General features: G+C 70.4%; 54 protein-coding genes, 1 tRNA gene and 1 riboswitch (2 of these 56 cut by a window edge). Of the genes, 23 read left to right on the top strand and 32 right to left on the bottom strand.

Annotated elements, in window-relative coordinates; genetic code table 11:
• Both BJ961_RS31470 and BJ961_RS31465 read right to left on the bottom strand, forming a co-directional pair.
• A protein-coding gene (locus tag BJ961_RS31470; protein WP_271416164.1) for a PTS transporter subunit EIIC crosses the window boundary here: on the bottom strand, positions 1–842 show its 5' portion. Its footprint begins 409 nt before the window's first position; 842 of the gene's 1251 nt are visible here — the first part of the coding sequence; it begins with the start codon at positions 840–842; its stop codon lies beyond the left edge, outside the window.
• 226 nt (positions 843–1068) lie between these two features.
• Complete coding sequence (locus tag BJ961_RS31465) at positions 1069–2364, bottom strand: PTS transporter subunit EIIC (protein WP_271417229.1); 1296 nt, start codon at positions 2362–2364, stop codon at positions 1069–1071.
• 98 nt (positions 2365–2462) lie between these two features.
• Between BJ961_RS31465 and BJ961_RS31460 the strand changes: the two genes are divergently transcribed.
• From BJ961_RS31460 to rdgB, 4 genes are all read left to right on the top strand, one after another.
• Positions 2463–2765: a PTS glucose/sucrose transporter subunit IIB gene (locus tag BJ961_RS31460; RefSeq protein WP_271416163.1), complete on the top strand. Its 303-nt coding sequence runs from the start codon at positions 2463–2465 to the stop codon at positions 2763–2765.
• Between the two features lie 84 nt (positions 2766–2849).
• Positions 2850–3590 carry a ribonuclease PH gene (rph, locus tag BJ961_RS31455; RefSeq protein ID WP_271416162.1) on the top strand — a complete coding sequence of 247 codons (741 nt, stop codon included), beginning with the start codon at positions 2850–2852 and terminating at the stop codon, positions 3588–3590.
• A gap of 241 nt (positions 3591–3831) precedes the next feature.
• On the top strand, positions 3832–4236 hold the full coding sequence (locus BJ961_RS31450) for a hypothetical protein (protein ID WP_271416161.1): 405 nt from the start codon (positions 3832–3834) through the stop codon (positions 4234–4236).
• Positions 4237–4287: 51 nt separating this feature from the next.
• Entirely contained in the window at positions 4288–4890 is a 603-nt protein-coding gene (gene rdgB / locus BJ961_RS31445; RefSeq protein ID WP_271416160.1) for an RdgB/HAM1 family non-canonical purine NTP pyrophosphatase, read from the top strand.
• Positions 4891–4945: 55 nt separating this feature from the next.
• Here rdgB and BJ961_RS31440 read toward each other — a convergent pair.
• From BJ961_RS31440 to bcp, 4 genes are all read right to left on the bottom strand, one after another.
• Positions 4946–5025: transfer RNA gene (locus BJ961_RS31440), tRNA-Leu, on the bottom strand.
• Positions 5026–5034: 9 nt separating this feature from the next.
• Complete coding sequence (locus BJ961_RS31435) at positions 5035–5901, bottom strand: HNH endonuclease signature motif containing protein (protein WP_271416159.1); 867 nt, start codon at positions 5899–5901, stop codon at positions 5035–5037.
• 34 nt (positions 5902–5935) lie between these two features.
• A complete protein-coding gene (locus BJ961_RS36075) occupies positions 5936–6319 on the bottom strand; it encodes an HNH endonuclease (protein ID WP_333782093.1) in 384 nt (127 codons plus the stop codon).
• 330 nt (positions 6320–6649) lie between these two features.
• Complete coding sequence (gene bcp / locus BJ961_RS31425) at positions 6650–7117, bottom strand: thioredoxin-dependent thiol peroxidase (RefSeq protein WP_271416158.1); 468 nt, start codon at positions 7115–7117, stop codon at positions 6650–6652.
• Positions 7118–7209: 92 nt separating this feature from the next.
• Between bcp and BJ961_RS31420 the strand changes: the two genes are divergently transcribed.
• The 3 genes from BJ961_RS31420 to BJ961_RS31410 all read left to right on the top strand — a co-directional run bounded on the left by BJ961_RS31420 (position 7210) and on the right by BJ961_RS31410 (position 8408).
• Positions 7210–7542: a DUF3618 domain-containing protein gene (locus tag BJ961_RS31420; protein ID WP_271416157.1), complete on the top strand. Its 333-nt coding sequence runs from the start codon at positions 7210–7212 to the stop codon at positions 7540–7542.
• Positions 7543–7565: 23 nt separating this feature from the next.
• Positions 7566–7922, top strand: a complete 357-nt coding sequence (locus BJ961_RS31415) for a GroES family chaperonin (RefSeq protein ID WP_271416156.1) — start codon at positions 7566–7568, stop codon at positions 7920–7922.
• A 69-nt stretch (positions 7923–7991) separates the two neighbouring features.
• A riboswitch (guanidine-III (ykkC-III) riboswitch) is annotated at positions 7992–8056 on the top strand.
• 31 nt (positions 8057–8087) lie between these two features.
• A complete protein-coding gene (locus BJ961_RS31410) occupies positions 8088–8408 on the top strand; it encodes a DMT family transporter (RefSeq protein WP_073723570.1) in 321 nt (106 codons plus the stop codon).
• A gap of 9 nt (positions 8409–8417) precedes the next feature.
• On the opposite strand, the gene BJ961_RS31405 is transcribed toward BJ961_RS31410, so the two are convergent.
• Positions 8418–10886, bottom strand: coding sequence for a transglycosylase domain-containing protein (locus tag BJ961_RS31405; protein ID WP_271417228.1), 2469 nt, complete (start codon positions 10884–10886; stop codon positions 8418–8420).
• Positions 10887–11067: 181 nt separating this feature from the next.
• On the opposite strand from BJ961_RS31405, the gene BJ961_RS31400 reads away from it, so the two are divergent.
• The 4 genes from BJ961_RS31400 to BJ961_RS31385 are packed head-to-tail and all read left to right on the top strand — an operon-like array spanning position 11068 to position 14616.
• On the top strand, positions 11068–11874 hold the full coding sequence (locus BJ961_RS31400) for an ABC transporter permease (protein WP_271416155.1): 807 nt from the start codon (positions 11068–11070) through the stop codon (positions 11872–11874).
• A complete protein-coding gene (locus BJ961_RS31395) occupies positions 11867–12709 on the top strand; it encodes an ABC transporter permease (RefSeq protein WP_271416154.1) in 843 nt (280 codons plus the stop codon). The genes BJ961_RS31400 and BJ961_RS31395 overlap by 8 nt, the downstream gene beginning before the upstream one ends.
• A gap of 32 nt (positions 12710–12741) precedes the next feature.
• Positions 12742–13746, top strand: a complete 1005-nt coding sequence (locus BJ961_RS31390) for an ABC transporter ATP-binding protein (protein WP_271417227.1) — start codon at positions 12742–12744, stop codon at positions 13744–13746.
• 33 nt (positions 13747–13779) lie between these two features.
• On the top strand, positions 13780–14616 hold the full coding sequence (locus tag BJ961_RS31385; RefSeq protein WP_271416153.1) for a DUF1707 SHOCT-like domain-containing protein: 837 nt from the start codon (positions 13780–13782) through the stop codon (positions 14614–14616).
• A gap of 4 nt (positions 14617–14620) precedes the next feature.
• Here BJ961_RS31385 and BJ961_RS31380 read toward each other — a convergent pair whose 3' ends face one another.
• Positions 14621–15985 carry an SGNH/GDSL hydrolase family protein gene (locus BJ961_RS31380; RefSeq protein ID WP_271416152.1) on the bottom strand — a complete coding sequence of 455 codons (1365 nt, stop codon included), beginning with the start codon at positions 15983–15985 and terminating at the stop codon, positions 14621–14623.
• Between the two features lie 199 nt (positions 15986–16184).
• Between BJ961_RS31380 and BJ961_RS31375 the strand changes: the two genes are divergently transcribed.
• From BJ961_RS31375 to BJ961_RS31365, 3 genes are all read left to right on the top strand, one after another.
• Entirely contained in the window at positions 16185–17555 is a 1371-nt protein-coding gene (locus BJ961_RS31375; RefSeq protein ID WP_271416151.1) for a DUF445 domain-containing protein, read from the top strand.
• 96 nt (positions 17556–17651) lie between these two features.
• Complete coding sequence (locus BJ961_RS31370; RefSeq protein ID WP_271416150.1) at positions 17652–19160, top strand: MFS transporter; 1509 nt, start codon at positions 17652–17654, stop codon at positions 19158–19160.
• Between the two features lie 41 nt (positions 19161–19201).
• Positions 19202–19561 carry a VOC family protein gene (locus BJ961_RS31365; RefSeq protein WP_271416149.1) on the top strand — a complete coding sequence of 120 codons (360 nt, stop codon included), beginning with the start codon at positions 19202–19204 and terminating at the stop codon, positions 19559–19561.
• 14 nt (positions 19562–19575) lie between these two features.
• Here the strand turns inward: BJ961_RS31365 and BJ961_RS31360 are convergent, their stop codons facing one another.
• Positions 19576–19878 (bottom strand): hypothetical protein, encoded by a 303-nt coding sequence (locus BJ961_RS31360; protein WP_271416148.1) that lies wholly within the window; start codon positions 19876–19878, stop codon positions 19576–19578.
• Between the two features lie 209 nt (positions 19879–20087).
• Here BJ961_RS31360 and BJ961_RS31355 point away from each other — a divergent pair, with 209 nt between their 5' ends.
• Positions 20088–20969: an alpha/beta fold hydrolase gene (locus BJ961_RS31355; protein WP_271416147.1), complete on the top strand. Its 882-nt coding sequence runs from the start codon at positions 20088–20090 to the stop codon at positions 20967–20969.
• Positions 20970–21103: 134 nt separating this feature from the next.
• On the top strand, positions 21104–21577 hold the full coding sequence (locus BJ961_RS31350) for a carboxymuconolactone decarboxylase family protein (protein ID WP_271416146.1): 474 nt from the start codon (positions 21104–21106) through the stop codon (positions 21575–21577).
• A gap of 75 nt (positions 21578–21652) precedes the next feature.
• On the opposite strand, the gene BJ961_RS31345 is transcribed toward BJ961_RS31350, so the two are convergent.
• The 7 genes from BJ961_RS31345 to BJ961_RS31315 all read right to left on the bottom strand — a co-directional run bounded on the left by BJ961_RS31345 (position 21653) and on the right by BJ961_RS31315 (position 28969).
• The gene (locus tag BJ961_RS31345) at positions 21653–22879 is read right to left on the bottom strand and encodes a cytochrome P450 family protein (protein ID WP_271416145.1); all 1227 of its coding nucleotides are present in this window, start codon (positions 22877–22879) and stop codon (positions 21653–21655) included.
• Positions 22876–24144, bottom strand: coding sequence for a cytochrome P450 (locus BJ961_RS31340; protein ID WP_271416144.1), 1269 nt, complete (start codon positions 24142–24144; stop codon positions 22876–22878). Before BJ961_RS31340 ends, BJ961_RS31345 begins: the two co-directional genes overlap by 4 nt.
• On the bottom strand, positions 24141–24689 hold the full coding sequence (locus BJ961_RS31335; protein WP_271417226.1) for a GTP-binding protein: 549 nt from the start codon (positions 24687–24689) through the stop codon (positions 24141–24143). Before BJ961_RS31335 ends, BJ961_RS31340 begins: the two co-directional genes overlap by 4 nt.
• 112 nt (positions 24690–24801) lie before the next feature.
• On the bottom strand, positions 24802–25155 hold the full coding sequence (locus tag BJ961_RS31330) for a DUF742 domain-containing protein (RefSeq protein WP_271416143.1): 354 nt from the start codon (positions 25153–25155) through the stop codon (positions 24802–24804).
• On the bottom strand, positions 25152–25574 hold the full coding sequence (locus BJ961_RS31325) for a roadblock/LC7 domain-containing protein (RefSeq protein WP_271416142.1): 423 nt from the start codon (positions 25572–25574) through the stop codon (positions 25152–25154). The genes BJ961_RS31330 and BJ961_RS31325 overlap by 4 nt, the downstream gene beginning before the upstream one ends.
• Before the next feature lie 2 nt (positions 25575–25576).
• Positions 25577–27331 carry an ATP-binding protein gene (locus BJ961_RS31320; RefSeq protein ID WP_271416141.1) on the bottom strand — a complete coding sequence of 585 codons (1755 nt, stop codon included), beginning with the start codon at positions 27329–27331 and terminating at the stop codon, positions 25577–25579.
• Positions 27332–28276: 945 nt separating this feature from the next.
• On the bottom strand, positions 28277–28969 hold the full coding sequence (locus BJ961_RS31315; protein WP_271416140.1) for a TetR/AcrR family transcriptional regulator: 693 nt from the start codon (positions 28967–28969) through the stop codon (positions 28277–28279).
• Between the two features lie 99 nt (positions 28970–29068).
• Here BJ961_RS31315 and BJ961_RS31310 point away from each other — a divergent pair, with 99 nt between their 5' ends.
• Complete coding sequence (locus BJ961_RS31310) at positions 29069–29950, top strand: NmrA family NAD(P)-binding protein (protein ID WP_271416139.1); 882 nt, start codon at positions 29069–29071, stop codon at positions 29948–29950.
• A 118-nt stretch (positions 29951–30068) separates the two neighbouring features.
• Here the strand turns inward: BJ961_RS31310 and BJ961_RS31305 are convergent, their stop codons facing one another.
• The 4 genes from BJ961_RS31305 to BJ961_RS31290 form a co-directional block, all read right to left on the bottom strand.
• On the bottom strand, positions 30069–32714 hold the full coding sequence (locus BJ961_RS31305; RefSeq protein WP_271416138.1) for a hypothetical protein: 2646 nt from the start codon (positions 32712–32714) through the stop codon (positions 30069–30071).
• Between the two features lie 119 nt (positions 32715–32833).
• Positions 32834–33220 (bottom strand): DUF3592 domain-containing protein, encoded by a 387-nt coding sequence (locus BJ961_RS31300; protein ID WP_271416137.1) that lies wholly within the window; start codon positions 33218–33220, stop codon positions 32834–32836.
• A gap of 57 nt (positions 33221–33277) precedes the next feature.
• Positions 33278–33841 carry a GNAT family N-acetyltransferase gene (locus BJ961_RS31295; protein WP_271416136.1) on the bottom strand — a complete coding sequence of 188 codons (564 nt, stop codon included), beginning with the start codon at positions 33839–33841 and terminating at the stop codon, positions 33278–33280.
• An 88-nt stretch (positions 33842–33929) separates the two neighbouring features.
• Positions 33930–34361, bottom strand: coding sequence for a MerR family transcriptional regulator (locus BJ961_RS31290; protein WP_271416135.1), 432 nt, complete (start codon positions 34359–34361; stop codon positions 33930–33932).
• 55 nt (positions 34362–34416) lie between these two features.
• Here BJ961_RS31290 and BJ961_RS31285 point away from each other — a divergent pair, with 55 nt between their 5' ends.
• From BJ961_RS31285 to BJ961_RS31275, 3 genes are all read left to right on the top strand, one after another.
• A complete protein-coding gene (locus BJ961_RS31285) occupies positions 34417–35388 on the top strand; it encodes an SDR family NAD(P)-dependent oxidoreductase (protein WP_271416134.1) in 972 nt (323 codons plus the stop codon).
• 384 nt (positions 35389–35772) lie between these two features.
• Positions 35773–35970 (top strand): hypothetical protein, encoded by a 198-nt coding sequence (locus BJ961_RS31280; RefSeq protein WP_271416133.1) that lies wholly within the window; start codon positions 35773–35775, stop codon positions 35968–35970.
• Positions 35971–36308: 338 nt separating this feature from the next.
• Positions 36309–37835 (top strand): serine/threonine-protein kinase, encoded by a 1527-nt coding sequence (locus BJ961_RS31275; protein WP_271416132.1) that lies wholly within the window; start codon positions 36309–36311, stop codon positions 37833–37835.
• 405 nt (positions 37836–38240) lie between these two features.
• Here BJ961_RS31275 and tgmC read toward each other — a convergent pair whose 3' ends face one another.
• From tgmC to BJ961_RS31260, 3 genes are read right to left on the bottom strand one after another with little or no spacing between them, the layout of a single operon-like run.
• Entirely contained in the window at positions 38241–39467 is a 1227-nt protein-coding gene (gene tgmC / locus BJ961_RS31270) for an ATP-grasp peptide maturase system methyltransferase (RefSeq protein ID WP_271416131.1), read from the bottom strand.
• A complete protein-coding gene (gene tgmB / locus BJ961_RS31265; RefSeq protein WP_271416130.1) occupies positions 39464–40444 on the bottom strand; it encodes an ATP-grasp ribosomal peptide maturase in 981 nt (326 codons plus the stop codon). Before tgmB ends, tgmC begins: the two co-directional genes overlap by 4 nt.
• Positions 40445–40447: 3 nt before the next feature.
• Positions 40448–41248, bottom strand: coding sequence for a putative ATP-grasp-modified RiPP (locus BJ961_RS31260; RefSeq protein ID WP_271416129.1), 801 nt, complete (start codon positions 41246–41248; stop codon positions 40448–40450).
• 192 nt (positions 41249–41440) lie between these two features.
• Here BJ961_RS31260 and BJ961_RS31255 point away from each other — a divergent pair, with 192 nt between their 5' ends.
• Complete coding sequence (locus BJ961_RS31255) at positions 41441–42715, top strand: transcriptional regulator (protein ID WP_271416128.1); 1275 nt, start codon at positions 41441–41443, stop codon at positions 42713–42715.
• On the opposite strand, the gene BJ961_RS31250 is transcribed toward BJ961_RS31255, so the two are convergent.
• A complete protein-coding gene (locus tag BJ961_RS31250; RefSeq protein WP_271416127.1) occupies positions 42696–43358 on the bottom strand; it encodes an HAD family hydrolase in 663 nt (220 codons plus the stop codon). The two genes, BJ961_RS31255 and BJ961_RS31250, sit on opposite strands and share 20 nt — an antisense overlap.
• A 518-nt stretch (positions 43359–43876) precedes the next feature.
• Here BJ961_RS31250 and BJ961_RS31245 point away from each other — a divergent pair.
• Entirely contained in the window at positions 43877–44464 is a 588-nt protein-coding gene (locus tag BJ961_RS31245) for a cyclic nucleotide-binding domain-containing protein (protein ID WP_271416126.1), read from the top strand.
• 36 nt (positions 44465–44500) lie between these two features.
• On the opposite strand, the gene BJ961_RS31240 is transcribed toward BJ961_RS31245, so the two are convergent.
• Genes BJ961_RS31240 through BJ961_RS31225 form a run of 4 tightly spaced genes read right to left on the bottom strand, consistent with a single transcriptional unit; the run spans position 44501 to position 46199 of the window.
• Positions 44501–44785, bottom strand: coding sequence for a hypothetical protein (locus BJ961_RS31240; RefSeq protein ID WP_271416125.1), 285 nt, complete (start codon positions 44783–44785; stop codon positions 44501–44503).
• Complete coding sequence (locus BJ961_RS31235; RefSeq protein ID WP_271416124.1) at positions 44782–45078, bottom strand: hypothetical protein; 297 nt, start codon at positions 45076–45078, stop codon at positions 44782–44784. Before BJ961_RS31235 ends, BJ961_RS31240 begins: the two co-directional genes overlap by 4 nt.
• Positions 45079–45120: 42 nt before the next feature.
• Complete coding sequence (locus BJ961_RS31230; RefSeq protein ID WP_271416123.1) at positions 45121–45354, bottom strand: DUF397 domain-containing protein; 234 nt, start codon at positions 45352–45354, stop codon at positions 45121–45123.
• A complete protein-coding gene (locus BJ961_RS31225; protein ID WP_271416122.1) occupies positions 45351–46199 on the bottom strand; it encodes a helix-turn-helix domain-containing protein in 849 nt (282 codons plus the stop codon). The genes BJ961_RS31230 and BJ961_RS31225 overlap by 4 nt, the downstream gene beginning before the upstream one ends.
• 155 nt (positions 46200–46354) lie before the next feature.
• On the opposite strand from BJ961_RS31225, the gene BJ961_RS31220 reads away from it, so the two are divergent.
• The gene (locus BJ961_RS31220; protein ID WP_271416121.1) at positions 46355–47017 is read left to right on the top strand and encodes an ATP-binding protein; all 663 of its coding nucleotides are present in this window, start codon (positions 46355–46357) and stop codon (positions 47015–47017) included.
• Between the two features lie 6 nt (positions 47018–47023).
• Here the strand turns inward: BJ961_RS31220 and drmB are convergent, their stop codons facing one another.
• The 4 genes in view from drmB to BJ961_RS31200 are tightly spaced (each overlapping or abutting the next) and all read right to left on the bottom strand, a layout consistent with a single transcriptional unit that may run on beyond the window.
• The gene (gene drmB, locus BJ961_RS31215) at positions 47024–48892 is read right to left on the bottom strand and encodes a DUF1998 domain-containing protein (protein ID WP_271416120.1); all 1869 of its coding nucleotides are present in this window, start codon (positions 48890–48892) and stop codon (positions 47024–47026) included.
• Positions 48889–52143, bottom strand: a complete 3255-nt coding sequence (locus BJ961_RS31210; RefSeq protein WP_271416119.1) for a helicase-related protein — start codon at positions 52141–52143, stop codon at positions 48889–48891. The genes drmB and BJ961_RS31210 overlap by 4 nt, the downstream gene beginning before the upstream one ends.
• A complete protein-coding gene (locus tag BJ961_RS31205; RefSeq protein WP_271416118.1) occupies positions 52140–54056 on the bottom strand; it encodes a UvrD-helicase domain-containing protein in 1917 nt (638 codons plus the stop codon). The genes BJ961_RS31210 and BJ961_RS31205 overlap by 4 nt, the downstream gene beginning before the upstream one ends.
• Positions 54053–56415, bottom strand: partial view of a sacsin N-terminal ATP-binding-like domain-containing protein gene (locus BJ961_RS31200; RefSeq protein ID WP_271416117.1) — the 3' portion only. Its footprint extends 2437 nt past the window's final position; 2363 of the gene's 4800 nt are visible here — the last part of the coding sequence; its start codon lies off the right edge, out of view; its stop codon occupies positions 54053–54055. Before BJ961_RS31200 ends, BJ961_RS31205 begins: the two co-directional genes overlap by 4 nt.

Raw genomic sequence — 56415 nt, 5'->3', positions numbered from 1 at the left:
GCCGGCAGACCGAACATCATGATCGGGAAGAAGCCCGCCTGGAAGATACCGGCGGAGGGGTCACCGGCCAGGAAGCGCGTGATGTCACCGTGCACGACCTCACCGGCGGAGTTGGTGAAGTCACCGAGCTGGAACCAGGCCACCGTGTTCACGAACTGGTGCATGCCGACCGGGATCAGCGCGCGGTTCACGCCACCGAACAGGGCGGCGCCGCCGGAGCCGAGGCCGGTCATCCACTCGCCGAAGTTGGAGATGCCGGTGCCGATGGGCTCCCAGACCAGACCGAAGAACACACCCACCACGATGCCGACGAACGCCATGATGATCGGCACCAGGCGACGGCCGTTGAAGAAGCCGAGCCAGTCCACCAGCTTGGTGCGGTGGAACCGCTGCCACAGCACGGCGGCGAGCAGACCCATGATGATGCCGCCGAGCACACCCGGGTCGTTGTACGTCGCGGCGACGTCCTCGCCGTTCTTGACCACCGCCTCGGTGACCGGGAAGGCCTCGAGCACCTTGCTGTAGACGAGGAAGCCGACCACCGCGGCCAGCGCGGTCGAGCCATCGGCCTTCTTGGCGAAGCCGATGGCCACGCCTATGCAGAACAGGATCGGCAGCGAACCGGTGAGGGCACCGCCCGCGTTGTTGAAGACGGCGGCGACCTTGTCCCAGCCCAGGCCGTCCTTGCCGAAGATGTCGTCCTGGCCGAGCCGGACCATGATGCCCGCGGCCGGCAGCACGGCGATGGGCAGCTGGAGACTGCGGCCCACCTTCTGCAAGCCCTGCAGAAGACCAGATCCCCGCTTCTTTGCGGGGGCCGCCTTGTCGGTGGCGGTGCTCATACTTCCTCCATCGGGTGGTGGTCTACACCACTCAGTGGTGTAGACCTGTTGTAGCACGATGAAGGCCACGTAAGGAACCCGTGATTCCGCGACCGCGGCGCTACGCGCAGTGCCCGGCCAAGTCCCCTGCTCACACGCGTGCGAGGGCGCGGAAAGGCCCCCGGACCGGCAGGTCCGGGGGCCTTCGCGAGACCACCCTCAAAGGGTACGTGAGGTCGGCGGCGACCTATCCCTTGGTGACGTCCTCCACCTCTTCCTCAGGCTCCCGCCCCGGAGTCTTCAGATCGAACTTCGTGATCGCGAACCGGAAAACCCCGTAGTACACCACCGCGAAACACAGACCGATCGGAATGATCAGCCACGGCCTGGTCGCCAGGTTCCAGTTGATGACGTAGTCGATCAACCCCGCCGAGAAGCTGAACCCGTCCTTCACACCCAGCGCCCACGTCACCGCCATCGACACACCCGTCAGCACCGCGTGCACCACGTACAGCAGCGGAGCGATGAACATGAACGAGTACTCCAGCGGCTCCGTGATCCCCGTCACGAACGACGTCAGCCCCACCGACAGCATCAGGCCGCCGACCTCCTTGCGCCGCTGCGGCCTCGCGCAGTGCGTGATCGCCAACGCCGCCGCCGGCAGCGCGAACATCATGATCGGGAAGAAGCCGGTGGTGAACTGACCCGCGTTCGGATCCCCCGCCAGGAACATGTTGATGTCACCGTGCACCACCGTGCCGTCCGGCTTCGTGTACGAACCGAACTGGAACCACATCGGCACGTTCAGGAACTGATGCAGACCGATCACCAGCAACGCCCGGTTCGCCAGCCCGAACACACCCGCGCCCCAGGCGCCGATCCCCGTCAGCCAGTCGCTGAAACTCTCCAGCGCGTCACCGATCGGCGGCCACACCCACAGGCACAGCGCCGCGAACAGGATCGCCACGAACGCCATGATGATCGGCACCAGCCGGCGCCCGTTGAAGAAGCCCAGCCAGTCCACCAGCCTCGTCCGGTGGAACCGCTGCCAGAGGTACGCCGTCAGGAACCCCATCACGATGCCGCCGAACACCCCCGGATTCTGGAAGACGAACGCGGTCACCTCACCCGAACCGTCGGCCACCTGGCAACCGATCTGCGGGAGCACCTTCGACCCCTTGGGACAGTCCTCCGGAAACTGCCGCAGCACGTTGTAGTAGACGAGGAACCCCGCCACCGCCGCCAACGCCGTCGAACCGTCGGCCTTCTTCGCCATCCCGATGGCCACACCCACACAGAACAGCAGCGGCAGCCCCAACGACCCGTCCAGCAGCGCCCCGCCCGCGCCGGTCATCACCTTCGAGACGTTCGTCCAGCCCAGACCGTCGTCCCCGAACACGTCCGGCTGCCCCAGCCGGTTGAGAATGCCCGCGGCGGGCAGGACCGCGATGGGCAGCTGAAGACTGCGACCCATCTTCTGCAGCCCCTGGAACGCCTTGTTCCAGCGGACACGGGCGGGACTGACCGTGCTGTCGGCACTCATCCGGTCTCCATCCGGTTCGATCCGGCCGCCGGTACACTGGTGTAGACCAGTAGACGGAGGGCTCCGCCGTCGTGACGCCATCATTCGGTACGCACCGTATGAACGCTCGCGAAGATGGGCCAACTGTGGGTTACTGCGACAAAGCGGTTCGGATCAGGGAGAACGACATGGCCAGCAAGGCTGAGAAGATCGTCGCCGGCCTCGGCGGCATCGAGAACATCGACGAGATCGAAGGCTGCATCACCCGCCTCCGCACCGAGGTCAACGACCCCGCGCTGGTCAACGAAGCCGCCCTCAAGGCCGCCGGCGCCCACGGCGTCGTCAAGATGGGCACCGCCATCCAGGTCGTCATCGGCACCGACGCCGACCCGATCGCCGCGGAGATCGAAGACATGATGTGAGCCACCGGTTCCACCGGTGCACCGCAAGGGGCCTCCTCCACCGTGAGGAAGGCCCCTTCCCCATGGGCCGCTAGGCTCACCCGCATGTCACGCATCGACGGCCGCACCCCCCAGCAGCTCCGCCCCGTCACCATCGAACGCGGCTGGAGCAAGCACGCCGAAGGCTCCGTCCTCGTCTCCTTCGGCGACACCAAGGTCCTCTGCAACGCCTCCGTCACCGAAGGCGTCCCCCGCTGGCGCAAGGGCAGCGGCGAAGGCTGGGTCACCGCCGAATACGCCATGCTCCCGCGCGCCACCAACACCCGCGGCGACCGCGAGTCCGTCAAGGGCCGCATCGGCGGCCGCACCCACGAGATCAGCCGCCTCATCGGCCGCTCCCTGCGCGCCGTCATCGACTACAAGGCCCTCGGCGAGAACACCGTCGTCCTGGACTGCGACGTCCTCCAGGCCGACGGCGGCACCCGCACCGCCGCCATCACCGGCGCCTACGTCGCCCTGGCCGACGCCATCACCTGGGCCCAGCACACCAGGAAGCTGATCAAGCCCAGCCGCAAGCCGCTGACCGGCACCGTCTCCGCCGTCTCCGTCGGCATCGTCGGGGGCACCCCGCTCCTCGACCTCTGCTACGAGGAGGACGTCCGCGCCGACACCGACATGAACGTCGTCTGCACCGGCGACGGCCGCTTCGTCGAGATCCAGGGCACCGCCGAGGCCGAGCCCTTCGCCCGCGACGAGCTCAACACCCTGCTCGACCTCGCCGCCGCCGGCTGCACGGACCTCGCCGAACTCCAGCGCAAGGCGCTCGACGAGACGCTCGAAAGGTAAAGGAAGCAAAGGAAACGCCAAGGGCGCATCAAGGAAAAGGCGGCCGCCCAGGCAACTCGGCCGCCCGATCCCGCGTCACTAGCAGTACAGCAACCGGCAGTACGGCACCGGCTCCGGCCACCGGCAGTACGCGACCGGCAGTACAGCACCACGGGCGTACGGCGGTCAGCACCCGCCGTACGCCCGACGCCGCACCGCACACGGGCCGCCCGGCCCTGTCCCAAGGGGAGGACCGAGACCCATGGCCGCGAGCCGCCACCGCAGCCTTCGCCGCACCGCCACCGTCGCCGCCACCGTGGCGACCATCGCCCTGACGGCCGGCCTCACCACCGGCTGCGACGCCGTCGACAAGGCACTCGACTGCGTGCGCACGGCCGACGCCATAGCCGACAGCGTCACCGCGCTCCAACAGGCCGTGGAGAACACGGACGACCCCACCCAGTGGGAGGAGTCCCTCGACTCCATAGACAAGAACCTCGGCAAGATCGGCGACAAGACCGACAACGCCGACGTCAACCAGGCCGTCGACGATCTCGGCAAGGCCGTCGACAACGTCCGCACCGCGGTGGAGAACGGCGACGAGACCCCCGACCTCAGCCCCGTCACCGACGCGGCGGGCGAACTGACGAAGGTCTGCACGCCGTAGGCGGAGCCGGGGGAAAGGGGCGCAGGGGGTCCGGCAGGGATACTGGACCCCATGACCCGCCTGATCCTCGCCACCCGCAACGCCGGAAAGATCACCGAACTGAGGGCCATCCTCGCCGACGCGGGCCTGCCCCACGAACTCGTCGGCGCGGACGCCTACCCGGAGATCCCCGACGTCAGGGAAACCGGCGTCACCTTCGCCGAGAACGCCCTCCTCAAGGCCCACGCCCTGGCCCGGGCCACCGGCCTGCCCGCCGTCGCCGACGACTCCGGCCTCTGCGTCGACGTCCTGAGCGGCGCCCCCGGCATCTTCTCCGCCCGCTGGTCCGGCCGCCACGGCGACGACAAGGCCAACCTGGACCTCCTCCTCGCCCAGATCGCCGACATCGCCGACGAACACCGAGGCGCCTACTTCGCCTGCGCGGCGGCCCTGGCCCTGCCCGACGGCACGGAGAGGGTGGTCGAGGGCCAGCTGAGGGGCACCCTCCGCCACGCCCCCGCCGGATCGAACGGCTTCGGCTACGACCCGATCCTCCAGCCGGAGGGCGAGACACGCACCTGCGCGGAACTGACGGCGGCGGAGAAGAACGCGATCAGCCACCGGGGGAAGGCGTTCCGGGCACTGGTGCCGGTGGTGCGGGAGCTTTTGGGCTGAGACCGAACACCCAAGAAGCCGGTCGGGCGCGACTCCTGCTGGAGCCGCGCCCTGTTGGTGGGGCCGACGAGACTCGAACTCGCACTGTCCACTACCTAAAAGTGGTGCCTCCTGCCGAAATTGGGCTACGGCCCCACGCACAGCTTACTGGTATCTGCCGAGTCGTCGCGGTGGGACCGAGCTAACGCCCGACCGGTTGGCAAACGTGTTCGTCTGGCTGTGGCAGGACGGGCAGAGGTACCGCAGGTTCTCGTGACGATTGTCCAGACGGTCGCCGTTGATGTGATCGATCTCCAGTACGAGTCGCTTGCCCTGCCAGGTGCCTTCGAGGCCGCACTCGCCGCAGACCTGCGCTGTGCCTAGATCGTCGAGGGCCCGCCTGAGCAGAGCCGTCTTGCTGCGGGCGCATCCGGGAGCGAGACGCACCAAGATCTCGGCCGCGGACTTGCGGTTTGGGGAGCGCGTGCCGCGAAAGTGGCCCTGACCCGTGAAGTGGTCGATCGACAGGCCGTACGCTTCGATGCTGCGCTTCACGAGTGTCCGAGCCGCACCGCTGCCGCTTCGGCCAAGGGCCGCGAGAACTCCGGCCAGGCTTGTAGCCCCCTCCACTGCTGCCGTCAGTTCGGCGCGGGCCAGAAGGCTGGGGCCGTGTCCGCGTCCGCTGGTGAAGTGCGAGGTGTCGATGCCAAACGTGTCCAGTCTCTTCTTGATGTGACCGTACGGGCTGTCCTGCGGAGGCAGACCCATGTACTCCAGCATCTCCCTGATGCTGCTCGCATGGGCGGCCGCTTCTCTGAGAAGTGCTTCCGGATAGCTGCGTCGTTCGCGTTCCGGCAGCGGTTCCTCGCGGAAGTGCGAGATGGTGATGCCGTAGTGCTGCAGCCGCTTGCTGAGATAGCGGCGGGGGGTGCTTCCCATAGGCGTTCCGAGCCTGCGCATCAGGTCGACCAAGCTCGTGGCCTCGGCCGCGGTGCGCGTCAGCAGGTCCCGTGTGTACCTCGGCTTACTCATGAAGCCCTGCGCCTGCGGCCTCGATACGTGTCCGTCACGGCATGGCAGTCGGGCAGAGCAACCGAAGGTTCTTCGGACGGTTGTCCCACCAGGAGCCGTCGAGGTGGTCGACCTCCAGCCGGAGGGGTTTGCCGTTCCACTCGGGTCCGGTGCCGCACATGGCGCAACTTTCGGGAACTCCGGTCCGGAGTAGGTGTGGCAGTAGCCGGCTTCCCGGGGTCCGGCCGGCCTCGGGCGTGCGGAGGGTCAGCATTTCGCCCCGCGGACTCCGTGGGTTTCGCGGTCGCCCGGCGAAGTGGGACGTGTCGATGTCCAGCGTCGCGATACGACGGCTGATGTGCGTGTGGTTGCCGCCCACCGGGTTGATGCCCAGGTGGCGCAGCACGTCCTTGACGCTGGTCGACGCGGCGACAGCCACTCGCAGTGTCTCCTGGGAGTGGCGCGTCCATTGTGTGGGGAAGTGGGTGACGTCTACGCCCGCCTCGGCCATCTTCTGACGCAGATAGCGCCTGCTGCCAGGTGTAGGTGTACCGCCGCACCAACGTACGGCGTCGTCCCAGTTCGTTGTCGTCCGAGCTGCCTCTTCGAGCAGCTCACGGGTATACCTGGCCCCCATCGAACCCCCTCCGTTTCCGGCCGCGCGTTCGCGGCCTCGTACGGAGTAACGAACCGGTTGTCGGACAGTCGCGCGCGGCATGCGGAAGGGCCCGTACCGGAGGGTTCCGGTGCGGGCCCCGTCGGAGGGGACTCAGATTCCCAGGTCCTTGATGATCTTGGCCACGTGGCCCGTCGCGCGGACGTTGTACAGGGCGCGTTCCACCTTGCCCTCCTCGTCGACGACGATCGTGGAGCGGATGACGCCCAGGTAGGTCTTGCCGTAGTTCTTCTTCTCGCCGAAGGCGCCGTAGGCGTCGAGGGTCTTCTTGTCCGGGTCGGCGAGGAGGGTGACCTTCAGGGACTCGGTCTCGCGGAACTTGGCCAGCTTCTCCGGCTTGTCGGGGGAGATGCCGATGACGTCGTACCCGGCGCCGGCCAGCAGCTCCAGGTTGTCCGTGAAGTCGCACGCCTGCTTCGTGCAGCCGGGGGTAAGCGCGGCAGGGTAGAAGTAGACGATGACCTTGCGGCCCTTGTGGTCGGACAGGGACACCTCGTTGCCGTCGGCGTCCGGGAGGGTGAAGGCCGGGGCCCGGTCCCCGGGCTGGAGTCGCTCGCTCATCGATCCAGCGTAACGGGGGGTCCTGACAGTGCGGAGCGGCCAGTAGCTGACAGACTGTCCGGGACAGTGTCAGAAGACTTCGGAGGCGTACGGTGGCGGACACGTCGGACATCAGAACCCCGGCGCAGATCGAGGCGGACATCAAGCGCCGCCGCGAGGTGCTGGCCGAGACGCTCGACGAGCTCGGGATGCGGGTGCACCCGAAGACGATCGTCGACGACGCGAAGGCCAAGGTCGCCTCCAGCGTCGACCACACCCTCGGGCGGGCGTACGTCCAGGTCAACCGGGTGGTCAGCGAGGTGAAGGCGCAGTTCGTGGACGAGCAGGGCTCACCTCGGATGGAGCGGGTCGTCCCCGCGGCGCTGGTGGTGGCCGGGGTCGTGGGCCTGATCGCCCTGGGCGGCACCCGGCGGCGCGGGCGCTGAGCGGCGGCAGGTAGGTTCAGGGCGTGAGCGCCAAGAGAAACGAGTCCGGTCCCCAGGACGACAAGCTGCCCATCCGGATGCTGCACGACCGCGTGCTCGTGCGGCAGGACTCCGGTGAGGGCGAGCGGCGTTCCGGGGGCGGCATCCTGATCCCCGCGACCGCCGCGGTCGGCAAGCGGCTGGCCTGGGCGGCGGTCGTCGCCGTCGGGCAGAACGTCCGGACGGTGGAGCCCGGCGACCGGGTGCTGTACGACCCGGAGGACCGTGCGGAGGTCGAGGTGCGGGGTGTGGGCTACGTGCTGATGCGCGAGCGCGATCTGCACGCCGTCGCGGCGGACCGGTTCGAGGGGTCCGAGGACTCGACGGGGCTGTATCTGTAGACGGGGCGGTACCCGCGGACCGTGGGGCAGCAGGGGCTGGTGACCGGTGTCACCAGCCCCTTTCCCTTGTCTTTGCTACCTTTGGGAGCACCCCGACGAGACGCGCCGTACCGGGCTGGCAAAGACGACGCACCACCGTTCAGTTCGCTCACGGAGGTGCCTGTCATGGCGTGGGTTCTGTTGTTGGTCGCCGGTCTGCTCGAGGTCGGCTGGTCGATCGGGATGAAGTACACCGACGGTTTCACGCGGCTGTGGCCGAGCGTGTTCACCGGTGCCGGGATCGTCGCGAGCATGGTGCTGCTGTCGTACGCGGCGCGGACGCTGCCCATCGGTACCGCCTACGGCGTGTGGGTGGGCATCGGTGCGGCCGGGGCGGCGGTGCTCGGCATGGTGGTGCTGGGGGAGCCGGCGACCGCCGCCCGGATCTTCTTCATCTGTCTGCTGCTGGTCGCCGTGGTGGGGCTGAAGGCGACCTCCGGTCACTGACGGCCTCGGTCACTGACGGCGGGGCGGTGTGACGGGGATGCCGGGGAAGCCGGTGTCGGAGTCGCCGCCGCCCGCGCCCTCGGTGGCCCCGCCGCCGTCGTCGGTGCCGCCGTTCGCGGAGTCGTCGCCGCCCGAGTCGCCGCCGCCCGTGGGGCCCGGCTCGGTGCTGGGGCCGCCCGTGCCGGGGGTGCCGCCGCCGGTCGTCGGGGGGCCGGACTCGGTGCCGCCGGAGTCGCCGGGCGGAGTGCTGCCGGTGCCGGAGTCGCCCGGCGTCTCGGAGGTGTCCTCGTCGCCGGTGGTGCCCTCGTCCGGGTCGCCGCTGCCGCTCGCGTCGCCGTCGCCGGGTTCGTCCGAGGCGTCGCCGGACGGGGGTGCGGTGACGTCGGCGCCCTCCTGGAGCCGGAGGCTGAACTCGGCGACCGGTTCGCCCTTGAGGGCGTTGCGGGTGTACTGGCCCCAGATCTCGGCGGGGGCGCCGCCGCCGTTGATCCGCTCCAGGCCCATGGCGCCGTACAGCGGTTTGTGGGCGGCGGTCTTCGGGTCCTGGCCCATGACGGCGACGACGGTGGCCAGGTCGGGGGTGTAGCCGGCGAACCAGGCGGCCGTGTCCTCCTCGGCGGTGCCGGTCTTGCCCGCGGCGGGCCGGCCGGCGGCCTGGGCGGCGGTGGCGGTGCCCTTCTCGACGACGCTGCGCAGGACGGAGGTGGTGGTGTCGGCGGCCTGGCGGCTGACGGCCTGGCGCTCGCGCCGCTCGGGCAGCTCGACCTCCCGCTTGCCGTCCTTCATGACCTGCTCGACCAGCGTGTAGGTGCCGTGCTTGCCGTGGTTGGCGATGGTCGCGTAGGCCTCCGCCATGTCCAGGGGGCTGGCGGTGGCGACGCCGAGGGCGATGGAGGGGGAGGGGGTCAGTTCCGGGGTGTCCGGGGAGAGCCCGAGGTCGATTGCGGTCTGCTTGACCTTGTCGGAGCCGACGTCGACGGCCATCTGGGCGTACACGGCGTTGATGGACTTGTCGGTGGCCTCGCGGACGGTGACGTCGCCGTAGTCGCGGTGGTCCTCGTTCTCGGGGGCGTAGCGGCCGCCGCTCCAGCCCTGGACGGGGCGTTCGCTGGTGCCGTCGTAGCGGGTGTTGGGGTTGATCGTGCGGCCGTCCTGCGTCTCGGAGTCGTTCTCGACGGCGGAGGTGAAGACGAAGGGCTTGAAGGTGGAGCCGACCTGGAAGTCGCGGCGTACGGCGTTGGGTGTGTACTGCTTGACGTAGTCGATGCCGTTGTACATCGCGACGACCTTGCCGGTCTTCGGGTCGACGGAGGCGCCGCCCGCGCGGACGTAGGTGTCGACCTTGCGCTCCTTCTGGTCCAGCTGTGACATCAGCTTGTCGTCGACGGCCTTGACGAAGGCGTCCTGCTTGTCCTTCTGGAGGGTGGTGGTGATGCGGTAGCCGCCGCGGCCGAGTTCCTCCTCGTCGACGATGTCGTTCTCGATGAGGTACTTCCGCACGATGTTGACGACGTAGCCGCGCTGTCCGGACATGCCGGTGGAGATCGTGGACTGCTTTGGCTTGGGGAACTTCGCGGCGGCGCGGTCGGTGGCGCTGATCCAGCCCTTGTCGGCCATGCCGTTCATGACGTAGTTCCAGCGCCCCTCGGCGGCGGGCCGGTTCTCGGGGTGGGCGACGACGTCGTACTGGCTGGGGGCGTTGAGGAGGGAGGCGAGGTAGGCGCCCTGGGCGGCGGTGAGGTCCTTGGCGTCGACGCCGAAGTAGGCCTGGGCGGCGGCCTGGATGCCGTAGGCGCCGCGGCCGAAGAAGCTGGTGTTGAGGTAGCCCTCGAGGATCTCGCTCTTGCTCTTCTCCCGGTCGAGCTTGATCGAGATGAAGAACTCCTTCACCTTGCGGGTGACGGTCTGCTCCTGGCCCAGGTAGTAGTTCTTGACGTACTGCTGGGTGATGGTGGAGCCGGACTGCTTGCCCTTGCCGGTGGCGGTGTTCCAGCCGGCCCGGATCATCGCGCCGGGGTCGATGGCGGACTCGGTGTAGAAGTCGCGGTCCTCGGCGGCGAGGACGGCGTGCTGGGCGTCCTTGGAGATGCGGGCGAGGCCGACGCTCTCCCGGTTGACCTCGCCGTCGCGGGCGAGGACGCTGCCGTCGGCGTAGAGGTAGACGTTGGACTGCTTGGTGGCGAGCGCGTTGGCGGCGGGGATCTGCACCAGGTGGTAGCCGAGGAAGAAGCCGCCGACGATGAGCAGCAGGCCGATGACGACGGTGCTCAGCACGATGCGCCAGGTGGGGATCAGCCGGCGCCAGCCGGTGCGCTTGGGCCGCTTGGGCTTCTTCGCCTTGCCCGGCTCTCCGTGCTCCGCGTGTTCCGCGCGCTGTCCCTGTTCGCCCGGTTCCCCCGTCGGCCCCTCGCCGGCCGGCTGGGGCTCTTTCGGCGCCCAGCCCTCGTCCGGCTGTCGCGGCTGCGGCTCGTCACTCATCTCGTGCACGGACTCCTGTTTCACTTCGTACGGTTTTCGGAACGTCTGAGTTCTTCAGGAGAAGACTCTCGCACCGTGCGTTCCGTTCCCACTCGACGGCACACCCGTGAAATTCCGTGGCACGGGCCTGCGCGCCCGTACTAGGCTCCTGCGCTTTGGTGCCGGTCGGAGGGGGAGGGCTGTGGGTGCGGGATCGGGGCGGTTGTACGTGGCCGTCGCGGTGGGGGGATTCCGACGGTACGCGACCTATCGGGCGGCCACTGCCGCCGGGGTGTTCACCAACACCGTGTTCGGATTGATCCTGGTTTACACCTATCTGGCCCTGTGGGACGAGAAACCGCAGCTCGGAGGGTACGACCAGGCGCAGGCCGTGACGTTCGTGTGGCTGGGGCAGGCGCTGCTGGCGGCGTTGGCGATCGGCGGCGGCGGGTTCGAGGACGAGTTGATGGAACGCATCCGTACGGGTGATGTGGCCGTCGATCTGTACCGGCCGGTCGATCTCCAGCTGTGGTGGCTGGCGGCGGACGTGGGGCGCTCGCTGTTCCAGTTGCTGGGGCGCGGGGTGGTGCCGTTCGTGTTCGGGTCGCTGTTCTTCCCGGTGGCGCTGCCGCGGGAGGTGTCCGTGTGGGCGGCGTTCGTGGTGGCGGTGGTGCTGGCGATGCTGGTGGGGTTCGCGCTGCGGTATCTGGTGGCGCTGTCGGCGTTCTGGCTGCTCGACGGCACGGGGGTGACGCAGATGGCGTGGCTGGCGGGGCTGTTCTGTTCGGGGATGCTGCTGCCGCTGAACGTGTTCCCGGGGGCGCTCGGCGAGGTGGTGCGGGCGCTGCCGTGGTCGTCGCTGCTGCAGGCGCCTGCGGATGTGCTGCTGGGCGAGGCGGATCCGCTGGGCACGTATCTGTTCCAGGGGGCGTGGGCGGTGGCGCTGCTCGCGCTGGGCCGGCTGGTGCAGTCGGCGGCGACGCGGCGGGTGGTGGTCCAGGGTGGCTGAGGCGACCGGGTGGGGGGTGCGGCGCGGCCGGGCGGTGGAGGGGGTGCGCGCGTACGGGCTGATCGCCGGGATGTGGATCAGGTCGACGATGGCGTACCGCACGTCGTTCGCGCTGACGACGTTCGGGAACTTCGCGATGACCGCGCTGGACTTCGTGACGATCCTGCTGATGTTCTCCCGGGTGGACGCGCTGGGCGGCTGGTCGCTGCCCGAGGTGGCGTTCCTGTACGGGCTGTCCGGGGTGTCCTTCGGGCTGGCCGACCTGGCGATCGGTTCGATGGAGCGGCTGGGCCGCCGGGTGCGCGACGGCACGCTGGACACGCTGCTGGTGCGTCCGGTGCCGGTGCTGGCCCAGGTGGCGGCGGACCGGTTCGCGCTGCGCCGGCTCGGCCGGGTGGTGCAGGGGCTGCTGGTGCTGGGGTACGCGCTGGCGGTCGTCGACATCGACTGGACGCCGGGGAGGGTGCTGCTGCTGCCGTTGGCGGTGCTGAGCGGGGCCGGGATCTTCTGCGCGGTGTTCGTGGCTGCGGCGGCCTTCCAGTTCGTGGCGCAGGACGCCTCGGAGGTGTCCAACGCCTTCACCTACGGCGGTACGACGATGCTCCAGTACCCGCCGACGGTGTTCGCACTCGACCTGGTGCGCGGGGCGACGTTCGTGGTGCCGCTGGCGTTCGTGAACTGGCTGCCGGCGAGTTACCTGCTGGGGCGGCCGTACCCGCTGGACCTGCCCGGGTGGGCGGCGTTCGCGCCGCCGTTCGTGGCGGTGGGCTGCTGTGCGCTGGCGGGGCTGGCCTGGCGGGCGGGTCTGCGTTCGTACCGGAGTACGGGGAGCTGAGGGACATGAGGGACGCGAGGGACGTGAGGGAGATGACGGAGCGGGAGTCGATGACGCCGACCGGGGCGGGCGCGGCGGCCTTCATCGAGCTGGACGGTGTCGAGAAGGTCTTCGACGTGCGCAAGAAGACGGGCTTCATGAAGCGGGAGCGGCGGCAGGTGCGCGCCGTGGACGGGTTGTCGTTCACCGTGTCGCGCGGGGAGATGGTCGGCTACATCGGGCCGAACGGGGCCGGGAAGTCGACGACGATCAAGATGCTCACCGGCATCCTGACGCCGAGCGGCGGGCGGCTGCGGGTGGCCGGTGTCGATCCGTCCCGGGAGCGGACGCGGCTGGCGCACCGTATCGGGGTCGTCTTCGGGCAGCGCACGACGCTGTGGTGGGACCTGCCGCTGATCGACTCCTACCGGCTGATGCACCGCATGTACCGCATTCCGGACGCCCGTTACCGGGAGAACCTGGACCGCTGCGTCGAACTCCTGCGACTGGAGGCGCTGCTGGACGTGCCGGTGCGGCAACTGTCCCTGGGGCAGCGGATGCGCGGGGACATCGCGGCGGCGCTGCTGCACGATCCGGAGGTGCTGTACCTGGACGAGCCGACGATCGGTCTGGACGTGGTGTCCAAGTCCAAGGTGCGCGGGTTCCTGCGGGACCTGAACGCCGAGCGGGGTACGACGGTGCTGCTGACCACGCACGATCTCCAGGACATCGAGCAGTTGTGCTCGCGGGTGATGGTGATCGACCACGGGCGGCTGATGTACGACGGTCCGCTGGAGGGGCTGCACGAGGCGGGGGAGAGCGAACGCACGCTGGTGGTGGACCTGGAAAGGGAGTTGCCGCCGATCGAGGCGCCGGAGCCGGCGAGGGTGGTGCGGGTGGAGGGGCCGCGGCAGTGGCTGGCGTTCCCGGCGTCGGCGTCGGCGGCCGGGCTGGTGGCGCGGATCGCGGCGGAGTATCCGCTGGTGGACCTGTCGGTGCGGGAGCCGGACATCGAGTCGGTGATCGCGAAGATGTACGCGGAACGCGCGGGCGCGTAGTGTCCGGCGCGGCGAACTCGTAGGCTGCTGTCCATGACCGACGACGCCCCGGAACTCCGCGCATCCGACGCCGACCGTGAACGAGTCGCCGAGGTCCTGAGGGACGCCCTCGCGGAGGGGCGGCTGGACATGAGCGAGTTCGAGGAGCGGCTGGACGCCACGTACAGCGCGCGTACGTACGGGGAGTTGGCGCCGATCACCCGTGACCTGCCGGTCGGCGGGGCGGGCGGGGCGCCCCGGGTGTCGATGACCAAGGAGCCCGAGCGGGGCGGGGGCTGGGCGGGGCGGATCACCGGCGGGGAGGCCTCGTCGACCTGGGCGGTCGCGGTGATGTCCGGTTTCCAGCGCAAGGGGCGCTGGACGGTGCCGAGGCGGTTCAACTCCTTCGCGTTCTGGGGCGGTGGGGAGATCGACCTGCGCGAGGCGGACTTCGCGGCCGGCGAGATCGTGATCAACTGCGTCGCGATCATGGGCGGGATGAACGTGGTCGTGCCGCCGGGTGTCGAGGTGGTCGTGCGCGGCATCGGCATCATGGGCGGCTTCGACCACAGCGAGGAGGGCGTCCCCGGGGACCCGGGCGCCCCGCGCGTGGTGGTGACGGGCTTCGCCTTCTGGGGCGGCGTCGGCGTCGAGCGCAAGGTGACGCGGGCGGAGCGGGAGCGGCTGAGGGAGGAGCGCCGACAGGAGAAGCTGGAGCGCAAGGCCGCGCGGCGGGAACTGCGCTCCTCTGTCCGGGAGGACGTGGAGGACGCCCACCGCATGATGCTGGACGGGCACCGGGACATGCTGCGCGAGCACCGCGACGAACGCCGTGAGCAGCGCGAACTGCGCCGCGAGGACCGCGACCGGCGCAGGCGCGGCGAGGACTGACCCGCTACGCGGCGACCGGTGCCGTGCCCTTCAGGGTGTCCAGGTCGATGACCTCGCCCATCCGGGCGTAGCCCTTGTCACTGGGGTGGAGGTGGTCGCCGCTGTCGTAGTCGGAGCGCAGGCGGCGCGGGTCGTAGGGGTCGCGCAGAGCCTGGTCGAAGTCGACGACCGCGTCGAAGAGCCGGCCGGAGCGGATCTCCTCGTTGATCTCCTGCCGCATCGTCTCGCGTGCCTTCGTGTAGGCGTGGTAGCCGCCGAACGGCATGATCGTCGCGCCGACGACCTTCATGCCCCGGCCGTGCGCCCGGTCGACCAGGGTGCGCAGGCCGGTGAGGACGGCGTCCCGGTCGGCGAGTTCCGGGCTGTGCAGGATGTCGTTGACGCCGAGGACGATGACGACGGCCCTGACGTTGGTGCGCTGCAGCACGTCCCGCTCGAACCGGTTCAGGGCGCTCGGGTTGTCGGCCGGCCGGCCCGTCCTGCCGGTCAGGATCCGGTTGCCGCTGATGCCCTCGTTGACGACGCCGTAGCGTGGCGCGTCCCGCCCGTCCCCGGCCGCGTCGTGCAGCCGCTCGGCGAGGACGTCGGTCCAGCGGTGGTTGGCGCCGGTCTGGGAGCCGAAGCCGTCGGTGATGGAGTCGCCGAATGCCACGACGGTGCCCTCGGCCTCGTGGCTCAGCACGTCCAGCGCGGTCAGGTAGCGCCAGTACGGCGTCCGGGTGGTGTACGCGGCGGCGGCGACGTCCGCCGTGCGGTCGCCGTCGGCGAGGTAGCTGGTCTGCCGGGCCTGCGGATGGTGGGTCACCGGCCCCGACGGGACGGGGGAGTACGTGGTGACCAGGACGTCCGCGCCGTAGGGGACGACGATGCGGGCGGCGTCGCTCATCACCTGGCCGCCCGCCGGGATGATCACGCGTGGGCTGCCCCGGAAGGTCAGCCGGCGCATGGTGTCGGCGAGCGCGGCGGCGGTGTCGTGGCCGGCGGCCAGGGCGATGGAGGCGTGCGTGACCGTCAGCGGCGCCTGCCCGTAGAGGTTGGACAGGGTGATCCGCGCGCTCGTACCGCCGACGCTCGTGTGCACGACGTTGCGTACCGAACGCCCCGCCATGCCCGTTGTCCCGGTGCCCGGCTCGGCCGCGGCGGGCGCGGTGGCCCAGGCGCCCACCCAGGCGCCGGTGGAGGCGGGGGCGACGTCGCCCCGCGGGAGACGGCCTCCGGCCAGTGGTGTGCCGTCCCTGCTGCCGCCGTCCGCGGACGCTCCGGCGTATATGGCCGCGGAGATCGCCACTATCAGGGTGACGATCGCCGCGAGCAGGGCACGGTGCTTGGTGGGAGGCGCCCCCGCACCCCCGTCACGACCCCGGGTCATGCTGTGTTGTTCTCCTCGGAAGAGGGGAGCCCCCGGGCTCCGTTGCGATGTACCCATGATGCGGCATGGGTGGAGGAAGGGCCGCAGGAGCCCTGTGCGTTCCCCCTCCCGGGACAGACGCCGGGAACTTGTGTTCCGTTCCGGGAGTCGGTCAGGAAGGGACAATGTGCGCGGGACGGATCGGCGAACGGTGGAGCGGATGGAACGCACGAGGACGGAACTTCCCGAAGGCGGCCAGGACTCGAAAGGCGCCGGGGAGCGGGCGGCGGGCGGCGGGTCCGCCGCGGGCGTGGTCCGCGACCGCGCGATGACGTCCTTCAGCCCGGCCGACGAGGTCAAGCGCCGCGGCGTGCGGCGGATGAAGCTCACCGCCACCGGCCTGCTGGTGTTCGTCGCCGTGGTGTACGTGCTGGCCGAGTGGGCGGAGCACCGGGGCGCGGGCGCCTGGGCGGGCTACGTGTCCGCCGCCGCCGAGGCCGGCATGGTGGGCGCGCTCGCCGACTGGTTCGCGGTCACCGCGCTCTTCCGGCACCCCCTCGGCCTGCCCATCCCGCACACCGCGATCATCCCGAAGAAGAAGGACCAGCTGGGCGTCTCGCTGGGCGAGTTCGTCGGGGAGAACTTCCTGTCCGAGGACGTCGTGCGCGGGCGGCTGCGGGCCGTCGGCATCGGCAGCCGGCTCGGTGCCTGGCTCGCCGTGCCCGAGCACGCCGACCGGGTGACGGCCGAGCTGTCCGCCGCCCTGCGCGGCGCCCTGACCGTACTGCGCGACTCCGACGTCCAGGCGGTGGTCGGCGAGGCCATCACCCGCCGGGCCGACGCCCAGGAGATCGCCCCCGGCATCGGCAAGATGCTGGACCGGGTCGTCTCCGACGGCGGTCACAGACGCGCCGTCGACCTGATCGTCTCCCGCGCCCACGACTGGCTGATCCTGCACGGCGACTCCGTGATGGACGCCGTCCAGGGCGGGGCGCCCGGCTGGACCCCGCGGTTCGTCGACAAGAGGATCGGCGATCGCGTCTACAAGGAGCTGCTGCGCTTCGTCACCGAGATGCGCGACATGCCCGCCCACCCCGCGCGCGGCGCCCTCGACCGCTTCCTCACCGACTTCGCCGCCGACCTGCAGTCCGACACGGAGACCCGGGCGCGGGTGGAGCGGCTGAAGACCGAGGTGCTGGGCCGGGGCGAGGTCCAGGACCTGATCGCGTCCGCCTGGACGGCCGTACGGTCCATGATCGTCTCGGCGGCGGAGGACGAGCGCAGCGAACTGCGGCTCAGGGTCCGCGCCTCGCTGCTGTCGCTGGGCGCCCGGATGGCCTCGGACGCCAAGGTGCAGGCCAAGGTCGACGGCTGGGTGGAGGGCGCCGCGGTGTACGTGGTGACCACCTACCGCAAGGAGATCACCTCGCTGATCACGGACACGGTGGCGAGCTGGGACGCCGAGCACACCACGAAGAAGATCGAGGCGAACATCGGCCGCGACCTCCAGTTCATCCGGATCAACGGCACGGTGGTCGGCTCGCTGGCCGGGCTGCTGATCTACACGGTCTCCCGCATCCTGGGGGCGTAGGGCCGCCACGGGCGGCCCGGCGGCCTCCCGGCGCGGCGGGCGTGGTCCCCCGGGCGCGGGGCACACGGGAGGCGTTCGCTCGACGGAGAGGGAGCCATGACAGGAGACTCGCCGGCCTCGGTGCCCGCCTCCACCGGAACCGTCACCACGGCGGTTCCGGCCCGTCTGGACCGGCTGCCCTGGTCCCGATGGCACTGGATGGTCGTGATCGGCCTGGGCACCGTCTGGATCCTGGACGGCCTGGAAGTCACGATCGTCGGCAACGTCGCCGGACGCATCGCCGAGGACGGCAGCGGCCTGGACATCAGCTCCGCCCAGATCACCGGGCTCGCCGCCGCCCTGTACGTGGCGGGCGCCTGCTCCGGGGCGCTGTTCTTCGGCTGGCTGACCGACCGCCACGGCCGCAAGAAGCTGTTCATGCTGACCCTGGTGGTCTACCTGGCGGCGACCGCGCTGACCGCGGTCTCCTTCGAGTCCTGGTGGTTCTTCCTCTTCCGCTTCCTCACCGGTTTCGGCATCGGCGGCGAGTACGCGGCGATCAACTCCGCGATCGACGAGCTGATCCCGTCCCACTACCGGGGCCGGGTCGACCTCATCATCAACGGCAGCTACTGGCTCGGCGCGATCGGCGGCGCCCTGCTGTCCATCGTGATGCTGGACACCGACATCTTCCCCAAGGACATCGGCTGGCGGCTCAGCTTCGCCCTCGGCGTGGTCCTGGGCCTGGTGGTGCTGCTGGTGCGGCGGCACGTGCCGGAGAGTCCACGGTGGCAGTTCATCCACGGCCAGGGCGAGAAGGCCGACGGACTCGTCTCCTCCGTCGAACGGGGGATCGAGGCGGAGAAGGGCGAGAAGCTGCCGCCGCCGGCCGGTGAGATCACCATCCACCAGCGCAAGAGCATCGGCTTCGGTCTGATCGCCAAGACCGTCTTCCGCCGCTACCCGCGCCGCGCGGTCCTCGGCCTGTCCCTCTTCATCGGCCAGGCCTTCCTCTACAACGCCATCACCTTCGGCTTCGGCACCATCCTCATCACGTTCTTCGACGTGCCGACCGGCAGCACCGGCTACTACTTCGCCGTCATCGCCGCGGGCAACTTCTGCGGCCCGCTGCTGCTCGGCCAGCTCTTCGACACGGTCGGCCGCCGGATCATGATCTCCGGCACCTATCTGCTCTCCGGCATCCTGCTCTTCGGCACCGCCTGGCTCTTCGACCGCGGCTCACTGACCGCCAACACCATGACGGCCTGCTGGTGCGTGGTGCTGTTCTTCGCCTCGGCCGGCGCCTCCAGCGCGTACCTGACCGTCTCCGAGATCTTCCCCATGGAGACCCGGGCCATGGCCATCGCCTTCTTCTACGCCCTCGGTACCGCCGCCGGCGGCATCAGCGGCCCGCTGCTCTTCGCCGACCTGACCGAGTCCGGTGTGGTCGGTGACACGGTCCTGGCCTTCCAGATCGGCGCGGGGCTGATGTGCGCGGCCGGGCTGGTGGCGGCGTTCCTCGCGGTGAAGGCGGAACGCCGCTCGCTGGAGGACATCGCGGAACCGCTGTCGACGGCGGCGCCGGACCCGGCGGAAGGGACGGACTCCGGTGCCAAGACCGCGTAGCGTCGCACACGCCGACCCGGCGCAGACGTGAGGAGCCTTCGATGAGCATCCGCAGGATCGTCCCCAACATCCATGTCGAGGCCGAGGAGCAGTGGAACACGAGCCGCGAGTTCTACGGCCTGCTCGGCTTCGAGGAGGTCATGGACATGGGCTGGGTCACGACCCTGGCCTCCCCGTCCAACCCCACCGCCCAGATCAGCCTCTTCACCGAGGAACGCAGCGCGCCCGTCGTGCCCGACCTGAGCGTGGAGGTCGAGGACGTCGACGCGGTCTACGCCCAGGTGGCCGCGTCGGGCGCCGAGATCGTCAGGGAGCCGCGGGACGAGGAGTGGGGAGTACGGCGGTTCTTCGTACGGGACCCCAACGGCCGGGTGATCAACGTACTGACGCACAGGTCCTGACCTCCGGGCACCCCTCAGGCACGCCGGTCGGCGACCGCCCAGGAGGCCAGCGCCACCGCACCGGCGACACCGAGGACGGACGGCCAGGCGCCCACCTTCTTCGCCAGCGGGTGGGACCCGGCGAAACCGGCGACGTAGGCGGCCGTCAGCGCGCCCGCGGCCCGGCCGCCCGCCCGCGCCCGCCACTGCCGCGCGGCAGCCGCCCCGGCGACGGCGAGCACGACCCCGCCCAGCTCCCGCTTCCTCGTCCACCGGGCCACGCCGTACCCGCCGACCAGACCACTCGCGGCCACCACCGCGCTGGGAACCTTCGCCATGTCTGCCTCCTGCCGCACGCACACGATTACCGGCACCGAGGCTAATCCTCACCGCGCCGGGCGCACGCGCCGGGGTGAAGGCCCCGGAACCGCGCCCCCGGTGACCCCGAGCCCCCCGTTCGGCCCAACCCCGTGCCCTGACCGCCGGACTTCCGGGTACCCGTCCTTGCGGGAGGGGGACGGACGGCACGCGAGGAAGCGGGGCACCGATGAGTACGGACAGCGCCGGCACCGAACGGACCCGCGCCCGGCCGGTCGTCGTCGACGGCGCCCGCGTGGCCTGCTGGGAGTCCGGCCCGCCCGACGCCGAGCCCCTCCTGCTCCTGCACGGCTACCCGGCCGACCACCACTGCTGGCGCCACCAGGTCCCGCCGCTGTCGGCCCGCCACCGCGTCATCACCCCGGACCTCCTCGGCTGGGGCGAGTCGGACCGCCCCCTCGACCTGTCCTTCGACTACGCCACCGAGGTCGCCCGCCTCGGCCGGCTCCTCGACGCGCTGGGCCTCGACTCGGTGAACCTGGCCGGCCACGACTACGGCGGCTTCCTCGCCCTCGGCCTCGCCCAGACCCACCCCGGGCGGGTACGGCGGCTGGCCGTCCTCAACAGCCGCGCGCAGGGCACGTTCACCGGCCGCTGGTACGCCCTCTTCAGCCTCCTCGGTGTCCTCGGACGCAGCGCCGTACTCCGCCGCCCGGCGACACGCCTGCCCTACGCCGCCCTGCACCGCCGCGCCTTCGCCCCGCTCGTCCGCGCCGGCCGCCTCCACCCGCGCCTCCTGGACGGCTACGTCGGCTGGATGGCGACGCCGCAGGGCCGCCGCTGGCTGCTCCACTACTTCGGCGACTACCGCACCCCGCCCCGCCCCGAACTGCGCCGCGGCCTGCCCGGCGTCTCCTGCCCGACGGCGGTCGTCTGGGGTCGCGACGACCCGTACCTGAGCCCGGCGATCGCGACAGAGCTGGCCCGGGCCGTGCCGCGTGCCGAGCTGACCCTGCTGGACGGCGCAGGCCACTGGGTGATGGACGAACGCCCGGCCGAGGTGACGGCGGCACTGCGCCGACTGCTGGAGCGAGCCACCCCGAACGGGTGAGACGCAGGTCACATGTTCCGGGTGCTCCGGCCTGTCACATCGCGCTCCCGGCGTCCGTCGTAGCTGTGTACGACCAACGAGCACCGACCCACGTGCACGACCCACGTGCACCGCCGACGACGGAGGAACCCCTCATGGAAGCGCGCCTCGACATGTTCGCCAACCCGCTCGCGGGCAAGCTCCTGCGCCACATCAACTCCGCGGGCAAGGCCATGGCCGACTCGACCCTGCCGGCCGCGACCCAGGAGCTGGTCAAGATCCGCGCCAGTCAGATCAACGGCTGCGGCTTCTGCCTCGACATGCACACCAAGGACGCCGCGAAGGCCGGGGAGACCTCGCTGCGCCTCAACCTGATCGCCGCCTGGCGGGAGGCCAAGGTGTTCACCGACGCCGAGCGCGCCGCCCTCGAACTCACCGAGCAGGGCACCCGCATCGCGGACGCCTCCGGCGGCGTCACCGACGAGGCCTGGGCGAACGCCGCCGAGCACTACGACGAGGAGCAGCTCACCGCCCTGGTCGGGCTGATCGCCGTCATCAACACGTACAACCGCCTGAACGTCATCACCCAGCAGCCGGCCGGTGACTACGAGCCGGGGATGTTCGGCTGATGCCCCGGGACCTCAGCCTTTGATCCTCAGCGCCGGGCCGCGGGCTCCCGGGGCCCCGGTTCCGCTGCCCGCCGTTCAGCCGGCGTGCAGCAGGACCGGGAGCCGCTGGTGGCCGTTGCTGATCAGGGAGGGCACCGGCGGCAGCTCCTCCGCCGGGTCGGCGAGGCGGATGTCCGGGAAGCGGCCGAACAGGCTCTCCAGCGCGAGGGCCACCTCCATGCGGGCCAGCGGAGCGCCCAGGCAGAAGTGGACGCCGTGGCCGAACGCCAGGTGCTCCTTGACGGTGCGCGTGGCGTCGAAGGTGTCGGCGTCCCGGTGCCAGTCCGGGTGGCGGTTGGCCGCGGCGTACGAGGCGAGGATCGCGTCCCCGCGCGCGATGGTCCGCCCGTCCGGCAACGGGATGTCGGTGACCGCGAACCGCAGCGGCAGATGCTTGACCGCCGGTTCGTGGCGCAGCGTCTCCTCGACGACGTCCTCCCAGGAGACCTCCCCCTTGCGCACCAGTTCGAGCTGGTCGGGGTGGGTCAGCAGGGTGTGGGCGGCCTGGTCGATCACGTTGACGGTGGTCTCGTACCCGGCGCTGATCATCAGCAGCAGGGTGTCGCGCAGCTCCGCGGGGGAGAGGCGGGCGCCGTCCTCCTCGTCGTCCCGCGCGGCGATGAGCAGGGACGTCATGTCGTCGCCCGGAGTGGCGCGCTTGGCGGCGATGAGCTGGTCGAGGACCCCGTACAGGCGCGCGGTGTTGTCCTGTGCCTCGGCCTGGTCGAGCGTGGTGTCGAAGACGCCGTCGACCAGCGCCCGGAAGCCGTCCCGCCGCTCCTCGGGCACCCCCATGAGGTGCCCGATCACGGCGATGGGCAGCGGGTAGGCCAACTCCTGGCGCAGATCGACCGGTTCACCGGCCGGGAGGGTCGCGAGCCGGTCGACGAGCGCGGTCACCATCGTCTCGACCGCGGGCCGCATAGCGGCTATTCGCCGGGCGCTGAAGGCGGGCGCCACCAGGCGGCGCAGCTTGCGGTGGCCCTGCCCGTACGCGGTGAACATGTTCTCCACCGCCACCCACAGCGCCAGCGGCCAGGTGCCGACGACCTCACCGAAGGCGGGCCAGTGCGCCCGCGCGTCCTTGGACACGTCGGGGCTGGTGAGCAGGTGCTTGAGCAGGGCGGGGTCGCTGATCGACCAGGCCTGAACGCCGAGGACGTCCACCCGCGTGGCCGGGCCGCCCGCCCGCAGGGCACGGTGCTCGGCGTGGTGTCCGGCGCCGGTGGGGTCGAGGACGAGGACGGGCTGCTGCGTCGTCATGGCCTGGCTCCTTGGTGTGCGGCTCGGTGTGCGGCGTGCTGCGCGCCGGGGTCGGCGGGGAAGGTCACGGGCAGGGACTCCAGGGCGCGGTGGAACGGCCCCGGGCGCCACGTCAGTTCGGCGAGGGGGCGGGCGAGGTCCGTCTCCGGGAGCGCGTCCAGGAGGTGGGTGACCGCGGTCTCGGCGATGAGGTAGGCGTGCGAGCGGGCCGGGCAGGTGTGCGGGCCGGTGCTCCAGGCCAGGTGGGCGCGGTTGCCGGCGTGGCTGCCCACGGGCACGCCGTCCGTGAGGGCCGGGTCGTTGTTCGCGGCCGACATGGAGATCACCACCGGCTGGTCGGCGGGCAGCAGCACGCCCTCCACGTCGACGGGGTACGGCGGGTAGGAGATGCAGTAGTTCATCATCGGCGGGTCGGTGTAGAGGACGGCGTCGAGCGCGTCGCGCACCGTGGAGAGACCGGAGTGCAGATCCGCGGAGAACTCCTCGTCGGTGAGGATCTTCAGGATCGTGTTGCTGATCAGGTTGGTCAGCGGCTCGATCCCGGCGCCGTAGAGCGTGACGAGCTGGTGGCTCATCTCCTCGTCGGTCAGGTCGGCGGGGTGCAGGGCCAGCCGGGACGTGATGTCGTCGCCGGGGTGGCGTCGGCGCAGGGTCACGAGGTCGGACACGGCCTGGGCGAGGATCCGGTTGCCGTCGTCGGCGTTGGTGGTGTCGAAGATCTTCGCCATGCCGTCGGCGATGCGCTGCCCGATCTCGTCCGGGCAGCCCAGCAGTGCGCTCAGCACACTGAACGCGATGGGGAACGAGTACTGCGTGAGCAGGTCCGCCGAGCCGGCGGCGCGGAACCCGTCGATGGCGCCGTCGGCGACCTTCTCGACGAGGGCGCGCAGCCCGTGCTGGTCGACCTTGTCGATGGCGTGGGTGTTCGCGGCCCGGTAGCGGGCGTGTTCGGCGCCGCCCGAGCGCAGCGCGTTGGGCCGCCACTCCATCATCGGCCGCACCGGGCAGGTCGCCGGGATCAGCCTCTCCCAGGCGCGGGGGTCGGCGGGGAAGCGCAGCGGGTCGTTGAGGATGCGGCGGGCCTGGTAGTAGCCGATCACCAGCGTCGCGGGAACGCCGGGCGCCAGGTCGACCGGGACGAGGGGGCCGTGGATGCGGCGCATGCTCCGGTAGGCGGCGTGCGGGTCGGCGGCGAACTCCGGGGCGTACAGGGCGATCCGGCCCGGCGGACTCGTCGGCGCGGTCTCGGCGGAGGGCAACGTCATCGGCGGGACTCCAGGAGGGCGGCTGAGCGGTACTCGGAGAGGTACTCCGTGAGCGTGATCAGGGCGTGCAGGGCGGAGGTGCGGTCGCGGGCGTCGCAGCACGTCAGGGGCGTCGCCGGGTCGAGTGCCAGCGCCTGGCGCAGTTCGGCCTCGGGGTAGTCCGGGGCGTCGGGGAAGGTGTTGATGGCGACGGCGTACGGGATGCCCGCGCCGTCCAGCAGGCCGAGGGCGTCGTGGGAGGCGTCGAGGTCGCGGGTGTCGGCCAGGACGAGGCAGCCGAGGGCGCCCTCGGCGAGGTCCTCCCACAGCGGCTGGAACCGGGACTGTCCCGGCAGCCCGAACAGGTACAGGGCGAGCCGGCCGCCGGCCATGTGGATGCGGCCGAAGTCCATCGCCACGGTGGTCGTCGTCTTGTGCGGGGTGCCGCGCAGGTCGTCCACACCGGCGCTGGCCTGCGTGATGGGCTCCTCCATCCGCAGCGGCCGTACCTCCGAGACGCTGCCGATCAGCGTCGTCTTGCCGACGCCGAAGCCGCCCGCGATCACGATTTTGGCCGACCGGGTCACCGTGGCCGGGACGTAGGTGACGGACCGCTCGGCCGCGTCGGACCGGTCGGCCCCGTCGGACTGGTCGGCCCCGTCGGACTGAGCGGTCCGGTCAGACCATGGAGCGGAGTCCACGGAGTACCTCCTGGAGCAGGTCGAAGTCGGGCTGGTCGTCGATCGCGGCGACGGGGCTGGCGAGGTGGCCGGAGTCCATCAGCGAGGAGACGAGGATGCGCACCGTGGAGGGCGGCAGCTCCAGCGCGGCGGCGATGTCGGCGACGGCCAGGCCGCCGTCGGCGCCGGCGAAGAGCCGCATCACCCGGCGGGCGTCCGGACCGAGGGTGTCCGTGGGGCCGGTCGCGGCGATGACCACGCTCTCCAGACGCACGTCCTCGCGTGCGCGGATCCGGCCCCCGGTGCGGACGTAGGGGCGGACCATGTCGGGGTCACGCCGCGGCCCGCTCATACCGGTGAGCCGCCGTCCGCGACCGGCACGCGCTCCTCCGTGGCCAGCTCGTGCCCCACCCGGGTGGCGAGCCGCACCATGTGGTGGGAGATCAGGCCGACGTCGGCGTCGGGACCGGTCGTGCACACCGACAGCATGGTGTTCTTCGCGGCGGTGGTCGTCAGCCCGATGCAGCCGACCGACTCGATCAGCAGTTGGCGCATGCCCGCGCCGCCGGTGAACTCGTCCCAGGCCTTGCCCGCCGCCCGCAGCGCCGCCGTCAGCGCGGCGAACTTCTCCCCGTCGTCCTGCCCGATCGTCTCGGTACGGGCCTTCAGCAGGCCGTCGCTGCTCATCAGCACGGCGTAGCGGACGCCCTCGACGGTGCCGAGTTCCTGGTCGAGCAGCCAGCCCAGGCTGTTGGTGTGTGTGTCTTGCACGGTCAGTGTCCTTCGTCGTGAGCGGCGCCGTGGCCGGCGGTCCGGGTGGCGTCGGCGGTGGCGTCGGGTGCGTTCTCCCCCTGCCGGCCGCGGCGGGTCCCCGCGGCCCAGGCGGCGGCGACGGCGGGACGGCCGGGCTCGGTGTCGTCGGGCGCGGCGGGGCGGCGTGCCGGGGCGGGGGCGGTGGAGCGCCGACGGACGGTCAGGCCGCTGGCGGTGGTGGCCCCCGGGGAGGCACCCCCGGGCGCGGTCTGCGACTCGGGCTGCGGTGCCGGGTGCGGTACGGGGTGCGGTGCTCGCTGCGGCGCCGGTTGCGGTGCTTGTCGCGGCACGGGGTGCGTACCCGCCTGCGGTGCGGGGTGCGACTCGGGCCGCTGCCCGGGCGCGGGGTCCGGAGCGTGCTGCCGTACGGGCTCCGCCGGTCCGTGCTCCGGTCCGTGCTCCGCCGGTCCGTGGTGCGGCGGTCCGTGGTGCGCCGGTCCGTGCTGCCGTCCCGGTTCCGGTTCCGCGGCGAGGGCCGCCGCGGGCTCCGCCACCCGGGCGGCCACGGCGGCGGGCTCGGCGACGGGCGGGGCGACGGACGCGGAGACGGGCTCGGCCACGGGCCGTGGTGCGGCGGGCCGGGGGACCGGCTGGGGGACGGGCTGTGCCGCCGCCGGGTCGACGAGCAGGTTCTTCGGCAGGACGACCATGGCCCGGGTCCCCTGGTAGATGTTGGGCGCGGTCAGTTCGACGCGGAAGCCGTAGTTCTCCGCCAGCAGGGACGCGACGCGCAGCCCGGTCTGCGGGTGGGCACCCAGGCGGGTGATGTCGTCGCGCTGTTCGCCGGACATCACGTCGCTGGCCCACAGCAGCCGCTCGTCGTCCATGCGCAGTCCGGCGTCGTCCACGATCAGGAAGCACGCGTGGTGCCCCTGTTCCAGCGAGACGTGGACACTGGCGGCGGGCGGCGAGTAGCGCAGCGCGTTGTCCAGCAGTACGGCGAGCGCGTGCACGACCGCCTCCACCGCGCGGCCCTCGACCACCACGGACCCCATCTCGGGGTGCTTGATCCGCTCGTACCCCTCGATCCGGCCCATGGCCGCGCGCACGATGTCGGTCAGGTGGGTGGCGGGCCAGCGCCGGGACAGCTTGTCCCCGGCGAGTACGGAGTACCCCGCGGCGGTGAGCAGCATCTGCTGCGCGAGGTGGTCGATCTCCACGAGTGTCGCGTACGCCTCGTCCGAGATGTGCCGCCGTACGCCCTGGCTGACGGAGCGGCCCAGCCGCGCCGAGCGTGCCACGACGTTGTTGGCGAAGCCGCGCACGGCGGCCCGGGCCACGCCGACGGACTCCTGCCGCACCTGTTCGATCCGCCGCTCGGTGTCCTGCCGTACCCGGTCCGCGGCGTGCGCGGCGGCCAGTTCGGCGGCGGTGTGCTCCTGAGACCGTACGTCCTCCACCGCCGAGGCCACCGCGCCGGGGACGGCACGCAGCCGTTCGGCGAGCGGGGTCCCCTCCAGCTGCGCCGGCACGAGGAGCCCGCCCTCGGACCCGGTGCCGCCCTGGCCGGGCTGCGCCGCCGCGGGGATCACGGTGGCCGCGAGATGGCCCACGCACTGCTCGGCCGCGACGAGTTGCAGGGTGAGCCGGTCGGCGTGCTCGCGCAGCAGTTCGGCCCGGCGTCGGGCCCGCTCACCCGTGCGCCGGAAGTACCACGCGGTACCGACCGCGGCCACCGCCAGCGCCGCGAGGGCGGCCAGTATCAGATCAGTCATCAGGTCCTCATGGATCGGAAGCCGTCGGTGTCGGCGAGGGGGGTGGGACCGGACGGCGCCGCGTGCCGTGTGACGGGACGGGGCGCCGGCGGTCCGATGGCGACCGGGCCGTCAGCGGGCCGGAGCGGACCGGCGTCTTCCGTGGGCACCACGTGCCGCGGAGTCTTCGACGCGGACGACGGCGAGGGCGCACGACATGGAACTCCCGGGAACACGCGAGGGACGGTACGAGCAGGGGGGAGACGACGACGCGGACTCGAGGCGAACACAGGACCGCGCATCCCGAGCCGCCACGAACTCCCGTGTCCACGACCGGCGTCCGGCGTACGGAAAGGGACCATACCGCTTGCGCTCACAGCGCGTGTCAGCCTCGTGACCATGAGGCGGAACCGGGGCAGGATTGACGCGAAAAATGCGTGGATGACGGCCGCCGCCCTATGGCTGGAAACGGTGTTGGACCGGCGGACGACCCCTGGTATCGCTGCGGCGGACGCGATCGACCGGCGTGGCGGGGAGCCCGCACACCGTCCGTGTCCGGGCGCGACTTTCGGCCATGCGTCGCGCACGGAGAAGCGTTCGCGCGTCATGGCCGTGTGCGACGGCGGGGGTGCCGGCGGCGCGTCGAGGCCGTGAGCTGACCCGCCGAGGGCGCCGGGCCGCCGCCCTCGGCGGGTCAGGGTGGCGAGCCGCGGGCCCGGGGCGGTCTCGACGGCGAGTCCGCGGCCCTGAGGCGGTCGTGGCGGCCGGTCGCGGCTCCGAGTCGGTCTCGGTGGCGATTCGGACTCGGTGACGAGTCGGACTCCGGGGACGGTCTCGACGACACGCCGCCGACCCGGGACGGTCGTGGCGGCGAGTCGCGCCTGAGCCCGTCCCGGCGGCGGTCGGGGCGGCGAGTCGCGGCCTGGGCCCGTCCCGGCGGCGGTCGGGGCGCGGCGGCGGGTGGGGTCAGCCGTCGTCGGAGAGGCGGCCCAGCCACTCCCCGAGCAGCCGCCGCTCCGCGTCGCTGAGGACCGCCTGCTCCGGGAGGGCGGCGCGCAGCGCACGGGCGGCGCCCGCCGGGCCCGTGTCCCGCACGGCCGGGCGTTCGAAGGTGACGGCGCTGACCATGGACTCGCGCAGGGTGGTGAACAGGGCCGGGTCGCGCCGGTCCTCGGGCAGGGACAGCCAGGTGAGCACCGCGCCGCGCGCCGTGGCGTGGATGATCTGGGCGGCGAGCTCCTCGTCCACGCGGAGCCATCCGCCGGAGGCGAGGCGCCGCATGCGGCCCATGAGGACCTCCATACCGGCCTTGAAGGCGGCCGATCCCGTCCTCGCGGGCTCGGTGTACATCAGCGTGTACAGCGCGGGATGGGCCAGACCGAACTCGACGGCGACGTCCCAGCCGCGGCGCAGGTCCGCGATGGGGTCCGGCGGGTTCGGGTCGACGTGCTTGCCGGCGAGGAAGGTCGCGAAGCCGTGCTCGGCCACCGCGTCGAGCAGCCCGTCCTTGTCGCCGAACAGCCGGTAGATGGCCGGCGGCTGCAACCCGGCCGCCTCGGCGACCGCCCGCGTGGTGACCGCGTCGCGTCCCCCGCGCGTCAGCAGGTCGATGGCGGCCTCGATGACGCGCTGCCGGGTCCGGTCCGAGCGAGAGGGCATGAACCGACGATACCGCGATCGTGTTGCCAACGAAAATATCGCTGTTACTGTTGAAGCGATTCCACTGGAAACAAACCGCTGCGAACACGGGAGCACACCATGATCATCGTGACCGGAGCCACCGGAACACTGGGACGTCAGATCGTCGAGCACCTGCTCACCCGGGTGCCCGCGGACCGGGTCGGCGTCAGCGTCCGCGACCCGCACAAGCCGCAGGCGCGGGCCTTCGCCGACCGGGGGGTGCGGGTGCGGCAGGGCAGCTTCACGGACGCCGGGAGCCTCGCCCACGCCTTCGAGGGCGCCTCGCAGGTCCTCGTCGTCTCCGTGGACAAGATGGGCGAGGAATGCGTCAAGCAGCACCGCGCCGCGATCGAGGCGGCCGTCACGGCGGGCGCCCGCCGCATCCTCTACACCAGCCAGATGGGAGCCGGTGAGGCGTCCCACTTCCAGGCCTGCCGCGACCACGCCGCCACCGAGGAGACCCTGCGCGGCTGCGGAGTCCCCTTCACCTCGCTGCGCAACGGCTTCTACGCCGCCAGCGCGGCACACTTCCTCGACCACGCCCTGGAGACCGGGGAGATCGCGCTCCCCGCCGACGGCCCGGTCGCCTGGACCGCGCACGCCGACCTGGCCGAGGCCGCCGCCGCGATCCTGGCCGACGAGGGCCGCTTCGAGGGCCCCACCCCGCCCCTCACCGGGTCGCGGGCGCTGACCTTCGACGACATCGCCGCCCTCGCCACCGAACTGACGGGCCGCACCTTCACGCGGGCCACCGCCCCCGACGCCGCCTTCCGGGACCACCTGGTGGGCCAGGGCGTCCCGGCGGACTACGCCGACCAGCTCCTCGGCATCTTCGCCGCCGCCCGCGCCGGGGAGTTCTCGGTGGCCGACCCGACCCTGGCCGCACTGCTGGGCAGGGAGCCCCTCGGGATGCGGGAGGTGCTGGGGGAGGCGCTGCGGGAGCGGCCGTCCGCCGGCTGAGCGGGCCGATTCGACCGGCCCGGTCAGCAGGCCGGTTCCGCGGGTCGCTTCCGCGGGGAAGCCGTGGGGCGGGAGTGGGGCCGCGGGCTCGTGTCGCCCCTGCTCCCGCCCCGCCGCATCACGATCCGGAGCTGAGCTGGTCCGTGATCTCCTTGATCCAGTTGCCCTTGTCCGCCGGGTTCATGAGGCTCTCCTCCCACCTCTCCCGCTCCATCTTGTGGTCCGTGTAACCGGCCTTGATCAGGATCATCAACTGCAGGGCGGAGGCACGCAGGGCGGGATCGGTGTGGGGGCTCGAGACCATGTTGTAGATCTTGTGCGCCGCCAGCTGGCGCTTGTACCTCGTGATCTTCTTCCAGAACTTCATGGCGTGCAGCAGCGCGTCCCCGGAGTCCTTGGCCGCCGGTATCGGCTCGCCCTCCGGCGTGTAGAGCTCGGGGTGGTGGGCCTCCTGGAATCGCCCGTAGGCCGCCCGGCCCCCCTTGTACCCGGCGGTGAGGAGGACGAGGCCCGCCCCCACCGCGGCCGTGATCCAGCCCGCCGGGTTGGACGCAAGCGCTCCGGTGGCGACGATGGCCACGGTGGCGATGCCGCCCGCGCCCTTGAGACCCTCGCCCAGGAGGCCGCCTCCCCCCTCCTTGGCCACCTTGCTGACCTGCTTCCTCGTCGCGAGTTTCGTGACGCCGGTCAGGTCCTCCAGGTCCCGCTCGGCACGGAGGAAGTTGGCCTTGGCCCGGGCCTCGATCAGCGACGCCGCCTCGTAGGCGGCCCCGGCGGCCCTGATGCCCGCCGCCCACTCCTCCTCCGTACGGCCTTCGCGGTCGTTCCTCGCCTCCTCCACGGCCTCGTTCGCGGTACGGGCGTTGAGCTCGGCGGTGTTGGCCTCGGCCGCCAGTCGGACCAGCAGTTCGGAGTGGGCGGCGTTGTCCTTCTTGAGGTGCCTCAGACCCCTCCACTTCTCCATCGCGCCCTTGGCCTTGAAGGCCGCCCGGACGCTCTTGACCACACCGGCGACGCCGCTGAGGACACCGCTCGCCTCGGCGGAGGCCGCGGTGCTCGCCACACCCTGCAGCTTGATCGCTTCCTTGGCGATGGTGCCGGCGTTGGCGCCCGTACTGGCGACACTCACGCTCGCGTCGGCGGCCTTGGTCCTGCCCTTCTTGTGAGCGTTGTGGTACCCGGCCCCGCTCTTCTTGTCCAGGGCTGTCCTCAGGTTCCTGAACGAATCCGCGACGCTGGCGCCGAAGGAGAGGAGTTCCGTGACGGCACTCAGCGACGCGCCGGAGACCCCCGTGGCGGAGGCGTCGTGCTTCAGGGCTTCGGCGCCCGTCCCGCCGCCGGTGTCCGGCTTCGGGGCGTTGGCCGCCGTTTCCGTGGCCTTCTGGCCGAGGCCCGCGGCGGTGGGGGCCTGGACGCCCTTGCCCAGGGCGTCCGCGGGCTCGAGGAGCCGCTTCCCCTGGTCCGCGTTCTCGGCGACCGCCTTCAGGCGATCACTCCTGGCCTCGGCCCTGGTCTCGGCGGGAGGCGCCGCTTCCTCGGTGAGGGTGGCGCTAGTGTCGGCCCCGGTGGTGCCGGTGCGTGTGTCGGCCCCGGTCGTGTCGGTGCGTTCCCAGGGACCGGTGCCGACTTCCGTGTACCGGATGCCGGAGTCGGAGCCGCGTCGGGTGAGGTCGGCGCGGTCGGGTCGGACGTCGAGGTCCGAGCCGCGTCGCGTGCGGCCCGACGAGGTGAAACCGGCCGCGAGTTCGGCGAGGCGTGCGTCTCTGGCCGCGCGTTCCTCGGGGGTGCGCGTGACGTCCTCGACGGTGGTGTGCGCTTCCTCCTCCTCTTCGACGGTGGTGTGTGCCGCTTCCTCCTCGACGCCGGCGGGTGTTTCCTCCACGGCGGGCGGGCGTGATTCTTCTTCGAGGCGGCGGCGCCGGTCTGCCTCGGCGGCTGCTTCCGCTTCGCGGCGCAGCCGGTCCTCTTCCGCCGCCGCTGCCTCGGCCGCCGCGATGCGCTGCCGTGCCTTGGCCGCCGCCGCTTCCGCCCCCGCGCGACGTCGCCGCTCTGTCTCCGCCGCTTGTGCCGCGGCTGCTTCCGCCTCTTCGAGGAGACGTGCTCCCTTGACCGCCGCTTCGCGTGCCGCCTTCTTCGCCGTGCCGCGGTTCCGTGCCGTGGCCGCCGCGGCTTCCGCCCCCGCGCGCACGCGTCGTCGCGTTTCCGCCGCCTCTTCCGCTGCCGCCTTCTCCTCGGCGGCGTGCCGCGCGGTGGCGGCCTGTTCCCGGAGGGCGGGGTCGACCGCCATGCCCTGGGTGCCGGATTCGGAGCCGCGCCGGGTGAGACCCGCCGGGCCGGGCCGGGTGTCCGTGTCGGAGCCGCGCCGGGTGCGGCCCGAGGGCGTGAACCCGGCCGCCAGAGCGGCCCGCCTCGCGGTGGTGGCCTGCTCCCGGAGGGCGGGGTCGACGGCCATGCCCTGGGTGCCGGACTCGGAGCCGCGCCGGGTGGGACCGGCGGGGTCGCGCCGGGCGCCGGGCGCGGAGCCGGGGCGGGCGGCGTCGGTCTCCGGGGCCCGTTCCAGGGTCCTGCCCCTGGCGCGTTGCACCGTCGCGGCCGCCGCCTGGTTGCCGGCGCTGGACTGGAGTCCGAGGAGGGCCTGCTCCGCCGAGGTCCCGGACCCGGGCCCGGACGAACCCCCGGTCCGGCCTTCCTCCCGACGCTGCCGGGCGGCTGCCAGGGCGGCTGCGGAAGGCCGTTCGGAGGTGCGGTGGACAGGGGCGCTCATGGACATACCTCTCCTGCTGCCGGGCCGGGCGAGGCGAAGGTAGCCAGGCACGGCGAACAGAAGGGGTGCGGCGGGGAAACACTTCACGGACGCGCGCGGAACGCGTCGCCCCGGCTTCTTCAGCGCAGGACGTACGTCAGGAACACGATCTCGAGCACCACCAGCACGGCCAGGTCGACGCGCTTCCACAGCGGCCTGCGGGAGGCGATGACGGTCTCCACGCGGCCGGGCGCCGCCGGGTCGTAGCGAACCCTCACGGTGTCACCGGTACGAGTCCCCGGAGGCACATCGCCCTCAGTGGCGGAGCAGGTCATCCTGCGCCCGTCCTCCGTCCGGAACCCGAGGAGGAACGTGGGCCCGCCGCCCTGCGCCCGCCACTCACGGTCGTAGCAGCGCGCGTTGACCTCCACGCCCCGCGCCCGCACGAGCAGACGCTTCCGGAACACCCAGACGAGGGCGACCAGGCCGAGCAGGGCCGGTATGAGAAGCAGGCGATCCGAATCCACGGTCTGTCGACCCTTCCATGTTCGAGGCCCGGGTGTGGTAACGGTGCCGGTGAGGAGTCACCGCCCGTCGAGCACGGGCCGCCACTCGCGTCTGATCAACCCGAACACCCAGGAGTCGGACACCTCGCCGTCGACGACGCAGTCCTCCCGCAACGTCCCCTCCCGCACGAACCCGACCTTCTCCAGCACCCGGGCCGACGCCGCGTTGCGGGTATCGGCCTCGGCCTGCACCCGGTTCAGGTCCAGCGTGTCGAACGCCCACCGCAGCAGGGCGTGCGCGGCCTCCGTCGCGTAGCCGTGGCCCCACATCGCCTCGCCGAGGCAGTAGCCCAACGACGCGCTGCGGTAGACGGGGTCGTACGCCGTCAGCCCGCACCAGCCGACGAAGGCCCCGTCGGAAACCCGGTCGATCGCCACCCGCGCCCCGGTGCCCTCGTCCTCCACCTCCCGGCACACCGAGACGAACCGCTCCGCCCGAGTCCGCTCGGTCCACGGCGGGGAGTCCCAGTAGCGCATCACGTGCGTGCTGCTGTGCATGGCGTAGAGGAAGCCAGCGTCGTCCTCGGTGAAGGGCCGCAGCCGCAGGCGATCGGTGTCCAGGGTGGGGGTGGCCAGAGTCATGGCCGTCATCCTGTGCCCTCGTGGGGCGGGCGCGACAGCGAATATCCGGCGAGGGCGTCGCCGAAGCGTCCGACCGGGCGCCACGGCCTCAGGCCGTCGGGTCCCAGAGCCCACCGGCTTCGCCGCGCGCGAGGTGCTCGGCGTAGACACCGACCTTCCAGGCGATGACGGACCGGCACTCCTCCAGCGCCTTGATCTGCGCGTCGACGCGCCGTTGATGGGTGTCGAGCAGCCGCAGGCGTTCCGCCTCGTTGCCCGGTCCCTGGCGCACCAGTCCGGCGAACTGCTTGAGGTCGGCCAGCGGCATGCCGGATTCGCGGAGCTTGACGCAGATCAGCAGCCAGTCGACGTCGAAGGGGCTGTACTGCCGCCTGCCGCCCGACGTGCGCCGGACCGGCCCGACGAGCAGACCCTCGCGCTCGTAGAAGCGCAGCGCGTGCACGCTCAGTCCGGTCCGGTCGGCGACCTCGCCGATGCTCAGCGACTGCCCGGACACTTCGGACCCCTCGGTGCTGGTCACGCCGCTCACCCCTGGGCTTGATCTAGACCTCGCTCTAGATCGTAGCGTCGGCGCCATGACCCACACCGACCAGCAGCCGCTCAACTCGCCCTTCTCCGCGGCCACCACCGCCGAGGACGTCATGGCCGGCCACGACCTCTCGGGCGTGACCGCCGTCGTGACCGGGGGCTACTCCGGGCTCGGCCTCGAGAGCACCCGGGCCCTGACGGCCGCCGGGGCCCGGGTCCTCGTCCCCGCCCGCCGCCCCGACATCGCCCGAGCCGCCCTGCGGGACCTGAAGGGCGGCGAGGTCGTCCCCATGGACCTGACCGACCTCGACAGCGTCCGTTCCGCCGCCGCGCACATCGGCGACCGTGTCGACCGGATCGACCTCCTGATCACCGCCGCCGGAGTCATGGCCACCCCGGAGCGGCGCGTCGGTCCCGGGTGGGAGTTCCAGCTCGCCGCCAACCACTTCGGGCACTTCACGCTCGCCTGCGAGCTCTACCCGCTCCTGGCCGCCGCGGGCGGGGCGCGTGTCGTGGCGTACAGCTCCGCCGGGCACGCCATGACCGACATCCGCCGGCACGACCCGCACTTCCGCACCGGCTACGACAAGTGGCTGGCCTACGGCCAGGCCAAGACCGCCAACGCCCTGTTCGCCGTGCACCTCGACGCCCTCGGCAAGGGCGACGGCATCCGGGCGTTCGCCCTCCACCCCGGCAAGATCATCACCGGCCTCCAGCGGGAGATGCCGCTCCGGGAACAGATCGACGCCGGCTGGGTGGACGAGCACGGCAACGTCGTCGCCACCGACTTCAAGACCGCCTCCCAGGGTGCCGCCACCGGCCTGTGGGCCGCCACCTCCCCCCTCCTCGACGGCCGAGGCGGCCTCTACCTGGCGGACTGCGACGTCGCCCGCGTCTTCGCCCCGGACACGCCCATGGACGAGGACGGCGTACGCGCGTACGCCGTCGACCCCGGCAACGCCGCCCGGCTCTGGGAGATGACCCTCGCCGCGACGGGCGCGACGCTGACGACCCGGTGACCCGGTGACCCGGCGCACTGCCCCGGCCGGGCTCGGGCTGCCATCGGGGTGAGGACCGAGGGTGCGGCCATCCTGAGGAAAACCCCCATGCCCCTTGGGTGTTGCCCGCATGGCCGCCCCCGCCGCGGCTGCCTACGGTCACCGCATGAAGCGAACGAGCAGCATACTGACCGTCTCGGCCATGGCGGTCGCGCTGAGGCCCGTCGGAAGCCCGGTCGATCGCCACCAGCATCCCCGGCACACCGAGACGAACCGCCCCGCCCGAGCCTGTTCAGTCCCCGTAGGATGCGCTCCACGAACTGGACTCACGGAAGAGGGAATTGGGGGCTCAAGGTGCGGGGAGGCAGGAGAAACGAGGGCGGGCTGCCGAGGATCCCGCGGAGCGTGGATCCCCGCCGAGCCCGCGCCCTGCCGGTTCCGGCCGAGACGCAGGCCGACGCGCGCATGTTCATGCTGGGTGGCGACACCATCCGGGCGCTCAAGGTGATCGTGGACGCGACGGGCTACGACCTGCGCCAGGCCCGGGACATCGTCTACGCGCTGATCTACGACGTCGAGGTGCCGATCCTCCAGGCCCCTTGAGCGCGGGATGGCGCCCGTGTGCGTGCGGCAGCCGTTGCCGCCGCGTCGAAGGCGTCGATGACCTGCTGGAGCACCCCGGCGGCGGTGACCATGTGCGTCAGATACAGCACTCCGGGCGAGGAACCGCAGGTGGAAAGCACCCTCGGTAGCAGCCGTGAGCCGCTCCGTACGGCGGAGCCGCGTGGGCCCGGGCGGGCATGAAGAAGATGGTCACTGCGCCGGGGGGCCTGGCAACGCCTTTGCAAATCAGAGATGTTGGAGCGACTCTCAGCGTCGAGTGCCATGATCGAAGAGCTTGGAGCGCAGACGCACAGGTGGCTCTATGACGGGGAGGGCGAATGGAGGGCGAGCTTCTGGGGGCCCGGTACCGATTGGTCCAGCGTCTCGGTGAGGGCGGCATGGGCGAGGTCTGGGAAGCGAGGGACGAGACGCTGGACCGGCAGGTGGCCGTCAAGGTGATCTCCCTCCTCGCCGGCGGCGGAAGCCGTGGGGACGAGGCTCGCGCTCGCTTTCTGCGTGAAGCGCGGATCACCGCACGGCTGCAGCATCCGCACGTTGTGACCGTTCACGACCTCGGGCAAAGCGACACCCAGAGAGGCACCGTGCCCTTTCTGGTCATGGAGCTGGTGCGCGGCGAAGGGCTCGATGCCAAGCTCCGCGAAGGCAACGTCAAGCTGGCTGAGGCTGCCCTGTGGGGTGCTCAGATCTGCGAGGCGTTGGGTGACGCCCATGCTCACGGGATCATGCACCGGGACATCAAACCGTCCAATGTCCTCGTCAGGCCCGACGGGACGGTGAAAGTACTCGACTTCGGTGTCGCACGTGCTGCCGATCCCTACGCGACCGGGGACCGACTCACCCAGACCGGCTTCATCGTGGGCACGCCCCCGTACATGGCGCCGGAACAGGCACGGGGCTACCCGGAAACGAGAAGCGATCTGTACGCGCTCGGTTGCCTGCTCTTCGAACTGGTCACCGGCAGACTGCCGTTCCAGGCCCCGGACAGCGTCGGCTACCTCACGGCGCACCTGAGCCAGGAGCCACCCGTGCCGAGTTCCGTGGCCGCGGATGTGCCGCAAGCGTGGGATGCCCTGCTGCTCAAGCTGTTGCGCAAGGACCCCGCCGAGAGGTACGGGAGCGCAGCCGACGTCGCCCGAGCCCTGCGCGAGCTCGCGGACGCGCCCGAGCACGAGCCGACGGTCACTGAACGACTGCCGGAAACTCCGTCGTCGTCCGAAACCCGCTCGACTCCCAAGAAGGCGGAGGCGGCGGGACCCTGGATCGCGGTGGCCGTCTGGTTCCTTGTCGTGCTGGTGGCGGCCACGGTGACCACGGTCAACCTTGACGAAGTCGAGGACGGTCGCGACGTGGCCAGCGGCGCCGGGGTAGTCGCCGCCGCCACCGGAGGGCTGACCGTATGGCTTGCCGTGCGGACGCGACCCCACTGGCGGGCACGCCTGGCTTCGCCGATCCGGTTTCTCCTGCCGACGGCCGTCTTCTGCCCCTATGCCGTGGTGACCGTGATCGCCATTGTCGACGACGCTTCCACGGGCAGGACCAACTGGGACTACTGGCTGACCGAGGGCGTGGTGTCAACGCTCATATTGGGAAGCCTGCTGGTCGTGGCCGCGTCCCTCACCTCCCGGACGGGACGCGGAACCCGCGGAATCGGCTACTTGCTCGTCGGTGTCAACCTCGGGTCGGTAGCCGGCGCGGTCTCAGGCCACTTGTGGGTCCAGTACATCTCGCCGCACTGGGTCCCTTCCGCCGTGAGCGTGTCGGCCGTGGCGCTGTACTGCACGAGAGAGATCACCACGCGCCGGGCGGGTTCGGTGGTGGGGCCTGGAAGGCCTGTCGTCAAATGATCTCTGCCGTACGTCACCGGACGGCCGCCTGCTCCCGGTCGGTCGCCTCGCCGTCGAACTGAGGGACCAGCGCGGTGCCGCGCACGCCGCGGCGGTATGCAGGCGGCAGCCGCGCAGAGCGTTCCCGTCGGCACTCCTGATCCGTATGCCGGGACGTGAGCCGACGTGGAGCTGATCGTGTCCTTGTCGAGCATCGCCCAGCCCGTCGCCGCGGCCAGTAGCTTGGCGGCCTCCGACTTGCCGGACCCCGCGTACCCGCCGACCAGAGCGAGGGTGGGTGAGTTGTCTGGGCTCGTGGATGCCACTCGACCCCTCCGTGTGTTGTAGGCGCACAATATGAAGTTGGGCGGGGTGTCCCAGTCCTCGTCCCGGTATTGCGCTTCGGGACATGCGGGTTGGTCGATTTCACCGGTACCCGTGGGGCAGCCGCAGCCGCAGCCGCAGCTGCGGCATCCGGGCGTGCAGCAGCCGTTGCCCCTCACCGTCCACCCGCAGGGTGTACGTCTCCGGGCCCGGACGCCCCGCTGCCTCGAAGCCGTCGATGACCTGCTCGATCAGGCTCCACAACTTCAGCGGGCCCCCTTCCCGGACACTCCATGCACCACCCTCGGGAGTGAGCGTCGTGGCGGACCCGGAGACCACGTCGATGAGGTGGAGCACCCCGTCAACGGTGACCATCTGTGCGTCGGGTACGGCACTCTGGGCGAGGAACCGCAGATGGAACGCCTCCTCGGTGGCAGCCGTGAGCCGCTCCGGTGCGTGCCGCGCGGCCCGGGACCGCTCCTCGTGCAGCCCAGCGGCCCAGTCCGAGGGATTCCCGTACGCCGGTGCCGCATGGGCTCGGGCGGGCATGAAGGAGATGGTGCCGGGCAGCAGGGGGCCCTCGGCGGTCCCGTCCCCGGCGACGGTGAGCAGGACGCGGGCGTTGCCGTAGAGCCACCCCGACAGGGGGAGCAGGACCTTCCCGCCGGGACGGGTCTGCCGCAGCAGGGCGGACGGCACGGACCGGAAGGAACAGGCGGCCACGATCCGGTCGAACCAGGCCTCGGGCCAGTACCCGTACATCCCGTCGGCCCGGGCGAGCGTCGGCGTGTAGCCGCAGCCGTACAGGGCGTCGGCCGCCCCTCCCAGCCTCACGGCGTCGACCTCGACGCTGGCCACGTGGGACGAGCCCAGCCGTTCACAGGCGAGCGCCGTCGAGTACCCGGTCCCCGTCCCGACCTCCAGGACCGTGTGCCCCTCGCCTACATCCGCGTCCGACCACATGCGCAGCACGAGCGAGGGCAGCGTCGACGACGACGTCGGCGCTCCTCCGCGCCGGGAGGCCGGCCGCTCCCAGTCGGTCTCCTCGCCGTCGAACTGCGTGATCAGCGTGGCGTCCGAGTACGCGGTGGCGAGCCAACGCCCGTAGTCGAGCCGTGACGTCACCGGCTCCCAGAGCGTCAGCCCGGTGCCGTCGGATTCGTCGGAGGGGAGGTAGAAGCCAGGTACGAAGAGGTGGCGGGGCACCTTCGCCGCAGCGGCGAGCCAGGCCGGGTGGAGATGGAGCCCGGCACCGGCATCGGTGAGGGTCTTCACCATGGCCGCCCGCAGTGCCGCCGCGTTGTTGTCGAGGTCCCTGGGCAGAGTCATGAGCTGCCGATTCCTTCCGTGCTCAGAATGTCGGCGAAGGCCTCGGTGATCGCGGGCGCGTCCGGGAGCCAGCCCCACTGCCCGTTCGGGTTGCACTCGATGGCCCACCAATCCTCCGGAGAAGACCCGTCACCGGTGAGCGCGAAGTCGAAGCACCCGAAGACCAGGTCGGAGGCGGCCAGGTAGCGGTGCAGGGCGGTTTCGACGGCTGAAGGGACGACGACGGGAGCGTGGGAGAGGTCGTTCCAGTCACCGCACCGCCAGTCGAGAGTCCCGCTCGGTGCGGTAGTCCGCTGGGCGAAGACACGTCCGCCGACCACGGTGATCCGTACGTCACCGACCTTCGGAACCTCGGCCTGGAACAGATGCGCCGTCACCGAGAGCGAGTCGTCGAAGTCGTCGGAGTGGACGCGCTGGGTCCAGATCGCCCCGGCACGGCCGTCCTCACCGGTCGGCAACCCCCGGAAGGACTTGCAGACGACGGGCGCATGAGTTTCGGCGAACTCCCGAGCCGCCACCACATCGTTGGTGACCAGGGTCGTAGGGATCCGTAACCCCAGATCCACGAACCTCCGGAGTTGGCCCGGCTTGAACTCCGCACGGGCCACAGCCGCCGGGTGGTTGACGTACCGAGCGGAACACAGATCGTGAAGGACGCCGCCGAGGCCATGCCTCGCCTCCGCTGCGGCGAAAGCCCGCTGCTGAGACGGCAACTGTGCGAATCCAGCGCCGTAGGGAGTGGGACGCCGATGGTAGACGGCGCCGATCTCTCCGAGATCCACGTCCCGGCTCCCGGTGCGCAGCGGCCCGCTCCAGGCGGGCTCGTCGACACCGAGGCGGAACCCGAAGGCCAGCCGTGGCCCGACGTCGGCGGGGTCCACCCTCACCACGGGCACCCCGCGCTCGTTCAGCGCCGCGATGACCCAGTCAGCGGTCACATCCTCCAGGGCGGTGACCACCAGAACGGTGTGAGCCATCGGTCAGTCCGACTCGTAGTCGGTCGTCGTGTCGTCCTGCGACTGGGGCTGGGGCTGCTGCCCGTCCCCGCCGCCCGACACGGACGCCGTACCGCTCGTCCGCGAGGTCCCGTGCTTGCCCATCTCGACCACATGGTCGGCGGCGTCGGTGTAGCGGGCGGTCTGGGTGGCCGGGTCCAGGGTGACGGATGAGTAAGGGGCTGGGGAGACAGGGACCCGGTTGGTGACCAGGCGCAGGGCCCAGGGGGCCTGTGCCGTCATGTGAGTCATCTGTCCACTCCCTTTCGCACAGGAAGGGGTAGCGAGATCGCCGACCTGTTCGGTTCGCTCGGCCAGTTGCGTCTGTCCATCCCGTACCAGCGCCGTGATCGCACGAGGAGCACACAGATCGCCTTCGTACCGAGGCGGAACCACCCAGTACGTGCCGGGTGGCTGCTGCCGGTCGATCCGGGGAACGCCGAGATAGGTGCCGTGGCCGAGACAGGTCGCGATGTCGTCGTACGGCCACACGAGAGCGGCATGGCCCTGGATCAGTGCGTAGTACGTGCCACCCGCCACTCGTCGGTCGTAGATGATCGAGCCTCCGAGCGACTTGCCCAGAGACACGGCGACCCGATCGCGGTCCTCGGAGCGCACCGCCGCGTGAACGACGCGTGCGGGCAGGCGCACAGCCGCGAAGCGGCTCCCGAGGGGGAGGAGCGCGACACCGTGGGTCGCCCACTCCTGCCGAGCCTGCTCCGGACTGGGACCACTGCGGGCCAGCCACTCGGAAACGGCTCTGTCCAGAGCCTCCTGCGTGAACACTGACGCCTCCTGCGCTTCTTCACGACGGGGTACGTCTCTCAGAGTCCACGAGTAGGCGGATTGAACATAGGGCTTCTGAAGGCCTTCGAAAGGACGTGGAGCGGACGTGTAGGCCAACCGGAGAGCGAGAGAAGGCTGTGCAGCGGACTCCCCGTGGGAGGCTTGAACCACTCGAACCTTCAGGAGGTGCCCGTGACCAGGCCGACGGGAAACGTCCGTCTCAAAGCGGCACGCGTGGCCGCCGGGTTCAACTCGCAGCAGGACCTGGCCGACGCCCTTTCGGGCCATGCGAAGCGCATGGGTATCCGTGGGCTGTCCATCGGAGTACGGCAGGTCCGGCGCTGGGAGTCCGACAATCCGCCGTGGCCGCAGCCGGATTGCCAGCGCGTCTTGGTGCAGTTGCTGGGCCAGAGCCTGGAGGCACTCGGGTTCACCCCGCCGTGGGGCTCCGACGGACCGAGCTACGGCCCCGGGCAGAGTGCGCCAGTACCGGGAGCGGCAGCTACCCGACGAAGTACGGGTGTTACAGGCCGGAGGACAGCAGTGTCCCACCTGGCAACCGTCGGGGCGGACTTCCAGGCGGTGACCAGGTCTCACCGGCGGCTTTACTGGTCGGTCGCACCGGCCGACCTGCACCCCGCCGTCGAAGCTCACGCCACTTTGGGCTGCGCCCTGCTCCGGGATGCTGCGGAGCCCAGCCGGAGCGTGATCGCCGCAGCGTTGGGGGAGACGTACCTCCTGGCGGGTCGGATCGAGTTCTTCGACCTGCGCGAGCCCGGCCTGGCTCACGAGACGCTGCTCCTGGCGCTGCAAGCGGCGGGCGAGGCCGATGCGCCCCTGCTCGGATCGGCGGTCATCGCGCACATGGCCTTCATTCCCGGCTGGGTTGGAGACCGTGACGCGGCACGTGAGCGTATGACCGCCGCACGCACCTACGCCCGGCGCACCCACGCATCGGCGGAGTTCCTGGCCTGGTTGGACGCCGTGGAGGCGGAGTGCGAGACCCGGTGTGGGGACACCCGCACGGCCCTCCGCTTGATCGGCCACGCCGAGGATGTTCTGAAGGACGGCAATGCCCACTCGTCACCGGAGTGGATGGACTGGTTCTCCCCGGCCAGACTCGCTGCCTTCAAGGGCAATACCCAACTCCTTGCCGGACACCTTCCGCAGGCTCGTACGACCTTGCTGGAGGCGCTGGAAGCCATGGCGCCCGGGGAGGAGAAGCAACGTAGCGTCATCTACGGCGATCTGGCAGCTGTCGAAGCCGCGTCCGGGAACTCGGAAGAAGCTTGCTCGCACGCCGGACAGGCCCTCGACCAACTGGCCCTCACCTGGTACGCGACCGGCATGGACCGAGTGCGAGACGTGCGACGCGCGCTGACTGCTCACCAGAACGAGCGGTGCGTCCGCGACCTGGACGACCGACTCTACGACTGGTCGACGACGGTCAGTGTGCTGAGTCGTTGAACTGACGGATCAAGCCGTCGAGTTCGGTCAGGCCCTCGATACGGAAGGTCGGCAGTTCCCGGGCCGCTGCGCTCTCCCACTGGATGGTGGCCCAAGGCCCACGACGGACGAGCGCGGTCCTCATCCCGGCCTCGTCGGCCGGCCGGATGTCGTTGTCGCAGCGATCACCCACATACAGGATCTCGCCGACCTCGAATGGAACCGCCTCCGCGACCCGCTTGAAGAACTCGAGGTCGGGTTTACTGGCCCCCCAGTCGTCGGAGGTGCCGATCAGATCGACATCGGACGAGAAGAGCTCGCGGAGGATTCGACCGGCGCGGACCGTCTGGTTCCCGGCGATGCCGAGCCACAGCCCCTCGGTCCGCAGCCGTCGCAGGGATGCTCGGACGTCTTCGTAAAGATCCCCTTCGCCGAAGCTCTCGGGCTGCCCGGCAGCAGCTCTCTTCTCGCGCTCCGCGTAGAGGTCGAACCCGGGCCTGAACTCCTGGAAGACCTCACGGTAGTCGCGGCCCTGAGCGATCACGGCACCGAACATCGCGTGGAAGGTGTGCCGCGGGATCCCAAGCCAGTCCGCCCACGTTCCGTACTCCCTGGACTCGTCCACGAGACACTCACCGACGTCGAAGACCACTGCGCGGATCATGGAGCCAGGATATCGGGCCGGTCTGCGAGCCCGGTGATTACATGACATCGTGCCGAACGGCCCTGCGAGCCCGGGTGCCAGGCCCTCATCACTCAGGAGGAAGACGGGAACCCGCTGTGCGAAGTCGAGCACAAGCGGCGGTTGGCCGGCCTCGGCTGGGCGCAGCCCGCGGAACGCCTGAGCTCGACATCTACGGCCCCGGAGACCTCAGCCGACGAAAGCCCGCCACGACGGTGGGAGAGCCGGACGGTCTGCCGTCACGTGTGCCTCCGTCAGCCACCTCGGGGCTCAGCCACGCCCCTTCGACGACACTGGGCACCCCCGACGGCGGGTGATGGGGCTCGACGTTCGCCAACGAGGGCTGAGGGGCGGCTGGGCCGGCGGGCGCCTTACCTGTTTAAGACGCACGACCGAGGCCGGGCTGCTGACCTGGGCAAATGCGAAGTCGCCTATTCAGGTCAGGATAATGTCATTCAGATCTGTATGGATGGGCCTGTATGGATGGCATAGACTATTCAGTGCTGAATCGCATCCCGACAGCGCTGCAACGGATCAGTCAGCGCTGCACGTCTTTCATTCACCCTTGGGAGTACTCTGTGCGTGCGGCCCGGCGAGTGACCCGGATCGAGACCGTGAACAAGCGGACGGGCGAGGTGAACGACTTCACCGTCCACTCGGCGGCCTCAGCCGCGCACGGCCTCTGGTTCAGGGGAGGAGGATTCACCACGATGGGATACGCGGCACACAACGCTCTCGCCGACGCGAACCTCAGCGTCAGCGCGTACAAGCTGTTCCACAAGATGTGCGCCCTCCAGAACCGCAAGGACCACGGCTTGGTCCTGGTGGAGAGCCAGACGAAGTTCGCCGAGCAGGTGGGTATGTCGCAGGCGTCCGTCTCGCGCGGCCTCAAGCAGCTCGCCTCTCAGGGTTTCATCTACCCTGACGGTCGCAACTGGCGCATCCGTCCAGACTTCGTCTTCAACGGCAACGGTGCGGCGCAGGGGCAGGCGGTGCAGAGCATTCCGGCCGACGCGCCTGATCCGTATGACAGGAAGCGCGCCGACCTGAAGATCGTCGACGGGCAGGACGACAGCGGCCAGGCCTGAGGCTTCCCGGAGCGCGGGTGGCCGGTGGATGCGGAGCTACTCGAGGACTCCGTCATCGGGCGTGATCGACGTGATCGCGACTGTCGGTGGAGGCGGGGCAGGCGTGTACACGTACGCCACAGCGAGTCCTGGTGCGCCGCTGGTGGCCTCAATCCGCGTCTTGCGCACCTCCAAGCCGTCCTGTCGGTGGGGGCCGAGCAGTACTCCGAGCCGGGGCATCAGCTCGAGTTCCCTCCTCAATTCCTCCAGCGACTGCTCCGCGCCCAAGGCCTTTGCCAGTCGTGCCGCTCGAGCGGTCACGACAGCGATTACATCGCTCACTCGCCCCGAGCCTCCCGCTTCAGACGCATCGTGAGGTCGATGCCCTCCTGGACGGCGATGTCGAAGTCGGGGTCCTGGTACAGACGGATGCGGCCCCGGTAATCCACGATCACAGCGGCCACGCTCGTCAGGTCGGCCTCCGAGGAACCTTCCAGTGCGCGCTGGAGATCCGTTTCGAAGGCATCCTTGTCGCCGGGGAACCCGTGACCGGCCAACAGGGCAGCCCTTATGTCGCCAATGGTCCTCAGTGGCAACGGAGCGGGAACACCGGCCTCCACGTACTGTGCGCTCACGATCATCTGCTCCTCGGTCTCCTCTGTGCTACCTGGAGTGTCCTACAGGTCCGTGCCGGGCGCAGACCTTGCTCGCACCGCGCGAGTGAAGGCCTGCCAAGCGGTAGCGCCGACGGATGCCACGAGTGCCCCGCCGATCTTCGTGTCGCGCACGAGTATCCGATCGCCCTCGGCGGCGCACTCGACGCATTCGCCTCCCGCGCCATTGCTGTGGGACGACCGGATCCAAGTGAGCAACGGCCCTGCGTCACCGAGATGGTCTTTGTCGGTGTTCACCGTGTCGACTCCTTCATCACGCTGTTGATCAGCTGCATCGTGCGTCGCGGGCTCAGCGCTGCCGCCCGCAACTCGTCGAAGGCCCGGTTGTACTCCCGGATGTGAGGCTCGCCCTCCAGATACATCGCGTCCGTGATGCCGTCCCGGTACACGACGTCCGGGTCCTCCGGGTCCGGGAAGCCCAGCACGGTGAACGGGCCCGTGGTCGGGCAGGTGCCGGCGTCGAACGGCAGTACTTGGAGCGTCACGCTCGGGTGTTGTACCGCGTCCAACACGTGCTCCAGTTGGGCTCGCATCAGTTCGCGATCGCCTATGACCCTGCGTACCGCTCCTTCGCTCACGACGAACCAGCAGTCGGGAGCATCGGGTGCGCTGATCATCGACTGCCGTTCCAGACGTACTCGCACCGCACGGTCGATGTCCTCGGGCGGCATGTAGGAGCCGGACGTGTGAAGTTCGCGGGCGTACGGCTCCGTCTGCAGTAGCCCGGGCAGCACCTCGCACTGGTACTGGCGCAGCGTGGAGGCGTCCTGTTCGAGGCCGATGTAGATGGAGAACCATTCGGGCACGCCCGAGCCGTGGATCTGCCACCAACTGCGTGTCTTGGCCTGTCGGGCCAGCGACTTGAGGAACTCGCGCAGTTCTTCCGTGGTCTCGTAGAAGCGGCACAGAACGTCCACGTCGGACGGTTGGACCCTGCCGCTGCCGGTCTCCATGCGGTTCACCTTGGAACCGCTCCAGTCCAACGCCGCCCCCACCTGGGCGCACGTCAGTGAGTTCTTCTCCCGGAGCTTCTTCAGCTCGATGGAGAGCCGTCGGCGACGTGCCGTTGGTGACCCGGCCACGTGAACCTCCCTCTTGGTGAGTGGGGTTCAGTGTCCGTGCCAAGGGCTTCGAACGACAATCACCCGATGGTGGGATTCTCTGCGTGCATATTGCACGACGGGATTTGTGCCGGCCATGCTGGCGGGGAAGACCGGTAGCGACGAAGGGTCCCGAAGTGGCCACGAACACGCACTTGGTGCGCTTGCCGTACGTCGTCGAATTCACTGCCCGGGAAGAGGAAGTAGCCGCCCTGAGACACGAAGTGCGGACGCACCTGGACACCTGGGGGCTCCGACGCCTCGTGGACGATGCCCAACTCTGCGTGAGCGAGCTGGTGGCCAACGTCGTCGCCCATGTCGGGGTGGGGACCCCGACCACCCTGTCCGTAGGGATGAACGGCACCTTCCTGCGCATCGAGGTACGCGACCCCGACTCACGGGCGTTGCCGACGCTCGTCGCCGCCGATGTCGAGGCGGAGGGCGGCCGAGGCATGGCGCTCGTCGCGGCCGTCACCGAGCGCTGGGGTGTCAGCCTCCTCGGTGACGGCAAGGTGACCTGGTGCGAGATCGCCACAGGGCCGACCTCATCGGGGGTACCCGACGGCAGCCACCGGGTGACTCGCACCGAGGCGATGCGTGGTCTCTACGGAGTCGTGGGAGAGGAGCAGGTAGGACGGAGTGTCGGACTGGTGGGTGCGCTGAGGGGCGAGGAAGCGGCGATCCACATCATCACCGATCTTCTTCACTGGCTCGCTGCGCACGGCCGCGACGCGGACGAAGTGCTGGACCGTGCCCAAGTGCGCTTCGAGACCGAAGCGCACCGGACCTCCTGGGACTGAGCCGTGTCAGAGCACGAGCGCGTGAGCGAAGAACCCCAGATCGGGATTCTCGGGCGTGCCCACCAGCAGTGCCCGGTCGAGCAGGCCGTTGCCGTGCTCGCAGCTGGTCTCGGGCAGCAGGACGCACGCGTGGCAGGCCGCACGGTTGATGCCGTTCGCACCACCTGTCTCCGTCTCCATGCACAGAGGGTCGGCAGAGCACCACTGGGCACGACGCAGGGCGGAACCCAGAGTGTCGACCAGTCGCCGGGGCTCGCCCTGTGCGACCAGACCGCCGAGGCTTCCCGCGGAGTCGCTGGTCGCCGTGTAGATCAGGGACCCGGCCATGGTGTCGTCGGCATAGAGGCGCTCGCGGAGCGAAGCCGCCGGGTATCCGGCTTCCAGACTCCACTCGTTGATGAGTATGTGCGACAGCGTGTGCAGCAGCACCATGCGGGGCGTCGCGGGCGAGGTGGGAGCCTCCTCGAGAGCGCCGGCCCGTTCCCGCAACACTCGGTCGTGATAGGTGCGCATCTGCTCCACTCGCTCAGCGACCGCCTCCGAGTCGGCCCAAGCGCCCAGTCGCTCCTCGTCGAGGCGTACGAAAACCCCTTCGCCGTGCACCTCCATCGCCGGGAGCCAGTCGGTCGGCGTCAAAGACAAGGGCGCCTCGTGGCCCTCCACACTGGCCTCGGGATCCGCGATGCGGGTGAAGGCCTTGAGCGCCCGCACCTCGCGCAGACGCTTGACCAGCATCGGCCTGCCGACGCCGAAGGGTGCGAGAGCCGCGGCGTCCGAGACCGGAGGCTCACAGACGAACTGCTCCTCGCGCCCCTTGTCCCGCAGCGCGTTGCCCGCGCAGAGCCGCTCGTACTCCTGGCGGCGCAACGCCTGGTAGCGGCTCACCGCAGCCGCGTCCGACTCCGCCTCCTGCGCGGAATCCTCCTCCTGCTCGGCTGCCAACAGATTCATGACGGCGTCGACCGAGACGGACTGGTCGCCCGGGAACGCGCCCTTGAGGTAGATCTCGATCTCCGCGCGGGACGAGTACACACGCAGGTTGTCCCAGTGCTTCGAGAGCTTGGCGGCCAGGCCGTCGCTCCACGGGGGGATGGAGAGGGCCGACTTCAGCACCGGTTGCCAGACCGACGACGAACCGCGCTGGAGTGTGCGCGGCGTCTGCGTGCAGAACTCGGCGGGCGCGTCCTTGAGCCACGGCCGTCTGCCCTCGCAGCGCACCCCGAGGTCCGTCAGGGCCGAGCGGCGGAAGGCGCCTTCCATGGACACTTCCGGCACACCGCACGTACAGGAGACGAGGACGGAGCGCAGCGAGGCGCTCTGCCCGGAGAAACGCATGCTCATCCGGCCACCGCAGCGCCCGGTCGCCCCCTCCTCCCGGTTCTTGCGGTGCAGCCACTTCCAGTAGGGGAAGTCGTCGAGATGACCGTCCTCGCAGGCCATGACGAATCGGGACGGGACGAGCGGCTCGTCGTCGCAGTCCGTGCACACGTTCTTCCCGGGAGGCGGGTTGAAGCCGCGTACGTGCTGAAGGGACTGACACGACGGGCACGAGTGCCACAGCGGAAACCGGCGGACGCGCACACCGTCCTTGCTCGTGTCGTCGGACGCGGGGGGCAGTCGGAAATGCCTTACACCCAACAGGTGGGCCAGACGATGCTCCTGGATGATCGGTGCCTCGTCCAGGGTCCAGCTCTGGTGGGCGTCGTCGATGCCGGAGACGACGAACGACTCGTTGTCGACCGCGATGAGCGCCCCCACGCCGTACGTGGTGATCATCTGGGATCGGCGAACGGACCCACGACGGGGAAGAGCGAGGCGTGGGGCGGCCGAGTCGCCGGCGGCGCGACGACGGCGTCGCGCGGGGGGTGGGGTCATCGGGAAGCCTCCAGGAAGAGAGCGGACTCGGCGTCGACGTCGCGCAGGCTCCACATGGTGGGCCAGGCGTTGTCCTCGGACTCGTCGTCGTACGACTTGAGAAGGGCGGGAGCGGGGTTGCCACGACGGGGTTCGTACAGCAGCCCGCCGTACGCGCTCGCCTTCTCCTGCCACTGTTCGACGAACTCGTCGAACGCGTCGGAAGTGTCCGGCAGCTCGTCCTCGTCGATTCCGGAGACCCGACTCGTCAGCAGGGGCTTGATCTCCGACTTCAGCCGGTCCACGTACGAGTCGATCCGACCGGCCGCGTCGTTCTCGCGGGCCTCGGGAATGAGGATGCGGGCCAGGGCCACGACCACGGCGTGCAGTCCCCGGTCGCGGGACCGGACTGAGAAAGGCGTGACCGACGTCGACTCCACCTCGCGGTACAGCGCGGAGTGGAAGTGCAGGAAGCCCTCGTAGTGCGAGCGGTCACGAGGACGCATGCTGTTGAGCATCACGGCGACGAGCCCCGGATGGGCACGCCCCACACGGCTGGTGGCCTGGATGTACTCGGCCGTGGTCTGGGGCTGCCCCATGACCGCCATCAGTCCGAGGCGGTCGATGTCGACGCCGACGGCGATCATGTTCGTGGCCAGCAGGACGTCACGCACGTCCGGACTCGGGTGACGCTTCTCGATCTCCTTGAGCCGAGCGGGAATCAGACTCGCGTCCACCCGGCTGGTCAGCTCCGAGTAGCGGTTGGACGGGCGTACCTCGGTGCCGTCACGCTCGGCGAGAAGACGCAGGTAGTCCTCGACGTCGTCGTTCACCTGGAGTTCGGCGGCCGACAGCAGGCGGAGACTGTTGAAGTAGCCGACCAGGGTCCAGTACGCGTCCCGGACCCGGTCGCTCGTCTCCGCGCGCATGGCCTGGTGCAGCAGAGCGGCGTAGGTACGGATGAGAAGCGTCGACTGGCTGGTACCCGGAGCGAGCAGGCCCACATAGCGGCGGCTGGCCTTCTTCGCGGGGTCGGTCTCCACCGCGAACCAGGAGTCGCGGGCGTCCAGGCCGGCCGGCGGGAACTGACACACGTCCCGGTCGAAGAGGTTGTGTCCCTGGTCGGCGGCGCGACGAATCGTCGCCGTCGAGGCGATCACCTTCGGCTGGTCGGCGAGGGCGTCGACGGCTGTCTCGTACAGCCCGGTCAGCGTGCCGAGTGGGCCCGAGATCAGGTGCAGCTCGTCCTGGACGATCAGCTCGGGAGGCGGAGTCGGGTCTTCGTCGCGGTCCCGGTTGAACAGTGCGGCGGTCTCCTTGCGCCACGGCATGGAGGCGAACTTGTCGACGGTCGCGATGACGAGCGTCGGACGGGCCTTGTAGACGGTTTGGTCCACCAGGTGCACCGGGAGGCCGGAGGCGAAGTCGCAGTCGACGTTCGGACAGCACACGTCCATGCGTGCGTCGTCCTCGTCCACCGTGTAGTCGTGGGCGTCCATGGCCGTGCCGCACCAGGGGCAGGTATGGAGCTGCACGGGATTCTCGGTCTGCAGGGTCTGCCCTCCGCGCAGCCTGTCCAGTCTCCCGGCTGCCGTCTTCAGGTCGTTCGGCGTCGCCGATTTGCCGACCCACATGCCGATCGAGATGGCTTCGCCACCCAGACGGTCGAGATCGGCCAGCCGCATCTTCTCCATGGCGCAGATGAGGATCGTGGCCCGTTCGAACTGCTGCAGGGTGAGCAGGCGCAGTGTGTAGCGCATGAGAACGGTCACGCCACCGCCTTCGGTCTTCCTGCGCAACCGGCGCAGAAACGTGGTGAAGGCGATCAGACCGAGATATGCCTCGGTCTTGCCGCCACCGGTGGGGAACCACAGCAGGTCCGAGACCCGGCGATCGGCGTGGTTGGGGTCCTCGATGCCGGACAGACACAGGAGGATGAAGGCGATCTGGAACGGACGCCAGCGCTGCTCGGCCATGTCGGGCGTGCCCTCACGGCCGCCCTTCACCCAGGCACTGCGTGCCCGCTGCTCCGCCATGGCCCGGTTGGCCAGCTTGAAGGCCTCCATGACCTCGGGCTTGTCCGCCAGGACCCGGATACCCTCACGCATCCGACCGAGAGCCTGACGGCAGGAGTCGAGCTGGGCGAGCGCGGCCGTCTCGTGCGTGGTCCCGGCGAGGGCCGCGGCCTCCGACGCCTTGGCCTCGATCCACTGCTCGTAACCACGGCTCAACCCCTGCAAGGCGTTGAGCACATCGGCCTCCGGGGCATCGGCGAGACCGAGCATGCCGAGTGCGGAGCCGCAGAGCTTGTCGATCTCCGGATTGGAGTCGGTCAACAGCACCTCGTGCGTGGGCACGAACTCGGAGCGGACCTCTGCGACACCCGCACGCTCTATGTCGGTCAGACCGATCTGCGGTGGTGTCCAGTCCCAGTCGGCGGCGCAGCCGTGCCCCACCGCGAAGGTGGGAGCGTGACGGTACAGCAGGCGACTCGTGGCCAGCTCGGGATCGACGGCGGAAGCCTTGGCGGGACGTTCGACGAAGGCGGAGCCGCCGTTGCTCGCCCGAACCCGGAGACCGGGCTGAAAGAGGGCGAACGCGTCCTGGAGCTCCCGCTCGCCCACCGTGTGCTTGTTGATCAGTGTGACGGTGACGGTGACGGTGCCGGACCTCACATCGACCGGCCGGACGAGAACGTGGAGTTCCACGCCGTCGGCGAGTGCGGGAGCAGGGTCGAGCACTCCGGGCGTCGTGATGTCGACGGTCGTGTCCGGCAGTTCCAGTTCCCTGCGCCGCCAGTGCTCACGCTGATCGCTTGTGGACCGTGCCTCCGCGCGCCGTGCGGACACGGGACGACCATCGACGTCCACGGGGTCGTACACGGCGGCTCGCGCGGAGACCACGATCTCGCGGCTGGTCTCGGGCGCCACGGCGAAAGTGAGCCCCATCGTGGAGGGGCGTCGGTCGGCCGAGGCGGGCGGTCGGCCGAGTCCTTCTGCTTCCTCCTTGTCGTCCTTGCTGAGCAGCGGCGTCTCGTCCAGCCCTTCCTGCTCGGCGGCGTCCTCCCGTACCCGCAGATGAGCCTCCTGCCCGGCGGCTCTCGGATAGAGCACACCGATCGGATAGCGCGTGATCGGGGCGTCCTGGGTGAGGACCTCGGCCGGGTCGTCCCCAGCCCTCACGTCGGGTCCGAGAAGCTCGCGGCGCAACCCGGCCACCAGTTCCGCGCGGACCCGGTAGTGCTCGGCGTGCCGGCCCTCTTCGTTCGTCATCCTTGCTCCTCCCCTGCGGCGCGTTCACCGCGTCGATACCTTCCGATTCCGGTGACGCGAGGGGCTATCCACACACCGTGGCCGCCGAGTCCGGCGTTGGCCCCCGCTGCCGAACTGCCCGCGACCGTCTCCAGCGTGTCCACCCGCAGGCCGAGAATTTCGGCGGGCCAGGTGACGTCCCAGGAACGCGAGACCATCTCCACGGCGTGGAGGTCCCGACGGAAACGTTCGGATGCCTCCCCGACGATTCGATCGCGGTGAACCAGGTCGTACGGCGGGCTCTGGTCGGGCCCCGCGGGGAACGGATGACGCCTTCGAAACGTCACCGCGTCGCCGGGTCGGACGTGTTCCAACAGGTAGCTCTGAGTCTCGGCGGCGGACGTGTCCGCGTCGTGCGGGACAGGCGGTGTCTCACGGTGCGTGTCGCCGGGCAGCGCTTGGATGCCGTAGCGCTCGTACTTTCTCCAGCCACCCAGATACCAGCGACCGGTGGGACGGTGGCGCCGTACGCGGGAGATGTCGGGACCGGTCAAGTGGTACATGTCTTCACGGGTCCGTGTCATCGCCACGTAGAGAGCCCGCGCCTCGGCGGACACGTCGAGGTCCGGGTGGACCCGCTGCAGCTCGGCGACGGGGAGCGGAGAGAGCAGCAGCACACGGTCGTACTCGAGCCCCTTCGCCCGGTGGACCGTCGAGACGGTCAACCGAGCCGTCTCCGGGTCGCCCAGCTCGTCGGGGAAGCGTCCCTCGGCGACCAGACGCCGTACGGCGGCTACGTCGACGAGGCCGCGTCCGGTCCGTCGGGTCGCGGCACGCAGCGACCGCCAACAACGATCGGGATCCGAGGCAGGAGGCAACGGAATCTCCGTGAGCAACTCCAGGAAGCGGGACTCGGTGAGAGTCAGGGACTCCGCCCGGCGAAGCAGCTCGGCGACCCAGTACGGGACGGGTCTGTCCCGCAACGAGCGTTTCAACGTGTGCTCTATCCCGTGCTCGTACAAGAGTTCCGAGACGGCGAGAGCCTCGCGGTTGTCGCGCGTCAGGATCGCGCAGCTCTCGGGATACGCCCGCAGGGTCTCCAGTGCGAAACCCCCGCCCAGGTCGCCCAGGTCGGGCAGGTCGAGAAGTCGGTCGCGAAGCTCGGAATGGAGCGTCGTGGCCGTGGCCTGCCCGCCGTTCCCGGAACCACCCATGCTCTGCAACCGGGAGCCGACGACGAGCGCCGTCCGCGCTTCCGCGGTCGTCGCCCGGAAGTTGTGGGTCAGACCGAGTTCGACGAGATCGTCGTACGACATGCGCAGCCATGCGAAGAAGCGGTCGGTCTCCCCGGCCCGCTCCTTCGGGTCGGCGATCTGAAAGCCGTAGATGCCCTGGGCCGAGTCGCCGACGACGGTGAACCCGCACGAACGCTGGAAACGGTCGAGCAGCGTCTCCACCAGGTCCCGGCGGTCGCCCACCAGGTCCTGCGCCTCGTCGATCACCACGTGCGAGGGGGCGCCCGCCTCGCCGGCCTCCACCGCGCCCTTCTCGATGGCGTCCGTGGCCGCGCGGATGCGTTCGTCGAAACTCCGCGCGACCCATTCCTCGTCGGGGTGGGCACGAGTGAGCAGTTGGTACGCCCAGGAGTCGAAGGTCTGGACGCGCACCCTGCGAGCTCGGTCGCCGTGGCGTGAGATGCGGTCCCGCAGCTCACGGACCGCCGCGCGGGAAAAGCTCAGGACGAGGATCTCGCCCGCCTCCAGGGCCTCCCCCGGATCGTCGTGCCCCATCAGGGCATCGAGGCGCCGGACGACCGTGTGGGTCTTGCCGGAGCCCGCTCCCGCCGTGACCAGCAGGCGGGTGTCCCAGGGGAGGTCGACCACGGCCCGCTGCTCGTCGGTGAGCGGAGGGCTGTCGCCGTAGGGGTCGGTCACTTGCTGCTCCACAGGTGCTCGAACTGGGTGAAGGCGAGGGCTGTGTCGAAGTTCTGGATGTTGTCGCGGACGTTGAGGATCAGGCAGGTCTCCTCGCCGCCGTTGAGTCGTCCTCGCAGACCGCGCCCGATCATCTGCTGGTAGACGTTGGGGCTGTAGACAGGGCGGGCGACGACGACGGCCCGGGTGGAGGGGGCGTCGAACCCCTGAGTCAGGACCCCGTAGTTGGTCAGAACGCGGATCCGGCCCGCCCGGAAGTCGTCGACGCGTCGACGACGGTCGCTGGGCGACGTGGTCGAGTCGACGGCGGAGGCGGTGATTCTCAGGTCGCGGAGCCTGGCGGCCAGGTACTTGGCGTGGTCGACGGAGGTGGCGAAGACCAGCACCGGCCAGTCCTTCGGCATGTCCGCGATCTCGGCGATGATGCGGGTGTTGCGGTCGTGGTCGTCGGCCAGACGCTGTTCGGCCGCCCTGGACAGAATGCTGAGCTGTTCGGCCCGCTCCTTCTCCTCACTGGTCAGGGTGATCGTGCCGCCCTGCAGCAGCCGGTGTTCGACCTGCGCGAGCATGCCCAGCCTCTGCAGTTCGGCGTACGCGTCGCCGTCGGGGAAGATTCCGTCGTCCAGACGCCGGCCTCCGAAGCGGTTGATCAGGCGGCGGGTCTCGTCCTGGTTGGTGTTGCGGAACGGCGTGGCCGTCAGCCCCAGCAGGTGACGATCGGTGCGGGCGGCCGTCAGACCGAGGTGTGCCAGGATGTCGGTGTACCGAGGGGTGATCGCGGTGTGGGCCTCATCGACGATCACCAGGGCGGCGCTCCGCAACCACGCGTATGCGTCGGCGGCGAGACAGTTGGGCTGCTGGAGCTTCGCGTCCGTGGCGACGACCAGTTGCGGGCGGTCGGTGACCGGGCCGGCCTCGTTCGAGGACCACAGTCGGTTGATCGCCAGCGGCGTCTCGGCGCCGACCTTCTCCCAGACGAACTTCCAGCTCTGCACGGCCTGTTCGCACAGCTCCTCGGTCTGGGCGATCCAGAGGATGGGCCCGTCGAGACGACCCACCTGCTTCACCCACCGGATCACGGCCTCGGCCGTGACCCGCGTCTTGCCCGCACCGGTCGGCAGGGACAGCATGCCGCGCTGCGGGACCATCCGGTCCAGCATCGCGAAGACGTTGGCGGCCAGCCGTTCCTGGTAGTCGTGCAGGCGAGGGAAGTGGCGGGGTCCGTCCACGTCGATGCGTGGGTCCAAGGACGGCGTACGAAAGCCCGCGTAGGCGTCCGGGAAGCCGTACTCCGCCACGAAGGCCACGGCGCTGGACGCACCCGTGAAGGACGCCGGGGCATGGCTGGGGTAACGGCTCTGCAGGTCGCGGGCATGCACCTGCAGAACGCTGTCCCCGTGCGCGTTGACCGCCATCTGCGCGACGCGCCGTCCGTCGGGCTCGACGTCGCCGTTCTCCGCACGTTCTCCGTCCATCAGGCCTGCCGGAAGGCGGTCCCGCAGCGTCTCCGGCCCCAGCAGCAGCCGCAGTTTGTCCACTACGTCGTCCGCCTGTCGCACGGCCTTCAGCGTGCTCTTGACCTTCTGGTCCTCTTCCTGACGCTGCTGGGCCGCGAGGACCTGCCTGCAACCGGCGGCACCCATGCGCCAACGCAGCTCCCGGTCGACGGCCATCAGGGCTTCGAGGGCGTCGGCGGGTTCCAGCACGAGGACCGTGGAACCCTGGAGGCTGCTGTTCAGCGTCGTGGGGTGCATGCCGTTCGGGGTGCGCTTCACCTCTTCGAGGACCTTGCAGCGCTGCAGCGAGTACTGCTCCACCTTCGAGCCGTGAAGCTGTCGCAGGGTGGGGTAGACCTCGCCGAGCGGCATCGACTCGCCCGCGGGCTCGTGTCGGGTCTCGCGGCTGATCACATCGGCGTACGGGAGCATCCCCCACTGCTTCACCAGCAGTGCCGCGTCATCCGACGACGCGGTCAGCAGGGCCGGCAGTCCTTCGGAGCGCAGCTCTCGGTACTCGCTCTGTGAAGCGGCGACGGCGATCTCGCCGTCCGGTCGTGTGCCCCATTCGTCGCCGATGCGGCACCTGGTGAGCGAGTCGTCGGGGAAGGGGACCTCGAGACGGGTCAGCAGCACGTACGTGTTGCCGACGAACGCGTCGTCCTCGCTGTGCTGGAGCTTGTCGAGGAGTCGGCTCCAGAACGAGTCGGGCACTTCCTCGACGTTCGTGGCGAGGCGGAGCTTGCGTGCCTTCTCGGCGCTGATCGTCGCGACGGGCAGTACGTCACTGTAGGCGACGAGCTGGGGGCCGACCGCCTCGTGCAGCGGGCGGATGCCCTGCGACGTCGCGACACGACCGTGCT

This window comes from Streptomyces lienomycini, assembly GCF_027947595.1.
GTDB classification, from domain to species: Bacteria; Actinomycetota; Actinomycetes; order Streptomycetales; family Streptomycetaceae; genus Streptomyces; species Streptomyces lienomycini.
The sequence above is the reverse complement of the archived record's forward strand: the minus strand, read 5'-3'. Positions and strand labels throughout refer to the sequence as shown.

Bases quoted from the DNA above. Each gene is read 5' to 3' on its own strand.
- BJ961_RS31385 (WP_271416153.1), top strand. From the start codon at position 13,780: ATGACCGACGACGCCCCGGAACTCCGCGCATCCGACGCCGACCGTGAA.
- BJ961_RS31465 (WP_271417229.1), bottom strand. From the start codon at position 2,364: ATGAGTGCCGACAGCACGGTCAGTCCCGCCCGTGTCCGCTGGAACAAG.
- BJ961_RS31435 (WP_271416159.1), bottom strand. From the start codon at position 5,901: ATGAGTAAGCCGAGGTACACACGGGACCTGCTGACGCGCACCGCGGCC.
- BJ961_RS31320 (WP_271416141.1), bottom strand. From the start codon at position 27,331: ATGACTGATCTGATACTGGCCGCCCTCGCGGCGCTGGCGGTGGCCGCG.
- BJ961_RS31375 (WP_271416151.1), top strand. From the start codon at position 16,185: ATGGAACGCACGAGGACGGAACTTCCCGAAGGCGGCCAGGACTCGAAA.
- rdgB (WP_271416160.1), top strand. From the start codon at position 4,288: ATGACCCGCCTGATCCTCGCCACCCGCAACGCCGGAAAGATCACCGAA.
- BJ961_RS31210 (WP_271416119.1), bottom strand. From the start codon at position 52,143: ATGACGAACGAAGAGGGCCGGCACGCCGAGCACTACCGGGTCCGCGCG.
- BJ961_RS31305 (WP_271416138.1), bottom strand. From the start codon at position 32,714: ATGAGCGCCCCTGTCCACCGCACCTCCGAACGGCCTTCCGCAGCCGCC.
- drmB (WP_271416120.1), bottom strand. From the start codon at position 48,892: ATGACCCCACCCCCCGCGCGACGCCGTCGTCGCGCCGCCGGCGACTCG.
- BJ961_RS31340 (WP_271416144.1), bottom strand. From the start codon at position 24,144: ATGACGTTGCCCTCCGCCGAGACCGCGCCGACGAGTCCGCCGGGCCGG.
- BJ961_RS31410 (WP_073723570.1), top strand. From the start codon at position 8,088: ATGGCGTGGGTTCTGTTGTTGGTCGCCGGTCTGCTCGAGGTCGGCTGG.
- tgmC (WP_271416131.1), bottom strand. From the start codon at position 39,467: ATGACTCTGCCCAGGGACCTCGACAACAACGCGGCGGCACTGCGGGCG.
- BJ961_RS31330 (WP_271416143.1), bottom strand. From the start codon at position 25,155: ATGAGCGGGCCGCGGCGTGACCCCGACATGGTCCGCCCCTACGTCCGC.
- BJ961_RS31365 (WP_271416149.1), top strand. From the start codon at position 19,202: ATGAGCATCCGCAGGATCGTCCCCAACATCCATGTCGAGGCCGAGGAG.
- BJ961_RS31380 (WP_271416152.1), bottom strand. From the start codon at position 15,985: ATGACCCGGGGTCGTGACGGGGGTGCGGGGGCGCCTCCCACCAAGCAC.
- tgmB (WP_271416130.1), bottom strand. From the start codon at position 40,444: ATGGCTCACACCGTTCTGGTGGTCACCGCCCTGGAGGATGTGACCGCT.
- BJ961_RS31285 (WP_271416134.1), top strand. From the start codon at position 34,417: ATGACCCACACCGACCAGCAGCCGCTCAACTCGCCCTTCTCCGCGGCC.
- BJ961_RS31460 (WP_271416163.1), top strand. From the start codon at position 2,463: ATGAACGCTCGCGAAGATGGGCCAACTGTGGGTTACTGCGACAAAGCG.
- BJ961_RS31355 (WP_271416147.1), top strand. From the start codon at position 20,088: ATGAGTACGGACAGCGCCGGCACCGAACGGACCCGCGCCCGGCCGGTC.
- BJ961_RS31295 (WP_271416136.1), bottom strand. From the start codon at position 33,841: ATGACTCTGGCCACCCCCACCCTGGACACCGATCGCCTGCGGCTGCGG.
- BJ961_RS31310 (WP_271416139.1), top strand. From the start codon at position 29,069: ATGATCATCGTGACCGGAGCCACCGGAACACTGGGACGTCAGATCGTC.
- BJ961_RS31370 (WP_271416150.1), top strand. From the start codon at position 17,652: ATGACAGGAGACTCGCCGGCCTCGGTGCCCGCCTCCACCGGAACCGTC.
- BJ961_RS31405 (WP_271417228.1), bottom strand. From the start codon at position 10,886: ATGAGTGACGAGCCGCAGCCGCGACAGCCGGACGAGGGCTGGGCGCCG.
- rph (WP_271416162.1), top strand. From the start codon at position 2,850: ATGTCACGCATCGACGGCCGCACCCCCCAGCAGCTCCGCCCCGTCACC.
- BJ961_RS31250 (WP_271416127.1), bottom strand. From the start codon at position 43,358: ATGATCCGCGCAGTGGTCTTCGACGTCGGTGAGTGTCTCGTGGACGAG.
- BJ961_RS31390 (WP_271417227.1), top strand. From the start codon at position 12,742: ATGACGGAGCGGGAGTCGATGACGCCGACCGGGGCGGGCGCGGCGGCC.
- BJ961_RS31350 (WP_271416146.1), top strand. From the start codon at position 21,104: ATGGAAGCGCGCCTCGACATGTTCGCCAACCCGCTCGCGGGCAAGCTC.
- BJ961_RS31275 (WP_271416132.1), top strand. From the start codon at position 36,309: ATGGAGGGCGAGCTTCTGGGGGCCCGGTACCGATTGGTCCAGCGTCTC.
- BJ961_RS31360 (WP_271416148.1), bottom strand. From the start codon at position 19,878: ATGGCGAAGGTTCCCAGCGCGGTGGTGGCCGCGAGTGGTCTGGTCGGC.
- bcp (WP_271416158.1), bottom strand. From the start codon at position 7,117: ATGAGCGAGCGACTCCAGCCCGGGGACCGGGCCCCGGCCTTCACCCTC.
- BJ961_RS31450 (WP_271416161.1), top strand. From the start codon at position 3,832: ATGGCCGCGAGCCGCCACCGCAGCCTTCGCCGCACCGCCACCGTCGCC.
- BJ961_RS31345 (WP_271416145.1), bottom strand. From the start codon at position 22,879: ATGACGACGCAGCAGCCCGTCCTCGTCCTCGACCCCACCGGCGCCGGA.
- BJ961_RS31315 (WP_271416140.1), bottom strand. From the start codon at position 28,969: ATGCCCTCTCGCTCGGACCGGACCCGGCAGCGCGTCATCGAGGCCGCC.